This is a genomic window from Mucilaginibacter sp. P4_E8 (assembly GCF_056401495.1).
This window is the reverse complement of record NZ_JBFUJG010000019.1, coordinates 1-57,671: the sequence shown is the minus strand read 5'-3', so window position 1 is coordinate 57,671 and position 57,671 is coordinate 1. Positions and strand designations below refer to the sequence as shown.

45 protein-coding genes, 2 tRNA genes and 1 pseudogene (1 of these 48 running past the window's edge) are annotated in these 57,671 nt (G+C 43.2%); 18 read left to right on the top strand and 30 right to left on the bottom strand.

Translation table 11 applies throughout. The annotated features are described in order from the left end of the window. From AC1DRQ_RS10785 to AC1DRQ_RS10725, 13 genes are all read right to left on the bottom strand, one after another. On the bottom strand, positions 1 to 990 hold the 5' portion of the coding sequence (locus AC1DRQ_RS10785; protein WP_477424287.1) for a FecR family protein. The gene continues 174 nt to the left of window position 1, outside the view; 990 of the gene's 1,164 nt are visible here — the first part of the coding sequence; the start codon lies at positions 988 to 990; the stop codon falls past the left edge of the window. Positions 991 to 1,071: 81 nt separating this feature from the next. Continuing rightward, a complete protein-coding gene (locus AC1DRQ_RS10780) occupies positions 1,072 to 1,653 on the bottom strand; it encodes an RNA polymerase sigma-70 factor (RefSeq protein WP_477424285.1) in 582 nt (193 codons plus the stop codon). Positions 1,654 to 1,930: 277 nt separating this feature from the next. Then, complete coding sequence (locus AC1DRQ_RS10775) at positions 1,931 to 2,551, bottom strand: alpha/beta hydrolase (RefSeq protein ID WP_477424283.1); 621 nt, start codon at positions 2,549 to 2,551, stop codon at positions 1,931 to 1,933. A 285-nt stretch (positions 2,552 to 2,836) separates the two neighbouring features. Next, entirely contained in the window at positions 2,837 to 3,772 is a 936-nt protein-coding gene (locus tag AC1DRQ_RS10770) for a ring-cleaving dioxygenase (protein ID WP_429398051.1), read from the bottom strand. A gap of 412 nt (positions 3,773 to 4,184) precedes the next feature. After that, positions 4,185 to 4,979, bottom strand: a complete 795-nt coding sequence (locus AC1DRQ_RS10765; RefSeq protein ID WP_477424281.1) for an FHA domain-containing protein — start codon at positions 4,977 to 4,979, stop codon at positions 4,185 to 4,187. A 12-nt stretch (positions 4,980 to 4,991) separates the two neighbouring features. Further along, on the bottom strand, positions 4,992 to 9,137 hold the full coding sequence (locus AC1DRQ_RS10760; RefSeq protein WP_477424280.1) for an FtsW/RodA/SpoVE family cell cycle protein: 4,146 nt from the start codon (positions 9,135 to 9,137) through the stop codon (positions 4,992 to 4,994). Between the two features lie 2 nt (positions 9,138 to 9,139). After that, positions 9,140 to 10,570 (bottom strand): PP2C family protein-serine/threonine phosphatase, encoded by a 1,431-nt coding sequence (locus AC1DRQ_RS10755; RefSeq protein ID WP_477424278.1) that lies wholly within the window; start codon positions 10,568 to 10,570, stop codon positions 9,140 to 9,142. Positions 10,571 to 10,660: 90 nt separating this feature from the next. Continuing rightward, a complete protein-coding gene (locus AC1DRQ_RS10750) occupies positions 10,661 to 11,623 on the bottom strand; it encodes a hypothetical protein (RefSeq protein ID WP_429398058.1) in 963 nt (320 codons plus the stop codon). 41 nt (positions 11,624 to 11,664) lie between these two features. After that, entirely contained in the window at positions 11,665 to 13,107 is a 1,443-nt protein-coding gene (locus AC1DRQ_RS10745) for a serine/threonine protein kinase (RefSeq protein WP_429398060.1), read from the bottom strand. A 286-nt stretch (positions 13,108 to 13,393) separates the two neighbouring features. Beyond that, entirely contained in the window at positions 13,394 to 15,637 is a 2,244-nt protein-coding gene (locus AC1DRQ_RS10740) for a glycoside hydrolase family 20 protein (protein WP_477424277.1), read from the bottom strand. Between the two features lie 270 nt (positions 15,638 to 15,907). Continuing rightward, the gene (locus tag AC1DRQ_RS10735; protein ID WP_477424275.1) at positions 15,908 to 16,741 is read right to left on the bottom strand and encodes an N-acetylmuramoyl-L-alanine amidase family protein; all 834 of its coding nucleotides are present in this window, start codon (positions 16,739 to 16,741) and stop codon (positions 15,908 to 15,910) included. Continuing rightward, positions 16,738 to 17,184, bottom strand: coding sequence for a Fur family transcriptional regulator (locus tag AC1DRQ_RS10730; protein ID WP_477424273.1), 447 nt, complete (start codon positions 17,182 to 17,184; stop codon positions 16,738 to 16,740). The genes AC1DRQ_RS10735 and AC1DRQ_RS10730 overlap by 4 nt, the downstream gene beginning before the upstream one ends. A gap of 94 nt (positions 17,185 to 17,278) precedes the next feature. Next, on the bottom strand, positions 17,279 to 17,671 hold the full coding sequence (locus tag AC1DRQ_RS10725; protein WP_477424271.1) for a MerC domain-containing protein: 393 nt from the start codon (positions 17,669 to 17,671) through the stop codon (positions 17,279 to 17,281). Between the two features lie 139 nt (positions 17,672 to 17,810). On the opposite strand from AC1DRQ_RS10725, the gene AC1DRQ_RS10720 reads away from it, so the two are divergent. After that, positions 17,811 to 18,443, top strand: a complete 633-nt coding sequence (locus tag AC1DRQ_RS10720; protein WP_477424269.1) for a phosphatase PAP2-related protein — start codon at positions 17,811 to 17,813, stop codon at positions 18,441 to 18,443. 105 nt (positions 18,444 to 18,548) lie between these two features. Next, positions 18,549 to 19,751 carry a GTP-binding protein gene (locus AC1DRQ_RS10715; RefSeq protein ID WP_477424267.1) on the top strand — a complete coding sequence of 401 codons (1,203 nt, stop codon included), beginning with the start codon at positions 18,549 to 18,551 and terminating at the stop codon, positions 19,749 to 19,751. Between the two features lie 8 nt (positions 19,752 to 19,759). Here AC1DRQ_RS10715 and AC1DRQ_RS10710 read toward each other — a convergent pair whose 3' ends face one another. Then, the gene (locus AC1DRQ_RS10710) at positions 19,760 to 21,364 is read right to left on the bottom strand and encodes a gluconokinase (protein WP_477424265.1); all 1,605 of its coding nucleotides are present in this window, start codon (positions 21,362 to 21,364) and stop codon (positions 19,760 to 19,762) included. Positions 21,365 to 21,762: 398 nt separating this feature from the next. Between AC1DRQ_RS10710 and rhaT the strand changes: the two genes are divergently transcribed. From rhaT to AC1DRQ_RS10690, 4 genes are all read left to right on the top strand, one after another. Then, a complete protein-coding gene (rhaT, locus tag AC1DRQ_RS10705) occupies positions 21,763 to 22,842 on the top strand; it encodes an L-rhamnose/proton symporter RhaT (protein WP_477424263.1) in 1,080 nt (359 codons plus the stop codon). 77 nt (positions 22,843 to 22,919) lie between these two features. After that, positions 22,920 to 25,040, top strand: a complete 2,121-nt coding sequence (locus tag AC1DRQ_RS10700) for a bifunctional aldolase/short-chain dehydrogenase (protein WP_477424262.1) — start codon at positions 22,920 to 22,922, stop codon at positions 25,038 to 25,040. A gap of 143 nt (positions 25,041 to 25,183) precedes the next feature. Next, entirely contained in the window at positions 25,184 to 26,458 is a 1,275-nt protein-coding gene (locus AC1DRQ_RS10695; RefSeq protein ID WP_477424260.1) for a sugar isomerase, read from the top strand. A 3-nt stretch (positions 26,459 to 26,461) separates the two neighbouring features. Beyond that, positions 26,462 to 27,850 (top strand): FGGY-family carbohydrate kinase, encoded by a 1,389-nt coding sequence (locus tag AC1DRQ_RS10690; protein ID WP_477424259.1) that lies wholly within the window; start codon positions 26,462 to 26,464, stop codon positions 27,848 to 27,850. A 144-nt stretch (positions 27,851 to 27,994) separates the two neighbouring features. Here the strand turns inward: AC1DRQ_RS10690 and AC1DRQ_RS10685 are convergent, their stop codons facing one another. Next, positions 27,995 to 28,867, bottom strand: a complete 873-nt coding sequence (locus tag AC1DRQ_RS10685) for an alpha/beta hydrolase (protein WP_477424258.1) — start codon at positions 28,865 to 28,867, stop codon at positions 27,995 to 27,997. Positions 28,868 to 28,969: 102 nt separating this feature from the next. After that, positions 28,970 to 29,821 carry a ThuA domain-containing protein gene (locus AC1DRQ_RS10680; RefSeq protein WP_477424257.1) on the bottom strand — a complete coding sequence of 284 codons (852 nt, stop codon included), beginning with the start codon at positions 29,819 to 29,821 and terminating at the stop codon, positions 28,970 to 28,972. A gap of 283 nt (positions 29,822 to 30,104) precedes the next feature. Here AC1DRQ_RS10680 and AC1DRQ_RS10675 point away from each other — a divergent pair, with 283 nt between their 5' ends. The 8 genes from AC1DRQ_RS10675 to AC1DRQ_RS10640 all read left to right on the top strand — a co-directional run bounded on the left by AC1DRQ_RS10675 (position 30,105) and on the right by AC1DRQ_RS10640 (position 40,771). Then, entirely contained in the window at positions 30,105 to 31,589 is a 1,485-nt protein-coding gene (locus AC1DRQ_RS10675; RefSeq protein WP_477424255.1) for a sodium:solute symporter, read from the top strand. A 24-nt stretch (positions 31,590 to 31,613) separates the two neighbouring features. Next, complete coding sequence (locus AC1DRQ_RS10670; RefSeq protein WP_429398087.1) at positions 31,614 to 32,321, top strand: LOG family protein; 708 nt, start codon at positions 31,614 to 31,616, stop codon at positions 32,319 to 32,321. Positions 32,322 to 32,512: 191 nt separating this feature from the next. Further along, positions 32,513 to 33,082 carry a TetR/AcrR family transcriptional regulator gene (locus tag AC1DRQ_RS10665; protein WP_477424253.1) on the top strand — a complete coding sequence of 190 codons (570 nt, stop codon included), beginning with the start codon at positions 32,513 to 32,515 and terminating at the stop codon, positions 33,080 to 33,082. Between the two features lie 76 nt (positions 33,083 to 33,158). Further along, on the top strand, positions 33,159 to 34,016 hold the full coding sequence (locus tag AC1DRQ_RS10660) for an SDR family NAD(P)-dependent oxidoreductase (RefSeq protein ID WP_477424252.1): 858 nt from the start codon (positions 33,159 to 33,161) through the stop codon (positions 34,014 to 34,016). 204 nt (positions 34,017 to 34,220) lie between these two features. After that, complete coding sequence (locus AC1DRQ_RS10655; protein WP_477424250.1) at positions 34,221 to 36,575, top strand: ABC transporter permease; 2,355 nt, start codon at positions 34,221 to 34,223, stop codon at positions 36,573 to 36,575. Between the two features lie 163 nt (positions 36,576 to 36,738). Continuing rightward, positions 36,739 to 38,139 (top strand): BamA/TamA family outer membrane protein, encoded by a 1,401-nt coding sequence (locus tag AC1DRQ_RS10650; protein WP_477424248.1) that lies wholly within the window; start codon positions 36,739 to 36,741, stop codon positions 38,137 to 38,139. An 87-nt stretch (positions 38,140 to 38,226) separates the two neighbouring features. Further along, a complete protein-coding gene (locus tag AC1DRQ_RS10645) occupies positions 38,227 to 39,447 on the top strand; it encodes a TCR/Tet family MFS transporter (protein ID WP_477424245.1) in 1,221 nt (406 codons plus the stop codon). A gap of 67 nt (positions 39,448 to 39,514) precedes the next feature. Beyond that, positions 39,515 to 40,771, top strand: coding sequence for a TCR/Tet family MFS transporter (locus AC1DRQ_RS10640; RefSeq protein WP_477424244.1), 1,257 nt, complete (start codon positions 39,515 to 39,517; stop codon positions 40,769 to 40,771). A gap of 67 nt (positions 40,772 to 40,838) precedes the next feature. On the opposite strand, the gene AC1DRQ_RS10635 is transcribed toward AC1DRQ_RS10640, so the two are convergent. Together AC1DRQ_RS10635 and AC1DRQ_RS10630 are read right to left on the bottom strand one after the other, a co-directional pair. Continuing rightward, a complete protein-coding gene (locus AC1DRQ_RS10635) occupies positions 40,839 to 41,438 on the bottom strand; it encodes a DUF502 domain-containing protein (RefSeq protein WP_477424242.1) in 600 nt (199 codons plus the stop codon). Positions 41,439 to 41,555: 117 nt separating this feature from the next. Then, the gene (locus tag AC1DRQ_RS10630; RefSeq protein WP_477424240.1) at positions 41,556 to 44,018 is read right to left on the bottom strand and encodes a bifunctional UDP-N-acetylmuramoyl-tripeptide:D-alanyl-D-alanine ligase/alanine racemase; all 2,463 of its coding nucleotides are present in this window, start codon (positions 44,016 to 44,018) and stop codon (positions 41,556 to 41,558) included. Between the two features lie 59 nt (positions 44,019 to 44,077). Between AC1DRQ_RS10630 and AC1DRQ_RS10625 the strand changes: the two genes are divergently transcribed. The 3 genes from AC1DRQ_RS10625 (at position 44,078) to AC1DRQ_RS10615 (ending at position 44,839) form a co-directional block, all read left to right on the top strand. After that, positions 44,078 to 44,560, top strand: a complete 483-nt coding sequence (locus tag AC1DRQ_RS10625; RefSeq protein WP_477424238.1) for a regulatory protein RecX — start codon at positions 44,078 to 44,080, stop codon at positions 44,558 to 44,560. Positions 44,561 to 44,628: 68 nt separating this feature from the next. After that, positions 44,629 to 44,701, top strand: a tRNA-Gly gene (locus tag AC1DRQ_RS10620). Positions 44,702 to 44,754: 53 nt separating this feature from the next. Next, a tRNA-Leu gene (locus tag AC1DRQ_RS10615) sits at positions 44,755 to 44,839 on the top strand. Positions 44,840 to 45,121: 282 nt separating this feature from the next. Here the strand turns inward: AC1DRQ_RS10615 and AC1DRQ_RS10610 are convergent. The 12 genes and pseudogenes from AC1DRQ_RS10610 to AC1DRQ_RS10555 form a co-directional block, all read right to left on the bottom strand. Further along, on the bottom strand, positions 45,122 to 45,277 hold the full coding sequence (locus AC1DRQ_RS10610) for a hypothetical protein (RefSeq protein WP_477424237.1): 156 nt from the start codon (positions 45,275 to 45,277) through the stop codon (positions 45,122 to 45,124). Between the two features lie 25 nt (positions 45,278 to 45,302). After that, positions 45,303 to 45,494 (bottom strand): annotated as a pseudogene (locus AC1DRQ_RS10605) (XdhC/CoxI family protein); the annotation flags it as partial. A 222-nt stretch (positions 45,495 to 45,716) separates the two neighbouring features. Then, complete coding sequence (locus AC1DRQ_RS10600; protein WP_477424236.1) at positions 45,717 to 46,157, bottom strand: DUF2147 domain-containing protein; 441 nt, start codon at positions 46,155 to 46,157, stop codon at positions 45,717 to 45,719. A 42-nt stretch (positions 46,158 to 46,199) separates the two neighbouring features. Next, complete coding sequence (locus AC1DRQ_RS10595; RefSeq protein ID WP_477424234.1) at positions 46,200 to 47,201, bottom strand: NADP-dependent oxidoreductase; 1,002 nt, start codon at positions 47,199 to 47,201, stop codon at positions 46,200 to 46,202. Positions 47,202 to 47,238: 37 nt separating this feature from the next. Further along, positions 47,239 to 48,006, bottom strand: a complete 768-nt coding sequence (locus tag AC1DRQ_RS10590) for an SDR family oxidoreductase (protein ID WP_477424231.1) — start codon at positions 48,004 to 48,006, stop codon at positions 47,239 to 47,241. A gap of 22 nt (positions 48,007 to 48,028) precedes the next feature. Beyond that, positions 48,029 to 48,832, bottom strand: coding sequence for an SDR family NAD(P)-dependent oxidoreductase (locus AC1DRQ_RS10585; protein ID WP_429398117.1), 804 nt, complete (start codon positions 48,830 to 48,832; stop codon positions 48,029 to 48,031). A 30-nt stretch (positions 48,833 to 48,862) separates the two neighbouring features. Next, the gene (locus tag AC1DRQ_RS10580) at positions 48,863 to 49,960 is read right to left on the bottom strand and encodes an alkene reductase (protein WP_477424230.1); all 1,098 of its coding nucleotides are present in this window, start codon (positions 49,958 to 49,960) and stop codon (positions 48,863 to 48,865) included. Between the two features lie 195 nt (positions 49,961 to 50,155). Then, positions 50,156 to 50,746 carry a TetR/AcrR family transcriptional regulator gene (locus tag AC1DRQ_RS10575; protein WP_477424229.1) on the bottom strand — a complete coding sequence of 197 codons (591 nt, stop codon included), beginning with the start codon at positions 50,744 to 50,746 and terminating at the stop codon, positions 50,156 to 50,158. Positions 50,747 to 50,920: 174 nt separating this feature from the next. Beyond that, on the bottom strand, positions 50,921 to 51,502 hold the full coding sequence (locus AC1DRQ_RS10570) for a TetR/AcrR family transcriptional regulator (protein ID WP_477424228.1): 582 nt from the start codon (positions 51,500 to 51,502) through the stop codon (positions 50,921 to 50,923). 58 nt (positions 51,503 to 51,560) lie between these two features. Then, positions 51,561 to 52,853 carry a TolC family protein gene (locus AC1DRQ_RS10565; protein WP_477424226.1) on the bottom strand — a complete coding sequence of 431 codons (1,293 nt, stop codon included), beginning with the start codon at positions 52,851 to 52,853 and terminating at the stop codon, positions 51,561 to 51,563. Between the two features lie 11 nt (positions 52,854 to 52,864). Further along, positions 52,865 to 55,972 (bottom strand): efflux RND transporter permease subunit, encoded by a 3,108-nt coding sequence (locus AC1DRQ_RS10560; RefSeq protein WP_477424225.1) that lies wholly within the window; start codon positions 55,970 to 55,972, stop codon positions 52,865 to 52,867. A gap of 9 nt (positions 55,973 to 55,981) precedes the next feature. Continuing rightward, entirely contained in the window at positions 55,982 to 57,043 is a 1,062-nt protein-coding gene (locus AC1DRQ_RS10555) for an efflux RND transporter periplasmic adaptor subunit (RefSeq protein WP_477424223.1), read from the bottom strand. Positions 57,044 to 57,338: 295 nt separating this feature from the next. Here AC1DRQ_RS10555 and AC1DRQ_RS10550 point away from each other — a divergent pair. Then, a partial coding sequence (locus AC1DRQ_RS10550) for a TetR/AcrR family transcriptional regulator (protein ID WP_477424221.1) occupies positions 57,339 to 57,671 on the top strand: 333 nt, incomplete at its 3' end.

Genomic DNA, 57,671 nt, shown 5'->3' with positions numbered 1-57,671 from the left:
CATAATATCCTGGATGCTTGCCCGTCTAAACTCAAAAAATCCGTTTTTCCAGGCAATAGCCTCATCGGTATCCGCATCAATAACCTGTACATTATCATCCTTAACAATGCCCTGCTGACCGGGCTTCAGAAAATTACGCTTACTACCATTGTTTAACTGAATGGCACCTTCCAGCAGGGTGGTTTTTATCGCTGCTTCATCGCTATAGGCCATGATATTAAAATGGGTGCCTAAAACCTTTACCTGCATCTTATCAACTTTTACCATGAAAGGTTTCGCGGTATTTTTTGCCACCTCAAAATAAGCCTCGCCGGTTAGCTCCACACTACGTTGGTTACCGGCAAAAGCAGTAGGGAATTTTAATGACGAAGCCGCGTTTAGCCAAACCTTTGTGCCATCGGGCAGTATAACCTGGTATTGGCCGCCGCGGGGCGTAGTGATAGTGTTATAGGTAATTGGTTCATTAGTTGCAGCATCATTACCCCTGTCAACCGCGTAAATAAGTTGTCCGTCTTTAGTTTTTCTGATACTGATCTTTCCTTTTTTGGCAAGGGTGCCAATTTTGGCAGAATCCAATACCAGTTTGGCACCATTTTCAAGTGTGAGTATGGCTTTGTTATTGCCCGGGTCAACATCGTGCTTGATGGCTTTTGTACTATTGGCGATGAATGACCGTTTGGCGTTTAGCTGAATATAGTAGTATGTTCCGGCTCCGATAGCCACCAGTATAATTGCTGCTGCAGCTACATTCCTCATGGTAAAGAACCTGATCACTTTAGGCGGATGCTGTTTTTTTGACTGATAAACAGTTTGCTGCAAACGCTTAAGCATTTTAGCCTCCAGTTGCTCTTTTACACCCAATACAGATTCGTCCCACCCCTGGGTGGACTGAAAACTATCGAAAAAATCCAATAACAACCGCTCCTCTTCGGCAGAAGTTGTTCCGTTTAAATACTTATCAATAAGTTGTAAAAATTCCTGCTGCTGCACAATCTGGTTTTTTAAGGAGAGTATAAAAACCAGCTTATCCCCTACGCAGCAATCAAAAATTTATTAATTATTAAGTAACCGTTATTTTTTAATTAAAAGAAACAGCACCTGGAGCAGGAACGTACTGCCTATAGAGGTTCGGAGCTGCCGCAAGGCTTTGGTTAGATGGTTTTCGACCGTTTTGGTAGATATGTTTAATTGCGACGCGATTTCCTTATGGCTTAAACATTCTTCGCGGCTTAATTTGTATACCTCCCGGCATTTTTCGGGGAGGGTGCTTACTATTGAGCTTATCCGGGCGGTTAGCTCTTTATATTCAATATTGTCATAAACTGCAGGGGCATGTATGCGTTGTAAAACATCATCATAAATATCGCCCCTTACCGCGCCCGTTCGTATTTGCCGGTAAACTTCATAACGGATGGAGGCATATAAATAAGCTTTTAACGATACGGTGATGCGGGTGTTGTACCGGTTGTTCCAAAGTTTGATGAATAATTCCTGTATGATATCTTCGCAAACCTGTCTGTCTTTTAAAACATGAAAAGCTGAAGTGTAAAGTACTTCCCAGTATCTTTTATAAATCGCCGATAGTGCCGTTTCATCGTCCTGTTTTAAGCGGTCGATTAGTTGTATATCACTTAAAGCTCTTTTATCGGACATATTTCAACCGGGTTAACATCAAACCATATTGTTAATTTAATTAATATTAACCGAATGTTTATATAAAACACCAACCCGTAAAATCAACCTGAATAACAGTCAGTTATACGAGGTAACAATTTATCAAGGAATTGGTTGTAGTAAATTGAAATGTATTTACATTTAGTTTATTGACATCATAAGGTAAGCTAACGTGCTTTAAACATTGCCTTGTAGTTGATTTAAAGCGCAAAAAAAGAGCCATCTCTCAATGGCTCTTTTTTTCTTAAGGATTTGCTTATTTTAATATTCCGTTAGCCAACGCCAATTCTTCGCCGGTTATAGTGTGCGGACGGGTTTTATAAATTTCGAGGGTTACATTTGCATGGAGGCCCTGAATTATAGCTACACTTTCATTTACGCGGCTCACCGGTACATGCGGGTCAGGGTCGCCGGTGGTGATGAATATAGGGGTTTGGTTAAAATCACCTTTGTAATTATCATGGATCAGTTTTTCGCCTATCAATCCACCGGTAAAAGCTATTATGCCACCGTAGCGGCCCGCATTGCGGGTCACATACTCCAGGGTTAAACAAGCACCCTGCGAAAAACCCAGGAAATAAATATTTTCCTGAGCTATTCCTTTTTGTTTGATATCCTCTACCAATTCGCCAATAACCGCCAGCGCCGAATCAAGGGCGGGCTGGTTATTACTTACCGGTGCCATAAAACTGTAAGGGTACCAGCTATGTTCTGTTGCTTGTGGTGCAAAAATGGCATAACCATCAAGCTCCAGGTGATACTGTAATGTTATAATACTTGCTGCTGATGCCCCACGGCCATGCAGCATAATGATGGCTTTTTTAGCCTGTTCAACGGGTGTGCCCGCTGTAACTATTTGTTTATTGTGCGTATACATGATTGTGCTGTGCAATTAAAATTCTGTGTGTTCTTAAAGGCTGTGTGCGATTCCCCTGGGGAGGGGTCTGTTAACAAACCCTATGTCATTTCGAACGATAGAGAGAAATCTTCTACGACTTTTCATACGAACTTTGCATGGTGTAGAAGATTTTTCGCTATCGCTCAAGAGATAGTTTCTCTTTCGCGCCTCCCTCATTCCCTTCCCCGGCTCTATCGAAATGACATTTTTTTTAAAAAGATGTGTACACATCGAAGCTCTCAAGAGGGAAATAAAAACATTTAATTATACTAATGATGGCAGTGATTTTTCCAACTCTTCGCGCATGTTTTCATACTGAGCGGGCAGTTTAAGGCCGCTGCCTAATTGTTCAACCGGCTCATCAACTGAGAAGCCAGGGTTATCTGAAGCCAGTTCAAACAATACGCCTCCTGGTTCACGGAAGTATAAAGAGTAAAAGTAGTTCCTGTCTATCTTATCAGTAATATGTAAGCCCAGGTCGGCTATTTTTTCACGGTACTGCATTAATATCTCATCATTTTTAACGCGGAACGCCACGTGGTGAACTGAACCTCCTGCAACATGTCCGGCTACCTCCCCGGCTACCTCAACCAGGTCAACTATGGCAGCGTTATCCACCGCGTCGGTTATAAAACGGTAACGGTTTACATGTTGTTCCAACAGGCGGTAACCAAACACATCGGTTAGTATTTTGGCAGTGGCTTCAATTTTATTTGAAGTAATGGTAATGTTATGAAAACCACGGGTAGCATTTTCTGCTTTAACATCCGCTGTTTCCCATGGCAACCGGGTATCGGCAGTTTTAGGCACAATCAGCTCCAACTTCAAACCATCAGGATCAAGAAAAGTAAGGTATTGCTCGCCAAATTTTTCGGCGGGTTTGTTGTATAATATGTTGTTAGCTTCAAATCTTTTCAACCAGAAATCCAAACTGCCCTCAGGTACRCTGTAACCAATTTCAGTAACCTGACGTGCGCCCCTGCGACCCGGAGAAATACCTTCCCACGGGAAAAATGTAAGGATGGTTCCGGGGGTACCTACCTTGTCGCCATAATATAAGTGGTAAGTATTCGGATCATCAAAGTTCACCGTTTTTTTTACCATTCTTAAACCCAGTACCCTTGTATAAAAATCATAGTTTTTTTTGGCAGCGCCTGCAATAGCAGTAATGTGATGTATGCCGTTTATTGTATTTTCCATTGTATTCCTTTTCAAATCAAAAATTAATAATTGTTTTAATTGATGATTCAAATTTACCCCGGAAAACAACGATTACACTTGATGTAGGATAAGAAAAAAGGGTGGTAGGTATTTTTTGGCAAATGGCACAGGAGACTCACCCCGCCTGCGCTTCGCTGGGCGACCCTCTCTGCGGCTTCGCCGCAAAGAGGGTTAAGGAGGAAAAATAAGTTTGTCATGCTGAACATAGTGAAGCATCTATTATTCGACATGCATGTTGTTGAGTAGATCCTTCGTTCCTCAGGATGACAGTTAAAATGAAAAACTTTTTAATCCCCTCTTTCCGCCGAAGGCGAAGAGAGGGTGACCAAGCGCAGCGATGGTCGGGTGAGTCTAATCAACAATCTTCATAACTTAATTAAGGTATGCTTGCCTACCCCTCAGCTTTAGTACTAAATAAAAACACTGCCGATTCGCCCAGGATCACCTGGTCGCCCTCGTTCATTGGGTGACCGATCTGCGTGGAGTTTAATTTGATCATTTTGCCATCGGCAGCTATATGGATCTTGGTTTTATTGCTTGGAGGCACCCCTCCTTCATCGGCAAATATCATAAAGCGTTCAGCATCTTTGTCCCATTCAATATGGGCATGTTGCCTGCTGATGAACTTATTGCTCTCATCTGTACTGGCAGCCGGGAATATGAGTTTATTTATGCGGTACGATCCATTATCCGTAACCGATTTTTTATCTCTGCCTATGTTTATTTTATTGTCTGTAGCTTTTATCACATATTCTTCCTGCTCAGCTTCGCCGCTCAGTATCCTGATATAGGCTATCGCCGATGAGGCATTATGCATCACCTGTCTACGGGTATGCATCAGGAAAGCAGCATCGAGCTCAGGTATTTTGGTGGCCTCGATGGGTAATTCGTCTGTAAAAGAAACTTCAATTGTCCAGTCGGCGGGCAGGTCAAGCGCATAATCATCAGCTATTTTTTGTACCTCTTTCCTGAACTTCTCTTTTTCGTGCACATACACAGCCCCTTCGTACAGGTGTTTATCCTCGGGTATCGTGGCTATAAAAAGCAGCAGTTCTTTAATATGGCCGCCCTCACCGCCCTCTACCTTTTGCAGTGCTTCTTTTATAAAACGCAACAGGGCATCGCGCAAGCTTTTCACATCCCAGTCGCGTTTCTTTTTGTTATTGCTAAATAAATTAAATGCCATGCTTAATACTTTTTATGGATTTACTTCTTCTGTTGATGCGGTATCTTCCGGCACCTTTATTTCTTCTGATGACTGTACTTTTTCAGGCATCACTACCTTTTCGGGTATAAAGCTTTTCATATAACCCTTTTTCAGCAAGAAAGGTATTACGTGATTCCCTGCTAACCTCACCGCATCTGATGATCCCTTGGTTGATTCAATACGAATACAAACCACCATATTGCCGGTGCCTTTAGCCTCGGGTGCAAAAAACACATACCAGCCATCGTTTACACTTTTATTTTTTACAATACGCTCGGGCGTACCGCTCTTACCTGCCACAGCTATATGCAATATAGGTACTTTTGGCGCACTTTGCGCTATCATATATTGTTTGAGCAGGGCGGCGTATTCCGGTTTCTCGGCCAGTTTTATACCCCCTTTTACAGCCATTACCGTATCGTTAATTTTCAACACAAAACGGTTGGCGCGTAATATACCATCATTTGCCACGCCCGAGATTAGCCTGGCTACTGCCGCGGGTGTCGCGATCAACTCACCCTGGCCCCATGCCATACCCGATATACCTTTAGCCCTTGTTTTATGAATATTATTAGGATCATAACGCGGCTTGGTATTAAACTCGGTTTTACGCCACAGATTGCGCCATTTTTCTTCCTGCTCATCATTCTGAACCGGTTTATTATAATAGTAGCCGCCTACACCATGCAAAAACATCCCGGTTTTTAAATACAGGTTTGCCATATACTCTTCCAGGTGCTGCTGGTTGGCCAGCTTTATAAAATATACGTTGTTTGATTTGGCAATAGCCCTTTCCATACTGATCATCCCGGTTTCATCGGGTTCAATACCTTTGGTACGGATACGCTCGTTCATGCTTACATGATATACAACATCTGCCGCGCTCATACCTAACTTATTAAATGCCGACATGGCCGTTAACACCTTGGCCGTTGAACCCGGTTGCGAAGCATACGTAAAACCAAGATCGGTAGTGGTCATCCAGGTAGCTAATTTATTCTGATCTGCCTGCGGCATGGTCAGTTGATCCCAGTTACGCACCGGCGGTAAAGGGTACACTGCCGATGCCAGTACATCCCCTGTGTTAGCCTCCATCACCACAACCGAAACCCGATTATCCAACAAAGCTGTATCGGCAGCTATGGATTGTTGTATACTGGTTTGCAGTTCGGCATCAACAGTAAGCTGCACGTCACGGTTCTTGTTTTTAAATGCCGCTATTTCGGGCCCGTTTATATCGGCCAGCAGCAATGGGGCCAGCGCGCTATAATCTCGTTTGCTTACGGTCATCTCTTTCATCCCGCGAGGTAAAAACCGGTCTTCCTGAAAACGGGATGCCTTTACATTATAGCTGGTTACGGGCATTTTAAAACCGCGCAGTTCGGCGGCGTGCTCATACTCGGCAAAGTAGCCGTTGGTACTGCCGTTAAATACACCGGTATTGTCATCACCCGTCCAGAAAAACATCTGCTCCTCGAAAGGATAAAACCTGTCCAGCCGCTTGTGCATGGCCGAATCCAGATCATAATGCATCAATCCCGTAGCGGCTAATTTGTCTTTTTGCTTCTCTATCAACTCCGGCTTGCTGGTAGCCAGGACCAGGCCGTTACGATCCAATAATGAACCGGCCTGCAGCTTGTTCATCAGGATAGCAATGCGTGGGTTATAGCTAAACATGCGCAAACCGCTTTTATCGGCCACCAATGCTGGCTTCACCACCCAATGTTTATTATCGGCGCTATAGCGCGATACATTTACGGTGAGTAAAACCACTGCGGCCAATGCCGCGGCCAATGCGGGCACTAAATTTTTATCCTGCTGCTTGGTGATAAAGCTCATTTGTACCGCCGTACCTTTTACAGATGATACAGACAGCAAAAAACCCGCAGCCACCATATTGATTACCAGCGATGAACCACCATAACTTTCAAAAGGCAGCGATACCCCCGACAGTGGCAATGCACCTATGGAGCCACCGGCTATCAGCAAAAACTGCACAAATGTACAGGTACCAATACCCGCACTAAGGTAAAACAACAAAGGCGTACCTGTTTGCCGGCCTATAATGATAGACCGGTGCAGATAAAGCAGGAACAATATAAATACAGCCGCCATGCCCGCCCATCCAAATTCTTCACCAATGGAAGGCAGTATCATATCGGTATGTGCTTCGGGGATGGTTTTGGCAAAGCCCTGCCCTACACCCGTGCCACTTAAACCGCCGCCTGCCATGGCCCAAAGACCATTAGCTACCTGGTCGCCACCATATACTTCATTGTTCCAGGGATCTTGCCAAATGGCTTTACGTTCTACCAATCGCTCTACCGGACCGGGGATAATTTTATCCAGGCCAGGTATTTTATCAATTGTTAAAAATGCCGTGATCACGATCAAAGCCATAAATGCCGATTCGCTGAGCAGGCGTGGTTTTAAAAATGCTACCAGGCCCCAGATCCCGAATGTGATGGCCGCGCTGAGCCAAACGTTTTCAAAAAACCAGGTGGCCAGTACAAACAATATCACATAACCAGCCGTATGCAGAAAATCGCCGCGGGAAAAGGAGAACAGGATGATGAATGTAAAACAGATCACCATGGCCGGACCTAAATCGCCCAGTACCAAAAACAACAGCAGGGTAATAATAGTGGCTATCAGTGCAAATGAAAAGAACGACCAGCGCTTACCCCAACTGGCGTACTGGCTGATGAACTTTTCGTTAGCGGCAAAAAAACCAGCCAGGAATATCACGATCAGATATTTCACGATCTCACTTGGCTGAAAACCCAACAGGTTCACTTTTACACCGCTACCCTCGGGCCCGGTACCAAATAAAATGGTGCTGAACAATATGCCCATAGCCACAATAGCCCAGGGCCAGCCATTGGCCGCGCTGCGCACGCCTTTAAAAAACAATAACCTGTATAAGGTAGAATCGGCATTAAAACGGCGCAGGTTAAATAACTGCAGTATGCAGATACCACCAACGCCAATACCAAGATAAACAAGCGTGTCTTTAGCTAAAAACCTATCGCGTAGCGGATCTTGTAATGATAATAACGTAAGGAACGAGATACCGGTTAACAGCATTACTAAAGGCAGTATTAGTTGGTCGGCCTGTGGATAGCGGCTGCTGAGTAGCAGGTGAATAATGATGAACCCTGCAAAAAAGCTGCCGGCAATTACCAAGTACCATTCATTAAAATCGTCTTGTGTACGTACTATAAAGGCACCCTCTTTTTTGAGGATATTAAAATCGCGGGTGGATAGCAGCTTAATGCTATGCGGCAATTGGAAAAAGTTGAGTGTTTTATCCTTGTTTAGCTCCACAACGCCCTGCGAACTGCCAAACTCAAAACCCGGCTGCAGGGGCAGTACTTCAAAAGCCTTACCCGTAGGCAGGTTTTTAAATTCATAATTACCGCCGGCATCAGTACGGGCAAAGGCAGTAAGGGATTGCAGCTGGCGCTTTTTGTCGGCATTAATAACGTAAACCTTTTTATAGGCTTTGGTATTTTCGGTGGTTGAGCCTTTTGATCCGGTTTCCTCATCAGAGTAAATACTATCCTGCGGTAGTATCAGGGCCAAACGTACCAATACACCGGCTACTGGTTGTTTTTTATTTTTGATTGTTCCCCTGATGCTGTATTCGCCCAGGTTAAGATCGGTTTGTGTAGATATTTGCGGCGGGTGATTTCTTTCCTGCGTAAAACGAACGGAATCATCGCCGGTATAACCCAATAATGAGCGGGATACGATGACCCGTTTTTTGAATGATTCGCCGCCATTTGCAAATGCATCATCGGCATTTACATAGAATCTGCGTTTGTTGAGCTCCCCGGCATTATCAAACTCCTGGCCGGCATTTGCTTTGGCTGCTATAGTTGCCCTAATGTAGTCAACATCTTTAGGGTCATCAAAATAATATCCTTTTTGCAGTAAAGCGGCAACATTGCGGGCGGTATTTGGCGCGTTCAAATTTACAATGGTACCGTCCCTAAGCCGTTTATCAACATCAACAAACTTTTGCTGCAGCACAAAATAAAGCTTACCAAACAACACAGCCAGCACAATACCGGTCAGCAATAAAAATAGCCGCTCCATTCCCCTGCCCGGCGCCTTTGGTGTACCTTGATCCATTATTATTTAGTGGTTTTTGATAAGGTATCGATCTTGAACAAGCCACCAAACAACCTGCCCGAAATATATTTTTTATCGGGGAAAATATAGGAAGTTTGCACCGGCACCATGCAATTGTTAAATACCACATGCTTTAATACCAATGCATCATTACGGGTAGCAATGGCTACCTTAAAACCTTCGAACGATACACTATCAAGCACAATGTATTTACTGTTGGCCGCAAGGGATATTCCCGGACCGGCATAGGTAGAATCGCGTTTAAATATGATATTTCCTTTGGCCTTAATATACAGGCTATCCTGATTTATATGCAAAGTATCGCTCAATATAATAGGTTGTTTAAAATCAGCATCAGAAAGTATCAGCGTACGGCCTTTTAGTTTATTGATGGTGTCCTGCAGCCTTATTTGATCTGCATTCTTCACCTTTACAGGGGGCACTGCAACCACTTTTACCGGGGTTTGCGTTAGTTGATAGTTTAACCAAAATTGCCATAAAAAACCCGTTAATGCTAAAGCCAGCAATATAAAAAGCACCACCATAGTACCGCGGTTGCTTTTTTGTTTTACAGGTACTGTTAATGGGCCATCGGGCAATTTAGGTTGGGCCAGGGGGTCAATTATTTCATCAGCAGCCTTTGCAGTGGTGGCCGCGGGCCGTGTAGCACTATACTTGCGTGGCGCCTTGTCATTTTGCACCAGCACTACAGTTACGTTGTCTTTTCCACCTTTACTGTTGGCAGCATCTATTAATTTTTCTCCTTTATCCTGTATGGAGCCACTGCCTGTTAGTATAGCTTTAATCAGGTTTTTATCAACCATATCGGTAAGGCCGTCGCTGCAAACCAGTAAGGTATCGCCGGGTAAAAATGGAGATTGCCCGGTTTCAACAAAATCAGGGTCATGCGCTATCTGCGGGTTAAAACCCAGGGCCTTGTTAATTTCATTCCGTTTGGGGTGATCCATAGCAGCCTCCTCGCTAAGCCGGCCAGAATCTTCCAGAAAACCAACAAAGGAATGATCCTTTGATATTTTTATCAGGGAATTATCGCGCAGCAAATACAAGCGGGTATCACCCACGTGGGCATAGTAAAACAGGTTGTTTTGAATATCAATCACGGCAAGCGTTAATACACAAGCCATGTTTTCCAGCTGCTTATCCTCCAGCTTTCTATCATAGATCCTTTGGTTGGCAATTGTAATGGTATTTACCAATAAAGGGACAATGTCACCAGCAATGTATGATAGTTGCTGCAATATGCAATCGCGCGCTATATCGGCAGCAACTTCGCCCCCCACATAACCACCTACGCCATCAATTACACAGGCGATAATGAAATTGCCATCATCGGCTTTTTGGGCAATAAAGGTATCCTCGTTATTATCCCTTTGCTTACCAATATCTGTTATTCCGAAAAAATTATTTGCCATGGTTTTTACTGGAATTTTTTATGTCGATAAAGTGAGCCGCCAATAATAAAACGCATATTGCTAACAGCCCAAATGATAATATTTGTGACATTATGCTTCAGGTTTAAATATGTTGATGCCTATTATACCATTCAGTAATATTTTTGAGTTAAAAGGYAGATCGACCCATTGTGGTGAGTTTACATCGCTTTGAATTACCTCCTGCTCATTGATCAGCGTACGCTCACCAAATGACGCTAAGTAAAGCTTGCCATCGGCTTTATTGAGGCGGATACGCAGATGAGGGGTATTCACCCAATCGCTCGGCACTTTAAACACGGCTGGTTCCTCACGAGTTTCCTCATTGCCCGATACTACAATATCATCGTCCTTCATCAGGTACTCCACCTTGCGGCCCACGAATTGCTTATCGGGCATTATGGTATCCAGCCGGGCTAATACTTTTTCGCCGGGCTTTGCTATTTCCTTCTCGTTATAGTGCAGATCATTAGCATAAGGCAATTCATAATAGCCTTCGCTATAGTAGGTAAAGCCTTTTAATATCTCATTGCTGATATCCAGTGTTTGCGCCACGCCGGTATGCCGTGGGATAAACGTTACACGCAGGTTCTCTTCTTTTTTACTGCTGCCCGGTAACAGCTTGCCTATAAAGCCCTTGTCGCCCTTGGCATAATCAGGATGCGAAACCAACCTGAACACCCATTTGGAGCTGGAGGGCTCTACCTTTTTACCTACCTCCTGGTGCTCACGCAACAGCTCATAAAACTTTTTTACTGATTCATGAACGATAATGCCAAAAAGCCCCGACCGGTTGTTAATGAATTCCTGGTAATCCTCTTCGTTAAAGCTGATGATATATTCGTGGTAAAACACTACACGATCAGCAAATGACAGCTGACCGATAGATTCTTTAAATTTTTCGATAATGTACATGTAAACATCATCGGGGGTAAGTGCCTTAATAGTTGCGGCGGCGGCATTTGCAGGTTTCCCATTAGGCAAAAACCAGTCCTGCAGCCCTATCTTTTGCCAAAACGTTGATTTTGATTCCATTCAGTTATATCCTTTAAATTAACTGGTTAACGCTGTCATAATTAAAAATTCAAATTGGAGGTATCCTTTGTTTTAGCACTATCGCGATAAAATTGAGGTTCCTCGGCAGCCCCGGGCTTTTTATATTTCATTCCCTTCAGTATTGAGTCGGCCTGCGAATCAATTTCTGGCGGAATGCCAGATTCATCCCTGACCGGTGTAGTATCATCCTGCACAGCTGTATCCGCCTTTTTTTTAGGGACAGTGAAGCGGGTAGTAACTGAATCGGCCGGCTTTTTTGATGGCTTAAAAATCCTGTTATATACGCCATGGTATATCCTGTCGCCAAATTTGCTCAGTACCACTGCCGAAAACACAGTAAAACCACACAGCATGATCATAAAGAACACAAAAATAGGTTTTGACATGCGCACCAGTTTCCCGTTATCGGTAAACTTATCTGCACCGGCGGTCAACACAGGTTGGCCCTTACTATTTTCGGCTTCCTGGTAGTACAAAAGCAGACCTTGCAAACGTTCGTTCTCTTTTAACAGAACTGACGCGTTCCAGGTATCATCTTCCTGATTATTACCTACCGCCGAAATACTGCTATACATCAGGGTTTCCTGCAACTCAATACCATTGGTAAACCTATTTTCAGGGTCTTTCTCCAGGCATTTGGATACTACCTGCAGCAGCCATGCAGGCACCAGCATTTCATGTTCTTTCTTTTTATCGGTCCAGCTTTCGGGCAGGTTGGCTTTGCGCAGCTCCATTACATCGGGCACGGGCGTTTCCATGTGGGCAAGCATCACAGCGTTGCGGGAAGTTTCGCCATTATCATGCAGCGGGAAAGGCACCTGTCCTGCTATGAGTTCATACAGAATAATACCATAGCTGTACACATCAGTCTGGAAATACATGAGCCCCTCGTTTTGCTCGGGGGCCATAAACTCAATGGCGCCGGCATGCCTGATACTGGTACGCCGCTGATCATCAGACATAGCCGAAAGACCAAAATCAAGCAGTACATAGTTGCCCGTATGGATGTTGAACTTTACATTATTGCTTTTGATATCGCCATGTTTTACCGATACCTTGTGACAGTGCGATAAAGCATTGGCCAGTTGATCGGCCAGTTTGATGATCTCTTTTATAGTAAAAATTGGCTCGTGCGGAGGTTTTAGCAGATCCTCCAGATCAGGACCATCAATGTATTCCATTTCGATAAATGGAAACGAACCGCTTTCGGTAATGCCCGAATTTAAGATCTTAACTACATTGGGATTAGGTTCTTCATTTACTTTTTTTAGTTTTTCAACTTCGTTCTGAAAATTCCTGAAATTCTTATCGTCGGTGCTTTCGGTGTGAATGGGCGTTGGCAATAATTTTACTGCAGTAATGATAGGGCCGTAACGCCTGCCTTTATAAACTGAGCCTTGTCCGCCCGTTCGCAAAGCCCCCATATTCTCCAAACCCTCGGTTATTGTAAATACTTTGCTCATTGAGTAATTATCCTTGCGGTGCTATCAGCGTAAAATAACATCATATTTAATATTCTGTTATTTGAACATAACGCACGCGTTAGTGTTTGGTATAAAAATAGGAAAAAAAATATGGGATGAGGATTATTGATTTGCAGATGTGCAAATTGTATGATGTACAGATTATTTGTCTGAACCGGGATTAAAGGGATTTGTCTGAACCAGGATTTTTAGGATTAAAGGATTACCAGGATAAAAAATCATATTAATCCCTAAATCTGTTTAATCCCGGTTCAGACAGCCCTCTTTAATTCACCATCAGTTCATCAACCAATAGCCAGGCTTTGGCACCGGCAATGTATTCGCCGGGGGGGATGATGCCTTTATTAGTTCCTTTTATCCTGATATATCTTGCCTGTACGGGTTTAACGGTTGCCCTTACCGTATTGATACCATTGGCATTAAAGGCGGTTTGCCTGTAAACTTCGGTATAGGTTTTTCCATCAGTAGATACTTCGAACGTGAGCACCTGTGGTTCCCACATTTTTTGCCAGTGATATTTTAATACATTGATACCCAATTGTGATACTTTTTGAATCGCCCCCAGGTCAACCACAGCATCCAGATCATCTCCGTTGAAACCGTACCACTGCCCATCATTATATAATTTATTACCAAACACACCATTCACCAGTCCAAATGTATTTCCTGTGTTATAAGCGCCTTGTGGCTGGTTGGTAAGTGTTATTGTTTTGCCTACTGCTTTATGCAGGTGAAAATCTTTTTCAAACACACGCCCATATTGTTTCCCAACACTGAATACGGCTGCCTTTATCTGGCCAGATGTACCAATGGTAAACGGTTTGCTGTACTTTTTGCTCTTAGAGCTTGGTAGTGAGCCATTAGTAGTATAATAAATTTGGCTTCCGGGCAGGGTGCTGTTTAAAGCAAGCAGTACTTTATGATCTGATGATTCGGCTACACTGTCGGTAATTTCATCAAACGTGTTTGCCGCGTTTACATTGAATTGTTTCAGCAGAGCCTGTTGATAACGTAAGTGTTTCAAAAAAACTGTATAATCCTTATTTTCTTTGGCCGTCCACGCTATTTCTGATAAAGCCAGCATCCTCGGGAACAACTGGCGCTCGGCCTGGGCGGGACTGGCCATGTATTCGCTCCAGGCATTGGCCTGTACGCCTTTGATATATTTTGCTTCATCGCCAGAAAGTTCTTTGGTTAAAGGTTCATAATTATAAATTTTACTTAAAGGATTATAACCGCCCCCAGCTATCGGTTCACTGGGGTAAAGCGACTGGTAATAATCAAGATAAACATATTTTTCGGGCGTCATGATAGCATCATGATGTTGTTTGGCAGCGGCAATACCGCCCTCTTCGCCCGTCCAGCTCATTACGGTGGCGCCGGGGGTTAGGCCTCCTTCCAGAATCTCATCCCAACCGATGATCTGCCTGCCTTTACTGTTCAGGTATTTTTCCATACGGCCTATGAAATAACTTTGCAGCTCGTGCTCATCCTTCAAATGCTCGTCCTTAATGCGCTGCTGGCATTTAGGGCAGGTTTTCCATTTTGTTTTGGGACACTCATCACCACCTATATGAATATATTTCGATGGGAAAAGTGGTAGCACCTCATCCAGCACATTTTGTAAAAAAGTAAAAGTTTCTTCGTTTCCGGCGCAATACACATCATCAAAAATACCCCAGTAGGTAGCGGTTTTATATGGCCCGCCTGTACAGCCCAATTGCGGATAAGCAGCCAGTGCAGCGAGGGCATGACCGGGCATTTCAATTTCGGGGATGATGCTAATATGTCGTTCCATGGCATATTTTACCACGGCTTTAACTTCTTCCTGCGTATAATATCCGCCATAACGTTTACCATCAAAACGGTGTGGACTATCTCTTTTATGTCCAACGATGGTTTCGTCGCGCCAGGCCGAAATGCTTTGCAGCAGTGGGTATTTTTTTATTTCGATGCGCCAGCCCTGGTCGTCGGTAAGGTGCCAGTGGAAGGTATTGATCTTGTACAGAGCCAACAGGTTTATCCATTTTTTGATGGTTTCTACCGTAAAAAAATGGCGACTCACATCCAGGTGCATCCCCCGGTAAGCAAACCGCGGATGATCTTCAATAGAGCATCCCTGAACAGTAATTTTCCCGTTGGATGAATGCAGTAATTGGATGAGCGATTGCAAGCCATAAAACACACCGGCCTGGTCGTGCCCGGTAATGGTGATCTGTTTTGCGGTTACTGATAATATATAGCCCTCTGGCTGTATAGCTTTAGTTGAATCAATATTTAATTGGATGGATGAAGTAGCTACTTTTTTGCCGGTTGCCAGGTTATACCCGGCAATTGAATGAAAATATTGATTGAAGAAAATCAGGTTATCCGGACTTATATTCGCTCCAATAGTTATGCTTGTTGATGGTGTAAAGCTGAACACTTCATTGGTTTTCTCTACCTTAAACGGCTGCGGTATAATGCCCTGTTCTTTAATTTGTGCATGGGTGCCTTGATGAATAAGCATCAAACAGCAAAATATACTGCATACCGTTTTTAAAATAAACTTACGGGAATTAAGCGGGTTGACCATCGGCGTTGAATTGTTAAAGCCGAATATAGTTGTTTATGAATGAATTGGAATAATAAAGGCATTTTTTGCATTGTACATCGAAGTTCCCCTCTTGAGAGGGGGCGCATAAGGTAGTGTGATGGCAGGGGTGTGTTTCGTCGCTTATAAAGAGCACCCCCTCCGCCCCTCTCAAGAGGGGAATCGCACTTCCCTGTGCAACTTAAACTACATCGCCCCGATAGCCTTGCGGTAATTGTTAATGGCTGTGATAATGGATTGCACAATTTCGTTTTGCCCCTCGGGAGAGTTCAGGTAGTCTTCTTCCTCCGGGTTGTTGATAAAACCCGTTTCGATGAGCACGGCCGGCATGGCGCTATGGGCCAAAACCAAAACGCCCTGTTCTTTTACACCAGCGCTTTCGCGGCCGTTGGTATCCACAAACTCGGTATTCAGCAGGTCGCCAAAAAGGATGCTTTGCTTACGGTATTTTTGTATATAGGCATTAAGTATGATGAGGTTTGAAGGATCGCTTTCATCATAACTCTCATAGTTTTCCTTATAGTTTTTTTCAATGAATATGGAAGAGTTTTCACGTACTGCTTCTTCCTGTTCCTTTAACCTGTGAAAACCATAAACCAGCAGCAATACACCCCGCCTTTTATGCGCTGAGGAGCCAGTGCCTTCGGGCGATGAGTTGCAGTGGATGGAAATAAACAGGTTGCCATGATTCTGATTAGCAATAGCCGACCGCTGGTTCAGCGGAATAAAAGTATCATCTGTGCGGGTCATGATAGCATTAACACTGGTGATCTGCGAATCAATAGCCGCTTTTAGTTTTTTGGCTATGGCCAGGGTCACATTTTTTTCAACCGAATAAGAGCCCCGTGCCCCCGGATCTTTACCGCCATGCCCGGCATCAATAATGATAGTTTTAAACCTAAAAGTAGATAAAACAGGTATAGTATCTCGCGCAGGGGTAAAGGCGCTAAAACAAAAAAACAGCAATAAAAGCCCGCTGTTAATGATAATTATTCTGGAAATCCTGGTGGTAAAGTTCATTTTTTAACAGCCTTTTTACTGCATTTTGGGCATAAGCCGGTGGCATACAAGGTAAAACCTGTGGGTTCAAATCCATTAGGTAAATTTATGGCAGGCAGGTGCATATCATCTAAACAATAAACGTTTTTACAATTGGTACAGTTAAAATGCAAATGCTCATCGTGGTGATGCCCTTCATTGCAATTGGATGTGCACAGTGCATAATTGGCGGTACCATTTAAATCAAACACTTTATGGATGATGCCCTTTTCTTCAAACGCGTTCAGGATACGGTAAAGCGTAACCCGGTCAATATCGTTCATCACACTCTCCAGGTCGGGCTGTGAAGTGGCAGCGCTCCTTGACGACATCATGGATAAAACCCTGAGCCGGGGGGCAGTTTTTTTTAAATGATGCTTGTTCAGCAAATCTTCAAAATGAAAATTATTGCGGGTTTGTGCCATTTAATTTAGTAGGTATAACAATACAGGATACAAATTTAACAAGAATAACCAATGGTTTAAAATAAGGTGTGGTTAATTAGTAAAAGTTTAACAACTACCTGATATTGTGCCTGCAAGTCCTGGTACATTTATAGTTTACAAAATGCGCAATGGCAATAAGCAATCCACCAGCAGGTACTACAATCCCTTCGGCCCACCCTTTTATGAATGCATGACCCAGCATAATAATTACAAAACCTGTTATCAGTAAAAACAATGGTAGAGGTTGCCGGTGGGTACGCAGGTAAGATAAGCCAATAGAGTACACCCCTATCATCAACGCAAAAATGATCATCCCCCACTCTACCCAGGCATTGGCCAGAAGACCAAGACCAAGCAGTGGCAAACTGGTAAATAATACCGGCACCACAGCGCAATGTATGGCGCACAAGGTTGAGGCGGTTATCCCGATGTTATCAAGTCGTGAAGATGTTTTTTGAAAATCCATGTGATGCAAATATAAATTAATGCAACACAATTGCATTAATTTATATGTATTTTTATCGAATTTTATTTTAACTATTTAGTAACAACTGCTTAATATTGACGTCAATAATTATTTTGCAACTATTATCTATTGATAAACTGTGGCTATAACAGCGCTTTATAAATTAAAACAAAACTGGCAAAATGCTTATGACACCAGTTTAAAACGCCTCAAGCTATTGATCGGTGCCATACTGATCGTGGGTATTATCAGTACCATGCCTTCTTTTTTCAGGGGTATTGAAAGTAGAGGCGGCTTTGTTCTTAACGACCGGGTATTGGCCCACCTACCAGCCTATGATGTATCAATATTAATTTTTACTATTATATGGGGCATGGGCATATTAATGCTGGTAAGGATCATGTATAAACCAGCCATTTGCGCAACCTATCTATGGACATTAATATTTGTTTGCATTGCACGGTTCATATCTATAAGCCTGGTAAGGCTTGACCCGCCTGCCGGTTTAGTACCGCTCACTGATCCGCTTACAGGTTGTTTTTATGGCCATGCCGCCATCACCAGGGATTTGTTTTTTTCGGGCCATACCTCAACCATGGTCATGATTTATCTTAATCTCGAAAAAAGAAGCGATAAGGTCATCGCCTTCATAGCTGCTATTGTGGTAATGTTCCTGCTGCTTATACAGCATATTCATTATACGATGGATGTACTGGCCGCTCCTGTTATAGTTTACTGCTTATACCGGTTTACCCGTTCGCTCGATCTGTGATAGGATAGGTCTACCTATTCATTATACTTTCTTTGTTTATTTATTAAATGCAACATAATTGCATTTAATATTTTAATCTGCTATGTTTGCTTAAAATAATTGCAGATGGAAAAGAAATTACCTGTAACCGTATTAAGCGGTTTTTTAGGCAGTGGTAAAACAACTTTATTAAATCATATCCTGCACAACAAGCAGAATTTAAAGGTGGCTGTTATAGTTAACGATATGAGCGAGGTGAATATTGATGCCCGCCTCGTGGCCAATCAAAAAACATTATCCCGTACCGAAGAAAAACTGGTAGAAATGAGCAACGGCTGCATTTGCTGCACCTTACGCGAGGACCTGATGATAGAAGTAGAGAAACTGGCCAAAGAAGGCCGTTTTGATTACCTGTTGATCGAAAGCACCGGTATATCAGAACCTATTCCTATTGCCCAAACATTTAATTTTGCCGATGAAGCCGCCGGTATCGACCTGAGCCGTTTTTCGGTACTGGATACCATGGTTACCGTGGTGGATTGTTTTAACTTTTATAAAGATTTTGGCAGTTCGGAGTTGTTACTTAACCGTGATTTGGTAGATGACCCCGGCGACCGCCGCACCATTGTTAACCTGCTTACCGACCAGATTGAGTTTGCCGATGTAATATTGCTCAACAAAACCGATCTGGCATCGCCCAAACAGGTAAAAGTAATAGAGGCTTTGATCACCAGACTTAACCCCGGGGCAAAAATATTACACACCGAATTTGGAAAAGTTGATCCTGCCGAGATCTTGAACACCGGCTTGTTTGATTTCGACAAAGCCTCACAATCTGCCGGGTGGATAAAGGAATTGAACGGCGAGCACACGCCCGAAACAGAAGAATATGGCATCAGTTCGACTGTGTTCCGGTCTAAAAAGCCTTTTCATCCGGAAAGATTTTATCATTACCTGCACTATGATTTTCCGCAAAACATTATCCGTTCAAAAGGTTTGTTCTGGATAGCATCAGCCCCCGATGATGCGTTAAACTTTTCGCAGGCGGGTGGTTCATCGCGATTAGAGAATGCCGGAGTTTGGTGGGCCAGTATGCCTTATCAGCAACGTATCAGATATAGTGACTTTGTAGAGAACCGCGAATTCATTGAAAAGGATTGGTCAAAAGATTTTGGCGACCGCCACAACGAACTGGTATTTATAGGCGAGCAATTAAACAAGGCGATGCTGATGGAAGAGCTGAGTAACTGCCTGATAACTGATGCCGAGCTAAAAGATTTTTTAGCGGGAAAAAGTTTTGCTGACCCTTTTAACAACCACTCCAGTTAATACCTCTGTTATATATCCAGATCATGCATCAGGTGCATAGAATCTTTAAGATCCCGGTACAGCTTTTTATATACGCTAAATAATTTGCTGTACCGCTCATGGTTTTGGCTATTTGGCTCAATAACTGTTTCACCGCTAATTTCTGTTAACCGATTATAGCTTTCAGGGTGCAACACCTGCATAGCCAGATAAATAGCGCCTACGGCCGATGCATCCTCGGGTTGCAGTACTACCAGTTTTTTACCAGTGATGTCGGCCAGGATCTGTGTCCACACGCCGGAACTTACAAAACCGCCGCTGATATTAACCTGGGTGATATTTACCGAAGCGTCTTCAACGGTTTTAAGTACATCATAGAGGGCAAAGCAAACGCCCTCAAGGGAGGCCCTTAAAAAATGAGTACGGCTATGGGCAGGCTTGATATTAAAAAAGGCTCCACTGCTTTTTGTATCCCAAAGCGGTGCACGTTCGCCATACAAATAGGGTAAAAATATCAAACCATCGCTTCCGGCAGGTACAGTTTCAATCGCATTAAATAGTTCATCATAATCAGCAGCCGACAGCTTTTCCTTTTGCAGAAAGTTTTTCAGTAACCAATTAATAGCTATGCCACCGTTGTTTACCGCTCCGCCACACACAAAAGTTCTTTCATTAAGCAGGTAATTGAAGGTCATACCCTCAAAGTTGTAAACCGGTTTGGGACTGGTGATGCGCACCGCGCCGCTGGTACCAATGGTAAGGGCGGCAATGCYCGGTCCGGTGGTATGGCTGCCCAAATTGGCACAGCAGCCATCGCTGGCGCCAATGGTAAAATTGGTTTTTTGCGGGATACCCAACATTGCGGCTGTAGCCGCATCCATATCATCACGATAATAGGTGGTATTTTCTGGTCGCGACAGTTTATCTGCAGATACACCTGCCAGCGCGCAGGCTTCGGCGCTCCACTCCAGCTTTAAAATATCAAACAAACCCGTTGCCGAAGCAATAGAGTAATCAATCTGAAAGCTATTAAACAACCTAAACCATATAAATTCTTTAACCGATATAAACTTATGTGCCTGGGTAAACAGCGTCGGTTTGTTGGTACGCAGCCAAATCAGCTTGCATAAGGGCGACATGGCATGTATTGGCGTTCCGGTGATACGATAGATCTCCTCACCCTGGTCAGAATCTCTTAAACCTTGCGCAATGTTCTCGCTCCGTGCATCAGCCCAGGTTATCATAGGCGATAAGGGAATACCCTTTTTATCAACCGGTATAATACTGTGCATGGCGCTGCTCAGGCTCACCGCCTCTGGTGCATAACCTATCTTCACTACAATTTCCTGCAGGCATTTTACAAAAGCGTCCCAGATCAATAAAGGGTCCTGTTCACTATAGCCTGGCTCAGGGCTGTTAATGGGATAATGATTTTGCACTACGCCCAATGCCTCGCCGGTTAAAGTTACAGCTACCGCCTTAGTGCTGCCTGTGCCAATATCGATGCCTAAAATATATGGTTGCATATCAGGCCACAAAATAGGATTTATCTTGGGATGCAGGAAATAAATAGCGAAAGCCTCACTCTGGCCCTCTCCTTTGGAGAGGGAGTGAAAGCCAATTATTAATAACATGAAAAGTAAAGTCCTCTCCTTTGGAGAGTAATAGCCCATGAAAAGACAGACGACTATAATTAAACGCGGTATCGACTCACCCCGACATCGCTGCGCTTGTCATCTCTCCCTACGCTCCGCGCAAAGAAGGGACTTCAACATTTTTTTTCTTTACCCTCTTTGCGGCGAAGCCGGAGAGAGGGTGGTCCAGCGAAGCGTAGATCGGGTGAGTCAACTGTGGACGGTATTATTTCCCTTCAAAGTTTGATAGCTGTCTTTTCATGGGCTATTACTCTCAATAGAGGGCCGGGGTGGGCCCCCGCCACCCCTTCCTCCAGCTGAGATTTCCATGACAGTCCATGACAGTTCCCATATTTTTAATCTCTAAATTAGCTTTACCAATATAAACCAATTAGTGTATGCAAATAATTTTCGGAGTTTTCTTTCATTTCATCGGTGGCTTTGCTTCGGGGAGCTTTTACATCCCCTACAAAAAAATTAAAGGTTGGGCCTGGGAAAGCTACTGGATAGTAGGAGGCATTTTTTCATGGTTTATTGTACCGCCGCTGGCTGCATGGTTAACTATCCCCGGTTTTGCAGATATTATTAGTCATACCAGTACAGAAGTTATCGGGTGGACATACTTAATGGGTTTACTTTGGGGCATTGGCGGGCTCACTTATGGTTTAGGCGTCAGGTACCTTGGCGTGTCTTTAGGCAGTACCATTATACTCGGGCTTTGCTCGGTTTTTGGCGCGCTGATACCATCCGTTTATTATGATATTTTCCCGAAGGAGGGCAAGGATACTTTCAGTATGCTGCTGCATACCCAATGGGGTCAATTCGTTTTACTTGGCATTTTACTGTGTGTAATAGGTATTATTATCTGTGGTAAGGCAGGTATGATGAAGGAAAAAGAACTATCGGCCGATAAAACCATTGCGCAGGAAAATAAAGATTATCGCTTTGGCCTGGGTATTCTGGTAGCCATAATTTCGGGCGTGTTAAGTGCCTGTTTTAATTTCGGCATAGAGGCGGGTAAGTCAATGGCCGATACCGCTAATCAGCTTTGGCAGGCGGCCAATCCGGGCCAGGGCAATTTCCTGTTTCAAAATAATGTAACTTACATTATTATACTATGGGGTGGCCTCACCACTAATTTTATATGGTGTATGGTGCTTAATGCACGCAATAAAACCTTTGGTAACTATACCGATAAAAAAACACCGCTGCTTAAAAATTATCTTTTCGCGGCACTGGCCGGTACTACCTGGTTCCTGCAGTTCTTTTTTTACGGTATGGGCGAAAGTAAGCTGGGTAATGGTGCCAGCTCATGGATCCTGCACATGGCCTTTATTATACTCATAGCCAATATGTGGGGTCTGGTATTAAAAGAATGGAAAGGTGTAAGTAAAAAGGCTTTTGCCACCGTAATAGCCGGTATATTGGTTATTATCCTCTCGGTACTGGTGGTAGGTTATGGTAATTCAATCAAATAAAAAACAAACTCATTAATTCAATAAAGTAAAAGCTCAATCAATAATTCACTAACTCAACAATTCAATAATTAAAATATATGTCTGTCAGAACAACACCATTTAAGCATGTAAGCTACCTGTGGGATGATGCAAAAGCCGCCGAACTGGAAGGCGATGAAGTTGCCCTGTTAATATACCGTTCAAATTTATTGGGAGCCGATCTGAGGCTTACCAATTATGGCGGGGGTAATACTTCATGTAAATTAATATCAAAAGACCCGCTAACCGGCAGTGAGGTTGAGGTAATGTGGATCAAGGGCTCGGGCGGTGATATTGGTACGCTTAAAAAAAGCGGACTGGCTGCCTTGTATGTCGACCGTTTGCGCAGTCTTAAAAACGTTTATCGTGGTGTACAATATGAGGATGAAATGGTAGAACTGTTTAACCATTGCATTTATGACCTGGCGTCAAAAGCTCCTTCAATTGATACCCCGCTGCATGGCTTTTTACCATTTAAACACATTGACCACCTGCATCCTGACGCGGCTATTGCTATTGCCGCAGCTAAAGACGGTAAAAAAATAACCCAGGAGCTGTTTAATGGTACTATAGGCTGGGTGGAGTGGAAAAAACCAGGCTTTGAACTGGGCTTGCAATTAAAGCAATGCCTTGACGAAAACCCCGGCATCCGTGGTATTATGTTAGGCTCACATGGTTTATTTACCTGGGGCGATACTGCTTATGAAAGCTACATGAACACGTTGGAAGTTATTGAGCGTTGTGCCGAATATTTAGAAGAAAATTACGGCAAGAAAGGCCCTGTTTTTGGCGGTCAAAAAGTACAAAGTTTGGACGAAGCCGGCCGTAAAAAACAAGCTGCTGCTATTGCTCCTATTCTGCGTGGCTTTTGCTCAAGCCAAAAACACATGATAGGTCATTTTACTGATGATGCACGTGTGCTGGAGTTTATCAACTCCAACGATCTTGATCGTTTGGCACCTTTGGGTACCAGCTGCCCTGATCACTTTTTGCGTACCAAGATCAGTCCGCTGGTGCTTGACCTTAAGCCCGGTGAGGATCTGAGCGATGTTAAAGCTTTGCAAGAACGCCTTACCCCTGCTTTTGAGGCTTACCGCCAAATGTATACCGACTATTACAATACCTGCAAGCATGATAACAGTCCGGCCATAAGGGATACCAATCCGGTGATCATCCTGTATCCGGGTGTAGGCTTGTTCTCGTTCTCCAAAGACAAACAAACTGCCCGTGTAGCAGCAGAGTTTTATACCAATGCTATCAACGTAATGAAGGGTGCCGAGGCTATCTCTGAGTATACTTCGTTACCCCGTCAGGAAGCTTTTGATATTGAATACTGGTTACTGGAAGAAGCTAAATTACAGCGTATGCCAAAAGCAAAAGCTTTATCAGGCAAAATTGCCCTGATTACAGGTAGCGCAGGTGGTATAGGTAAAGCCATCGCCAAAAAATTTGTTGACGAAGGTGCCGTAGTGATCTTAAACGATATGAACACCGAGCGTTTGGATAGTGCCGGTGAAGAGTTTAAAAAGCAATATGGTAAAGATTCATACACCACCGCGGTGCTTGATGTTACCAATGCCGACCAGATCAATAGCGCGCTTGAAATAGCAGCTTTAGCTTTTGGCGGGGTTGATATTGTTATAAATAATGCGGGCTTATCCATATCTAAATCCATCGCCGACCATACCGAAAAGGATTGGGACCTGTTATATGATGTACTGGTGAAAGGCCAGTTCTTTATTACCCAGGCCGCAGTTGCCGTAATGAAAAAACAAGCAATTGGTGGCGATGTTATCAATATTGTAAGTAAAAACGCTTTAGTAAGCGGACCAAATAACGCGGGTTATGGTTCGGCAAAAGCTGCACAGCTGCATTTAAGCCGTCTTAATGCTGCCGAATTAGGCGCTGATGGCATCCGTGTAAACGTAGTAAATCCTGATGCTGTTATCAGCGATAGCAATATTTGGGCCGGGGGATGGGCCGAAGGTCGTGCGAAGGCATACGGAATTACCGTTGCCGAGCTGCCCGCCTACTACGCCAAACGTACTCTGCTAAACGAGATCATTTTACCAGCCGATATTGCTGATGCCTGCTTTGCCTTTACCGGCGGGCTGCTCAACAAATCAACAGGTAATGTGTTAAATGTTGATGGCGGTGTGGCTATGGCATTTGTGCGATAAGGGAAGCCCCCTCTAAATCTCCCCCTGAAGGGGGAGACTTTAAAAAATACATAAGATCTAAACCTCCTCTGAGGGAATTAAACTGTCCTTTTTAAGCCCTCCCCTTCAGGGGAGGGTTTGGGTGGGGCTTAACCATTATAATCATGCAATTAGAGAAGAGCATAATTGACGAGGCTAATCATAAACAACAGGCTGTGCACCAGCGCAAGTTTGATTTTGTTGCTGCCGATATAAACGGGCTGGATACCATTATTCAAAAAATTTCAGATTTTAATATAGCTATACCCAGCTGGGCATTAGGTACCGGCGGTACACGCTTTGGCCGTTTTTCAGGCGGTGGTGAGCCACGCAGCCTCGAAGAAAAAATTGAGGATGTAGGCTTGATACATGCTTTAAACAAAAGCAGCAATTCCATCTCCCTGCATATTCCCTGGGATATCCCTAAAAACGCGTCGGATATTAAAGCATTAGCCGCACAACTCGGCCTGCACTTTGACGCGGTAAATTCAAATACCTTCCAGGATCAACCTTCACAGCAACATAGCTACAAATATGGCTCTTTACACCATGTAGATAAAGCCGTACGCAAACAAGCTGTGGAGCATAATATCGAGGTGATCAATTACGGTGTGGAGTTGGATTCAAAGGCATTGTCAGTTTGGCTGTCTGACGGATCAAACTTCCCCGGCCAGCTTAATATGCGCGGCGCGTTTGAGCGCACGCTGGAAAGCTTGCATGAAATTTATGACGCTTTGCCCGCCGACTGGAAAGTTTGGATAGAGTACAAACCTTATGAGCCCAATTTTTATTCGACCACTATTGGCGATTGGGGCCAATCATACCTGCTGGCATCAAAACTTGGCAAAAAAGCTCAAACCCTGGTTGATCTGGGTCACCATTTAGGCAGTACCAATATTGAGCAAATTGTTTCATTATTGCTGATGGAAGGCAAGCTGGCCGGTTTCCACTTTAACGATTCAAAATATGGTGATGATGATTTAACCGTTGGCAGCATTAACCCTTATCAACTGTTCCTGATATTTAATGAACTGGTGGAAGGCATGGATGCCCGCGGCCTGAATCACGCTACCGGTATAGGCTGGATGATCGACGCATCGCATAACGTAAAAGATCCTGTAGAGGACCTGCTGCAATCTGTAGAAGCCATCAAGATAGCTTACACTCAGGCATTACTGGTTGATCAACCTGCTTTGGTACAGGCACAACAAAATAACGATGTGGTGCTGGCGCAGGAAATTTTACAGCATGCTTACCGTACTGATGTTCGGCCATTGCTGGCCGAGGCCCGTTTACGCTCAGGCGGAGCATTAAACCCTTTAGCCGTGTACAGGCAACAGGCCGTACGCAAACAACTGATAGAAGAACGTGGAGCGCTGGCAGTATCAACCGGCTTGTAAACTATGGAGCAAATACCTGTCATAGCTATTTTTGATGTGGGTAAAACCAATAAAAAGCTGTTTCTTTTTGATGAGAACTATAAAATAGTTTTTGAAAGAACAGCCAGGTTTACCGAAACCCACGACGAGGATGGCGACCCTTGCGAAAACCTCGACAGCCTGCGACTGTCGGTGTTTGATTCGTTGAGGGAAATATTTAAGCATAAAGAGTTTGACCTTAAAGCGGTCAACTTTTCAACCTATGGGGCCAGCTTTGTTTATGTTGATGAAGATGGCAGGCCCCTTACCCCTTTGTATAATTACCTTAAACCATATCCACCAGAGTTGGGCAGGCAGTTTTATGAAACCTATGGCGATGAAGCCCGGTTTGCACGTGAAACTGCTTCGCCTGTTTTGGGTAATTTAAACTCGGGCCTGCAGCTTTACCGGCTTAAATACCAACAGCCCGAAGTTTTTAACAAGGTGAAATACGCCCTGCATTTACCACAATACATGAGTTATCTGCTCAGCGGCCAAATGGTTACCGACCTTACCAGTATCGGTTGCCACACCGCCCTTTGGGATTTTAGTAAAAATACCTACCATGAATGGTTAAACCGCGAAGGCATCCTGCCCAAAATGGCACCTCTGAAACCTGCCGATGGGGTACTTTCGGCAGTATTTCCGGGGAGTACTTATAGTGTGGGCATTGGTTTGCATGATAGTTCGGCGGCGCTTATTCCTTACCTGGTGAGCTTTAATATGCCTTTTGTACTCATATCAACAGGTACATGGTCCATTAGCCTGAACCCTTTTAATCAAACTCCCCTTACCGAGGAAGAACTTAAAAATGATTGCTTGAATTATCTGCAATATAAAGGCAGTCCGGTTAAGGCATCGCGGCTGTTTACAGGTTACGAATATGAGCAACAGGTAAAACGCATTGCTGCTCATTTTAACCAGGATGCGATCAGGTATCGCACTATGAATTTTGACCCTGCTATTGTTGCCCGGTTACAAACAAAAGATGCACCGCAGTCCAAACCTCAGGAGGGCGAGCTACAAAAATCGGTCTTTGAGCAACGCAACCTGACCGATTTTAGTAATGATACGGAAGCCTATCACCAGTTAATGATCGATATTGTTCAGCAGCAAACGATATCTACCGGGTATGTGCTGCAGGGCTGTAAAGTACAAAGGATTTTTGTAGATGGTGGCTTCAGCAAAAACACAGTGTTTATGCACCTGTTGGCTTTCGCCTTTCCTCATTTAGAAGTTTACGCGGCATCAATGGCGCAGGCCACCGCCGTAGGTACAGCACTTGCCATACATCAGGCCTGGAACACCAAATCCCTCCCGCATGATCTTATCGAACTGAAATATTACTCAGGAGTACAGAATGAGGTGGTTTGAGTAGAATTAAATTAAAAAACGCGTCATTGCGAGGCACGAAGCAATTAGCCCCGCCCAACCCTCCCCGGAAGGGAGGGCCAAAAAATAAAAGTCTCCCCTACCGGGGGAGATTTAGAGGGGGCTTACCGCAATGACGCGTTGTAGCTAATTGCCTTGCTTATTCCCCTGCTTTACCAACTCCACAATATCATTAATAAGCCCGGCATCTTTAATTATCCTCTCGTGCCCGGTGGCTGCATATTCTTTGGATAAAACCGAAGGATGCATGGCTAAAAACTCCTGCAGGTACTCAAGAGGAGCAACTTTATCTCCCGGATCATAAGCCAGCCAATGTTTTACAGCAGCACCTTCAGTATACAAATCAGTTAGCTTAAAATAGGATACAGGCACTTTAAACAATGATTCAAAACTTTCAAAAAACTTAGACTGTGCCGCTTGCGGAACTTCAGCGAAAGTCATGGTAGCTGTAAAGTTTTCTTTTAACCTTACCATTGGGGTTATGTTTATCAATAAAGATGGTTTAATTGCAGTTTCGCTTATCGCCATGATATTGGCCATTACTCCCAGCGAGTGCCCGATCATTATATCTGGCGCACCATAAGCCCTGATAACTGCTTCCGTGGCCCTGGCAAAAAGTAACAGGTTGGATAATTCACCTTCGGAACTGCCATTACCGGGGGTGTCAAAGGCTATGATCTGCAGGTTTTCGATAGTTTTTAAGGCCGCAATTAAATCAGAAAAATCAGCTGCTTTGGAGCCCCAGCCGTGAGTGATCAACACTTTGCGGCTGCCGTTGCCCCATATAAATCCATTAAATTTTAATATCGAGCGACTAAAATGCGGATCGTCAACATTGAGTGTAAATGGCGTTGCCTCGTCAAGTAACCGCTGGCTCTGCAGCCTTACCGGCATTTTGGGCGAGTAACAGATGAGTTGCCACAGCAGATCGGTTATATGCCGGTTATCTTTATCTGGCAATTCCTTAACCTGGGTAAAAAGTTCTTTCAGTTTTTTCATAGGTGAGTTGTAACTATCAAAGGTAGAAACCTCTTTTAAAGTCAACCCATTTGCAAATGTCATTTTAAAGAAAATGACATCCTTTTTAAAAAGATATAAGCCTTACTTTTTACCCGTTCCCAACCATAACAGTGTATTAAGGATCAATTTATTTTGAATGTCATTATCAAATGTTTGTGATTGTTCTTTATTGGTTCCGCCGTCATAATCAATAGCGTTGTGACCCATGTTAAAATAAACCATCCGGTAGTTTTTGTTTGTCCATACTACGGGGTAGTAACCGCTATGCCAAATCTCACTCTGTTTTGGCCCTGTACCCAGCGGGAAACTGGTAGAGTCGATAGATAACAGGATCTTAATATCCGGATTGGTACGCAGGTCTTTTTCCCACCTGTACCACTCGTTTGGCGATGCTTTAAAGGTGGTCGGCAGCCCTTTAGTTACCGGATGTTTAGCGTCCTCCACCCTTAAAATGGCCGAAGTTGGGTGCCAGGTATTGCTTTTATACTGGCCAGATCCTAAAAACTCATTATGGTACCAATCCCAGTTTTGGGGATAATCTGAAGGGGTAAGCGCAAAGGCCGAGAAGTGAAAACCCATCCATGCGCCGCCTTTTTTCATGTATTGCTCAAATGCCGCTCGTTGTGTAGGATCATCGGCACGGGTATCTAAAAATATTACTACCTGATACTTGGCCAAAAATTCAGGGTTCATATTGCTCCAGTTTTTGGTGGAGTCATAGGTGAAATTATACTTTTTAGCCATCTGCGGAAACCACCGGTTTGCTTCGTGCATAAAGCTGATGTGTGCCTTATCATTCCGGCCGGTATAAAAGGCTATCACCTTAAATTTAGCTTGATGCTCTTGTGCCTTTGCACTGTAAAAACTAAAACATATTACAGAAATTACAATTGCCAGAGCGGCAATTTTTTGGATACCGGTACGAGTGGTCATGGCTAAATTATTGGTTAATGGTTGTTGCCATAAAACTAATTGATTTTTAGTGAATGTAAATGTTAAAAACGGGTATGAGAGGTGATGTAGGGGTGCGAATAGAGGCAAGAGATTAGAAACAAGAATCAAGAGATAAGAAAAACGCATCACCTCAAATAATAAAATACACAAACCAACTCCAATAATTACCTATTGTAAAAAAAGTTTCCGACTTTCGGATTAAACAGAGACCTGAACTTTCGGACTTCCCCGGCTTTCGGTCTTTCGGACTTAAAACAAATATATGTCGCCCGGAATATTACTTTCTTTTATCATCGGTTACTTTTTAGTGTTATTGATCATATCATGGCTCACCTCAAAAAAATCATCAGATAACGATACCTTTTTTGTAGCCAACCGCAATTCCAAATGGTACCTGGTAGCCTTCGGGATGATCGGCACAGCCTTAAGCGGGGTTACCTTTATTTCGGTACCGGGCAAGGTTGGCGCTCCCTCCGGCGATGAATTCTCCTACTTCCAATTTGTATTGGGTAATGCCGCAGGATTTATCGTAGTTGCTACCGTATTGCTACCGCTGTATTACCGGCTTAAGCTTACCTCTATTTACAGTTATATTGAGGGCGCTTTAGGTACCTGGAGCTACAAGACGGCGGCAGGCATATTCCTCATCAGCAGGGTTATAGGCTCTGCATTCCGGCTTTATCTGGTGGTTATTGTGTTGCAAAGGTTTATTTTCGATAGCTATCATATTCCTTTCGCGGTAACGGTGCTTATTTGTTTGCTGCTCATCTGGTCGTACACGTTTAAGGGCGGATTAAAAACCATCATTATTACTGATAGCTTGCAGACGTTTTTCCTGGTGCTGTCGGTATTCCTTTCGATATATTTTATTTGCCAGAGCCTGCACATGAGCGTTTTTGAGGCTACCGATGCTATTAAAAACAGCAGCTACTCCAAAATATTTTTCTTTAATGATTTTTTAAGCAGCAAATTCCACTTCACCAAAGCCTTTTTAGGGGGCTTGTTTATCACCGTATGCATGGTTGGGCTTGACCAGGACCTGATGCAAAAAAACCTGAGCCTGAAAAATATAAAAGAAGCACAAAAAAACATGTTCAGCTTTACCGGCGTGTTCGTGGTGATCAATATTTTCTTTTTAAGTGTGGGCGCTTTGCTTTGGATATACGCCAACAAATACGGCATCCACGTTGAAAAAACCGATTACCTGTACCCTACTATCGCTCTAAAATACCTGGGGATAGTGCCGGCTATGGTATTTATGCTGGGATTAACCGCAGCCACATTTGCCACTACAGATTCGGCCCTTACCGCGCTCACTACATCGTTTTGTGTTGATTTTTTGAACTTTAATAAAAGAGGGGACGTAAACAGCAAAAAAATGGTAAGCGCCCGACACGTGGTGCACGTTGGTTTTTCGGGGCTCATGTTTTTAACCATCATTATATTTAATGCCATTAATAACGATGCGGTGGTGAACGCCATATTTAAAGTTGCATCATATACCTACGGACCACTGTTAGGTTTGTATTCGTTTGGCCTGTTTGTAGGTAATCGACAGGTACGGGATAAACTGGTGCCGTTTATTTGCATTATCTCGCCAGCGATATGTTACTTTTTAAGTACAGAATCAAAGCATATATTAGGTGGATATGTTTTTGACAACGAGCTTATCATTGTTAACGGATTAATTACATTTGTTGGCCTTTGGATAACGTCAACATCAAAAACAAAGGTGGCAACGTTATAGTTTATTAATATTTTATAAAAGGATATGACCGGCGAAGAAAAAATTAGACAAGCTTTTGAGAACAAGAACTGGCAGGAAATTAAGGTGACCGACTCCTGGCAGATATTTAAAATAATGGCCGAATTTGTTGATGGCTTTGAAAAACTGGCAAAAATAGGTCCCTGTGTATCCATCTTTGGATCGGCACGTACGCACAATGATAACAAGTATTATAAGCTTGCTGAAGATACCGCCCGCCTGTTAACCGAACACGGCTATGGCGTAATATCGGGCGGTGGACCGGGCATTATGGAGGCTGCCAACAAAGGCGCTTACGAGGCCGGCGGTAAATCGGTTGGTTTAAATATTGAGCTTCCCTTTGAGCAGTTTCACAATAAATATATTGACAGGGATAAGATCATGGAGTTTGATTACTTCTTTATCCGCAAGGTGATGTTCATGAAATATTCGCAGGGCTTTATCATACTGCCCGGCGGTTTTGGTACTATGGACGAATCATTTGAGGCCATCACCCTGATACAAACCGGTAAAATTGCCCGTTTCCCCATCATATTTGTAGGTGTGGAATACTGGAAAGGTCTGTTTGCATGGGTAGAAGAGAAAATGCTTGCCGATCAGCACAACATTAACCCCGACGACCTGATGCTTTACCGTGTGGTTGATACCGCCGAAGAAGCCGTTGAACACATTACCCGTTTTTACAACAAGTATGTGTTGAAACCGAATTTTTAATTAAAGGGGTGTTATTCAAAACACTTAATTAAAGTAATTAAAGAGGTTGTTTCGATATATGAGACAGCCTCTTTTGCTATATAAGTTTGTAGTTTACCGAAATCGTTTGTAATCTGATTGTCAACATGCACATTAAGTATACTTACTTACATAAAAGTAAGTATACTTGCATCATCAAAATCAATAACAAAATGGATGCCTCATTACATACCCGGGATAAGATTATAGAGTTAGCACGCAACTTTATCCAGAAGATAGGGTATCATTCATTTAATTATAAACAAATAGCCACCATATTGAACATTAAGAATGCGGCTATTCATCACTATTATCCGGCAAAGGAAGACCTTGGTTTGGCCGTTATTGAAAAGGACAGCCATGATTTTGCCAATATGATAAAGCTTAAGGCTAATGACGAACCTATGGAAAAGCTAGAAGCCCTGCTGTACAATTATGACCTTTACTTTAACGAAGGACATAAAATGTGCCTGATAGGTACTTTAGGTTCGGCCTATCACGATGTTCCCGAAAAAATACAGGCAGCTACCATCCAGTATTCAAATATGGTACATGCCTGGCTTATAGAAGTATTGCAAAACGGGCTCGACACTGGTAAATTTAATTTTGAAGGCACAGCCGAAGAAATGGCCAACAAATGGGAAGCCATATTGCCAGGCTCGTTACAGGTAGGCCGTATACGCGGCGAAGCTTATTTTTACCAGTTAATGGATGGCTTACGATCATCCTTAAAAGCAAAATAAAAAAATTTACTCATTTTACTTACATACATATAAGTAAGTATATAAATAAAACAACAAAATCAAATAAAACAACAACATGAAAAAGATCATTCTAACAGGAAGCAGCAGTGGGTTTGGCTTACAGGCAGTAAAAACCCTGGCCAGTAAAGGACATACCGTTTACGCTACCATGCGTAACATCGCCGGTGCAAACGCCTCCACAGCAGCCGAATTAAAACAATGGGCAAAAGATAACGGCGCAGCCGTTGAGGTTATTGAACTTGATGTAACCAGCAATGAATCGGCTAAGAAGGCTATTGCAGAGATCAGCGAAAAATCAGGCGGGGTTATTGATGTTTTGATCAATAATGCGGGTTTATCATACCTGGGACTGGGCGAGGCACTTACCATTGAACAAACAAACCAGATATACCAGGTAAACACTATTGCGCCAGAACGTATGATGAAAGCGGTGCTACCTTTTATGCACAAACAAAAAGATGGTTTAATTATCAATATCACCAGTGTACAGTCAAGGCATTATATTCCTATTTTAAGTACATATAATGGCACCAAGGCAGCTTTGGATGCAGTATCGGTAGGTTATCATTATGAACTGAAATCATCAGGTATTGATGTGGCTACTATCCAGCCGGGAGCGTATCAAACTACAGATATTACAACCAAGTCAATAGTAGCCGGTAATATTGCAGTAGAAGAGTTTTATGGCGAAGATATATTGAACTATAAAAAAGGAGTGATTCAATACTTTGACCCAACTCCCGAAAGCCGCGACCCTCAGGAAGTAGCCGACGCGATGTTGACATTGGTTGAATTACCACAAGGAAAAAGACCACTGTTTACCATTGTTGGCGGCGGTCCACAAACCGCTAATTTTGAAAAGGTAAACAGTTTGATCCAGGAAATTGCAGAAATTAGCCAGGGTCTCCGTTAAGATCAGGCAAAGAAAAAATAAAGCCCCCGGTTGCTTTTGCAACCGGGGGCTTTATTTTTTCCTGGGTGCCATACGATACCGAACAATCTGTGTATCAAAACCGAACGCTTTAATCTATTTCTACTGCCATAAAACTCTCATTATCAATATATTATAATAATGGCACTTATTTAGTTGATTTTGAGCGGTTTAGCACTCAAGATCATGATTAAAAACTATTTTAAAATTGCCTGGCGCAATCTGACCAGGAATAAGGGTTTTTCCATAACCAATTTGCTGGGACTTACCATTGGGATGACCTGCACCATTTTTATATTTTTATGGGTAAGAAATGAGCTTACCTATGATAAATTTCATGCTAACTATAAAACCATTTACCAGGTAATTGCTAACCGGGATTTTAAAAACACCATTTTCACCGACAGGAACATGGTGTTCCCGCTTGCCAAAGCCATTGAAAGTGGTTATCCGCAAATAAAAAACGCGGTACTTACATCACATTTAGAGCAACACCAGGCCAATGTTGGCGATAGCAAGGTCAAAATACATGGGCTATATGTTGGGGGCAGATATTTTGATATGTTTTCCTGGAAATTTATTAAAGGGAGTGCTGCTACCGCTATAACCGATCCATCATCAATAGTCATCACGGCATCAACCGCCAAAACCTTATTCGGAAACGCTAACCCAATAGATAAAGTAATAAAAATTGATAATACAGGGGTACATAAAGTTACTGCTGTAGTAGCCGACCCGCCAAATAATGCCACACAACAGTTTGATTATATTATTCCCTATAATTTTTCAGATGCCGACGTAAAGGGAGCCATGACCCAGTGGGGTAATTCGTCATGGGAGGTGTATATACAAACGGTGGATAACCCGAATATCCCCCAATTGGGAAAATACATTACCAATGTAATGTTTCAGCATAATAAGGACAAGATCAGTACCTATTTTGCCTTCCCCATGAATAAATGGCACCTGTACAGTGATTTTAAAGATGGTAAGAACGTTGGGGGAATGATTGAGCATGTTCGTTTTTTTATCATTATAGCCATCATTATTTTATTGATTGCCTGTGTTAACTTCATGAACCTTTCTACAGCACGGTCTGAAAAGAGAGCTAAAGAGGTAGGTATTCGTAAAACACTGGGATCAGATAAAAAGCAACTGATAATACAATTCTTTATGGAATCCATGACCCTGGTGCTGATCGCTTTTATATGTTCTATTATATCGGTTTATCTGCTGTTGCCTTCCTTTAATCACCTGGTAGATAAGCAACTTCATTTAGATCTGTCTGAACCATTTTTCTGGATAGGTGCTGTGCTGATCATCCTGGTTACCGGTTTAATAGCCGGCAGTTATCCCGCTTTATATTTATCATCATTTAACCCGGTTAAAGTACTAAAAGGCACTTTTATTGCGGGTAAAAGCGCTATAGCGCCACGCAGGGTTTTGGTAATATTCCAATTTGTGGCGTCTATTCTGCTTATTTCTGCAACTATAATTGTTTACCAGCAAATACAGCATGTAAAGGATCGCGACATGGGATATAATCCGGATAACATGATCATGGTTCCGTCTACAGAGGCTACCAACAAAAGTTTTACGGCCATAAAAGGGGATCTGCTGAAAACAGGACTAATCAAAGGTGTCACCCGTACTTCATCGGCTGTAACAGAAATATCCTGGAGATCTGGTCCGCCGGATTGGGACGGCAAGCCAGCCAATGCCAATATCATATTCTCAAACATGACAGCTGATGTTGATTATGCTAAAACAATGGGTATTAAATTATTGCAGGGTACTGAGTTTACCGGAATGCCTTCTGATACTTCTTCGGTAATATTAAATAAAGCCGCAATTGAGGCAATGCAGCTCAAAAATCCGCTTGGAAGGCAATTACGATACGGAGATCATAAATTCACAGTAATTGGTGTAACTGATAACGTGGTTATGTCATCGCCTTATTCGCCGGTAGATCCGATGATGGTTTTTGCAGATCATAACAATTCGAACTATATTAATATAAGGCTCCATAACGGTGTGGAGCCACAAAAGGTAATACAGTTACTTAAAAAAGTATATGCTCAATACAGCCCTGCCGATATTTTTGAATACCAGTTTGTAGATCAGGAATTTGGTAAAAAGTTTTTGACAGAGGAGCTGATAAGCCGCATTACCAACATTTTTGCCGGTCTGGCTATTTTCATCTGCTGTATTGGCTTAGCCGGTCTGGCATCGTTCACCATCGAAAAACGGTTTAGGGAAATAGGGATACGCAAGGTTTTGGGAGCAACCATACAGCAGTTATTAATATTAATATCCACCGAGTTTTTAAAGCTGGTATTGATTGCTTTTGTAATAGCTGTACCCTTAACCTGGTGGTTGATGTACAACTGGCTACAAAAATATCCGTATCACGTTAACATAAGTGTTGGATTATTTGGCGTAGTAGGCATGCTCATATTATTGTTAACGCTGGCCATAGTAAGCATTAATACCATTAAAGCAGCCATTGCAAATCCTGTAAAAAGTTTAAGGACCGAATAAAGACAGAACCTGCCCTTATTGCCGGATACATACGGCAAGTGTGCACAAGCACGCGTGCTAAATTGGGGGTGGGTTAAGTGCTTTAAAGGAGTATGATAAATCATGCTGGGATAATACTTTGATTCAAGCCTGAAAACATTTCAGGGCTTTTATGGTTTAAAATTTGATTTACTGTTATTGCAACAGATATTATAAATTAATTGAAATTTTAAACATCATCATCCTGAAAGCGCATCATATCCCAACCCATAGAAAGTTCTTTTTATTATTAAAGATTTTATTACTGCCCCTGTTTGCAGGAATTCATGGCTACGCCTATAGCCAGGTGGTAACTCCCGCCGATTCTTTGAAACGGGATTCCCTGCGCAACGACTCTATAAGAGTTCAGCAGGCAAAGGCCCTGTCTAAGCAATTTGACGTGGGCGATTTGTTCAACGATATTTTTCATCCCAACAAAAAGCCTGATCCAATTACTAAAAAATCATCTGGTATTACCATCATACCCAATGTCGCTTCAAACCCCAGTATTGGATCACAAATAGGGATCAAGGCAGTGGCCGGCAGAAAATTCGGTAATGATCCTAATACACTTCTGTCTGTGGCTGCAACATCGGCTTCTATAACCACCAAGGGCATTATTTATTTCTACATCAACCATAATGTATACACTTCAGGTAATAAGTGGAACTTTCAGGGTAACCTTGTTGTAGCCAAGACCGTTACGCCCGATTTTGGATTAGGTATAGGTCGTGGGTCCGACGCAAGTGATGTTGAACATGTGTTGACCAATCCTGAGCGTAAAGGCAGGGCACTTCATTCCGTATATTTTAACTTCAGAGAAAAGGTATACAAGGAAGTGGAGAAAAACCTTTTTGTTGGTGCCGGACTATCGTTTGATGTCAGGAAAAATATTGAAGACACAAAATCCACTGGCTTAACGCCTTACAATATTTATAGTGATGAGCATGGGTTTAGCCGGAATAGCTACAGCTCAAACGGATTTCTCTTTAACGTACAATACACCACCCGCGATAACCAGAACCGGGCGTATAAAGGGATCTATGCCGACGCAGGCATTAGGATTAATCAAACCTGGATAGGAAGTTCTAAAAGCGCGGTGCAATTTATCACCGATTTCAGAAAATACTTTAGTCTTTCAGAGGATCATCCAGAACACGTTATCGCGTTTTGGAACTGGGGATCATATTTAATAAGCGGCAACGTGCCATACCTTGAACTGCCGGGTACCGCTAAAGACGGAAGCTTCCGCAGCGGAAGGGGCTATACTACAGGTTACTTTAAAGGTACAAAATATGATTACTCAGAAGTTGAATACCGTTTTCCGATACTAAGGAACAAGTTCATCAGTGGCGTTACCTTCTTTAATTTGCAAACCGCTAATGACGAATCGGGCACCAAGCTATTTCAGGTATGGCAGCCCGGATATGGCGCGGGTTTACGTGTGCTCTTTAACAAGGCCACACGCACCAACCTGTGCCTGGATTATGCCTTTGGTAAATATGGAGCTAAGGGGTTCTTTCTGGGTTTAAATGAAGCTTTTTAAACAAACAAAAAGGTATAATCAACAAACCATCATATGTTTTGAGCAACATAAATAACTATTTAATACTAAATTGTTATTTTGCAGGCTATGGATAACACGGGAAAACCCAAAGCGCAGGCCGCATTAGGATTTATTTTTGCCACTTTATTTATTGATGTAATGGGGCTGGCTATAATTATACCGGTTATCCCCAAGTTAATTGAGCACCTGATCCATGGCGATGTAAGCGAAGCTTCCAGTTATTCGGGCTGGCTTACAGCGGTGTACGCCAGTATGCAATTCCTGTTTTCGCCACTGATAGGTAACCTGAGCGACAAGTTTGGCCGCCGCCCGGTGCTGCTATGCTCACTGCTTGGTTTTAGTATCGATTATGTTTTTATGGCCTTTGCCCCTACCATAGCCTGGTTGTTTGTGGGCCGCATTATTGCGGGCATCACCGGCGCCAGTTTCACTACTGCATCAGCCTATATTGCTGACATTAGCGCACCCGAAAAACGTGCTGCAAACTTTGGCCTGGTGGGTGTAGCCTTTGGTTTAGGCTTTATCATTGGGCCGGTAATTGGCGGCATTTTAGGCAAGTACAATGTACAATACCCTTTCCTCGCGGCCGCTGGTTTGGCTTTGATAAATGCCATATACGGTTACTTTATTTTGCCCGAATCGTTACCCAAGGAAAAACGCCGCAATTTTGACTGGAAAAGAGCCAATCCCGTTGGCTCGCTGATACAAATGAGTAAATACAAAGAGGTTATAGGCTTAGCCGTATCCTTATTCCTGGTATATTTTGCCGTACAATCGGTACAAAGTGTATGGACATTTTATACCATCAAAAAATTTGCCTGGAGCGAAGATATGATAGGCTATTCGCTGGGCTTTGTGGGCCTCATGGTGGCAGCAGTGCAGGGTGGCCTGATCCGCCTGATATTACCTAAATTAGGCGAACAACGGAGTATTTGGGTTGGTTTGGTCATATATAGTTTAGGTCTGTTACTATTTGCTTTTGCCGACAAAGGCTGGCTAATGTTTGTTTACCTCATCCCCTATTGCCTGGGTGGTATTGCAGGCCCGGCGCTGCAGGGTTACATGAGCACAGCCGTGCCCGACAATGCGCAGGGCGAGCTACAGGGCGGTCTTACCAGCCTCATGAGCTTAAGCTCCATTTTTGGGCCTTTATTAATGACCTGGGCTTTTTATCATTTCACCCGGCCTAATGCTTCTATCCAGTTTCCGGGCGCGCCGTTTATTATCGGGAGCATATTGATGCTGCTGAGCGCGTTGCTTGCTGTAAGGAGTTTTAAAAGAAATTAAACAATTTGCCACGCAAAATAGTTACCTCATATAATTAAACCTATTATAGCTTTATATTAAAAAACTTATGGATAAACCCGGCAATCAAAAAGGTAAAGCTGCATTAGGGTTTATATTCATCACTTTATTTATTGATGTATTGGGTTTAGGTATCATTATACCCATATTGCCCAAATTACTGGAGCAATTAGCCCATGTTGATCTGAGTACAGCCACCCAAATCAGCGGGTATTTAACATTTACCTATGCCTCCATGCAGTTTTTGTTCTCGCCGGTTTTAGGCAACCTGAGTGATAGATTTGGCCGGCGGCCCGTATTGCTAGGCTCTTTACTTGGCTTTGGCGTTGATTACCTGTTCATGGCCTTTGCACCCACCCTATTCTGGTTATTTATTGGCCGTGTTATAGCAGGTGTAACCGGGGCCAGCAGCACCACCGCCACGGCTTATATTGCCGACGTGAGCACAGGTAATAAACGGGCCGCGAACTTTGGCCTGGTTGGGGCCGCATCAGGGTTAGGCTTTATTTTGGGGATAGGGATGGGTGGCTTTTTAGGGGCCATCAGCGTAAAACTCCCCTTTATTGTGGCGGCTGGTTTGGCATTGTTAAATGCCCTTTACGGTTTCTTTGTACTACCCGAATCATTAGCTCCCGAAAACCGGCGCAAGTTTGAATGGAAACGCGCAAATCCTATAAGCGCGTTAACCCGTTTAGGTAAATACGATATTTCTATAAGCACACTGATCACGGCATTTACCATAGTTTATATCGGACAAAAAGCCGTAGAGAGTACACTGCCGTTCTTTTTAATTGAAAAATATCAATGGACCCTGAGCAGCATAAGCGGTCTGGGTATATTTATAGGTATTTTACTGGTAGGCATACAGGGCGGGCTGATACGCATAGTGATACCAAAACTTGGCCTGGAGAAAAGCGTTATAGCAGGTATGGCCTTTTATACTATAGGCTTAATATTTATCGCTTTCAATAACATCGGCTGGATGATGTATGTATACATGATCCCCTATTGTTTGGGTGGGATATCAGGCCCGGCTTTGCAAGGTTTTATCACCGAAAAAATTGCCCCCAATGAACAGGGCGAACTACAGGGAGCATTAACCAGCCTGGTAAGCGTAACCACCATTATCGGGCCGTTACTAATGACCAGCCTGTTCCATCATTTTACCATGAAGGGTGCAGCAGTTTATTTTCCGGGAGCTCCCTATTTAATGGGCGCTGTATTAATGCTGCTTAGTATTTTACTGGCGATAAGAAGTTTTAGGAAAGCAGAAAGCTCAAAGCTTAAAGCAAAAAGCTTTACTTAGTACTCATACGTATTACGCGTGTAATTCAAAGCTTTCTGCCTTAAGCTTTGAGCTTTTTGCTTTAAACCTATTTATGATCCAGTCCGCTTACACCGCCTGATATTACGAACTTCATCATATCGGCCGCGCTCTTGTCAATGTGTTTTACTTTATCGGCCGATATAATAACTACCTGCCCCGCAAAGGAGTAGGAATATGGGAAATATACGGCAACCTCGCCGGGCAGGTTTAAGGATGTAAGGTCTTTTTGAACAATAAACCCTATCTTCTTCAACCCAAATTCATTTACCTCTACTAAAACAGGCTCGTTAAATTTTTTCTCGTCGCCTACAATGGCCTCAGTCAGATCTTTTATAGATGAGTACAGGAATTTAATTAAAGGCAGGCGGTTTAGCCAGCGGTTAAACCAGCGTTTAATAGGATCGGTAACTACATTGGTAACCAGTATACCGGCTACCATGATAACCACAACCACATTTAAAATACCCAGACCCGGAATGTATATGTGTTTACCGTTCTTATCCACCCATAAAACATCGCTTAAATTCAAAGCTTTATCAATGGTGGATACCGCCCAGTAAATTAAAAAAAATGCCGCGCCTATAGGCACTACAATGATTAGTCCTTTTACAAAATACCTTAATAAAGCTCCGGCTAATCTGTTCATAAATGCAAATTTAGTATCAAGTAGTTAGTATCAGGTATCAAGTAACCTGCTTTTTTTAAAATCAGCATCAAAAATCCTGATACTTGACACTAACTACTTGATACACAAAGACTGATACTATTCATAAAAGTACACTCTTTTTACCCGTTGCGAAACATTAGTTAAAATTTCGTACGGAATGGTGCCTATTTGCTTTGCCAGTTCTTCAATACGCAGACGTCCATCAAAAATGATCACTTCGTCGCCCTCGCTTACATCAAGACCGCTTACATCAAGCATACACATATCCATAGTAATATTGCCCACAGTAGGTACCAGCGTACCCTTTACCAGCATCTTACCTACCCCGTTGCCAAAGGCGCGCAGGTATCCATCGGCATAACCAATGCGTACAGTTGCTATTTTACCGTCTTTTAATAAACTGCCACTGCGGCCGTAACTAATGGTATCGCCTGCTCCAATCTTTTTAACCTGGGCGATGCTTGTTTTTAAACTGGCAATGGGCTGTAAAGCATTTTCTGCAACCGGAACAGACGAATCAATACCATATAACCCAATGCCCAGCCGCACCATATCATAATGTGCCGATGGCCAGCGGATGATGCCCGCGGTGTTACATATATGTTTGATCACTTTATAACCCAGCGTTTTTTCTATCTCCTTAAAAGCTTTTTCAAAGCGCTTGATCTGCTTTTTACTAAACTCGTCATGCTGTTTTGCCTCGCTTGCCACCAGGTGTGAAAACACCGATTGTACACGGATGTACCTGTTCGCCTCCAGCATATCGCAAAGGGTTTCAATGTCCAGATTTTCAAAACCCAGACGGTGCATACCTGTATCAATTTTAAGGTGTACAGGGTAATTTACAATACCACGTTCCTGCGTGTACACCACAAAATCATCCAGCAGGCCAAAACTGTAAATTACCGGTTCAAGTTTATGTTCCGTTAGCTTATCAAATGCCGATGCCTCGGGGTTAAGCACCATCATGGGCAGATTAATGCCTGCCTGGCGCAGGGCCACTCCTTCGTCAATATAGGCAACCGCCAGGTAATCAACCTTGTTATACTGCAACATGTTGGCCACCTCAAAAGTGCCGCTGCCGTATGAAAAGGCTTTAACCATAGCCATCACCTTTACACCTGGTTTTAATTTTGACCGGTAAAAATTAAGATTACTGAGGAGGGTATTCAGGTTAATCTCCATTATGGTTTCATGTGCCTTTTGAGTAAGGGCACCACTGATGCGCTCAAATTCAAAACTCCTTGACCCTTTGATCAGGATGGTTTCTTCCTTAAAATTAAGCGTTTTTAATTGCTGTAGTAAGGCTGGTGTATCCTTAAAAAAATGCTGTTCGGCAATGTCAAAACATGCCTGGTTATTCATGAGCGCGTCACCTACACCGATGAACTTATCAATGCTTTTTGTACCTATTAAATTGGCAACCTGACAGTATAAAACTTCCTGAGAAAGACCGGATTGCAATATATCCGATAGGATGAGCGTCCGTTTCTGATGCTGATTTTGCTGGCTCAAAAAATTAAGCGCAATCTCCAGCGATTGCAGATCTGAATTATAGGAGTCATCAATAACGGAGCAGTTATTTACACCGTTCTTCAACTCCAACCGCATACTTACCGGGTTAAGTCGCTCAATACGGTCGTCGGCCTCAACCGGACTGTACCCTAAAGCCAACATGGTAGCCCAGCAGGTAATGGCGTTTTCGATAGATGCCAGGTCTGAAAAAGGGATCAGGCATTCGATCTCTTTTTTCTGAAAATAAGCCCGCAGGTAGTATTTTTTGGAGATAGCCGTTTCGCTGAAAACATACAGATCGGCCTGCTTAAACTTACGGCTCCAGGTAAAAGTTTCCTTAACCGGGATATCCTTTGTAAAGTCGATAAGCTGATCGTAATTATAAATAAGCTGTTTGCTGTTTTTAAATAGTTTCAGTTTTTCCAGTACTTTTTGGCGCCTATCTGTAAAGCCTTCATCATGCGCGGGGCCTATATGCGTGAGCACCCCTATTTGTGGTTTGATGATAGCTTGCAGCTTGTCCATTTCGTTTATGGTAGAGATACCGGCTTCAAAAATACCCAGATCATTCCGGTTGTTTATTTGCCATACCGAAAGCGGCACACCAATTTGCGAGTTATAACTTTTAGGATTCCGTACAATATTTTTATCGGCCGCCAATAATTGGTAAAGCCACTCCTTAACTATGGTTTTGCCATTGCTTCCTGTTATGCCTATCACCTCCAGCTTAAACTGGCCGCGATGATAAGCAGCCAAAGTTTGTAAAGCCACCAGTGGATCATCAACCAGCAAAAAATTTGCACCGGGTAAATTAAATTCGGCACCCTGCTTCACCACAAAATTACGCACACCGGCTGCATAGGCCTCGGCAACAAACTCGTGCCCGTTACGCCTGGCGCTCAATGCAAAAAACAATCCTTCGGCGGCGTTGCTGATGCGGCGACTATCGGTTAACAGCGTACTGATGGTGCATTCCTTTACTATATTGCCGTCTGCATTAATGATTTGTTTAACCTCGGTTATGGCGTATTGATTACTATGCATGGTACGAATTTGCTTATATTATCTAACAATAGAAGAATTTTTAACGAATTTTGACATTGATGGACGCCCCCAAAACAATTAAGATAGCCGACCCAAAGGTTGCGCTGGCAAAGGCCGAGCATTTTTGCGCCTACCAGGAGCGGTCGCAGCAGGAGGTGCGTGATAAGTTATACGAATGGGGACTTTGGCCCGACGCCGTTGAACAAACCATAAGTAAGCTGATTGAAGGGAATTTTTTAAACGAGGACCGCTTTGCAAGGGCCTACGCCAAAGGTAAATTTGGCCAAAAGGCCTGGGGAAAAATTAAAATAAAACAGGGCCTTAAATTTAAACGGGTACCCGATGTATTGATAAAAAAAGCGCTGCTAACCATTGATGCTGATGACTATTTAGCGGCCCTGACCAGGATACTGGAGAAGAAGGCGGCTACATTAAGTGAAAAAAATGCACTCAAGCGCCGGTACAAGCTACAGCAGTATGCCATGGGCCGCGGATATGAGGCCGACCTGGTTGCTGACGTTTTGAAAGCCAGCGACTTATAAAAAAAATTAAATTTTTTAATATTTCTCCTTGCAGAATATGCTTTTCTGCCTATATTTGCACTCCCAACGCGAAAGTAGCTCAGTTGGTAGAGCACGACCTTGCCAAGGTCGGGGTCGCGAGTTCGAATCTCGTCTTTCGCTCAAAGCCCTTCCTGTCAAAAAGAAGGGTTTTATTTTTAAAAGGTTAACCGCCTGCTCAGATGGTGGAACTGGTAGACACGCAGGACTTAAAATCCTGTTCCCGTAAACGGAGTGCGGGTTCGATTCCCGCTCTGAGTACTTAGACAGAAATGCAAGTTTGTAATAGTTTGACTATCAACAACTTGCATTTCTTGTTTTTAATAGATTTTGTTGACCTCCTCAATAAAACAACTTAAACGAATATTTTACCTTACTAATTATCAACTATTTACAAAACAAAGATGTTTTCATTCCCATCCTCCCCCTGTTTTGTTGATAGTCGAACACGATAACTAATTAATTGTCAATTATTTATAACCCTTAAATGCTTTGCATTCCCATGCAGTCCCACAATATCAGACCATTGAACACCTTAACTCGCTATAAACCAATCTCTTTCTTAATTATCTTAACAATTATTTCTACAACTTTATTTAACAATGCTTCCTCGCTACCTGTATAGATATTTCTATCTATAGATTTCGCTTTCAATGGGCGGTTTGCTATTCTTTTGGCTTTTCTTTTTGTTATTTTCATATTGCAGCTATTATCATTAACGCTGTTATTCTTCAAAAATGACTTTGACTTCTTCATCATGAATCGGCATTGATTTTACTTTCAGCGAACGCCCGTTTCTTTCGGAGAACAATGCCTTAATCTCGGCTACAATGGAAAGTGCTATTTCTTCAGCTGTTTCTGAATCGATGTCCAAACCCACCAGGCCGTAAATTTTGGCCCGCGATTCTTCTGGGGTGTTATCAAACTTTGATGCTCCTTTTTTAACAACTCTTTTGGCTGGTCTTTTTTTGACATTTTAAAAAATATTAACTAAAGACTCATCACAATCAACCGCCCATCAGTTTACAATGAAATTATCTTTATATTTTGTTATTGATAAAAAGTACAGAATGAAACTTTGACTGAGATGAGGAATAATTACTAACTGGTTTTGAATGTCATTTAGCTGTGACAAACATTATTTTACCTTTTCCCAAACACTTGTCCGGCCAAATAGCGATACTCCTATGTATCCCCTGATATTTAGTTTATCATCCTTTAGTTTCAATGTACAACTGTATGTTTTACCGCTATAAGGATCATAGATCTGACCACCATCCCAGGCTCGATCATGATACGTAAAATCGTAAAGCATGATCAGATCTTTGAGGTTACGGGACCTTAATTTTTCATTTTTATTTTTAACATCTTTCCGGGAAGTAATTCCATCCGGTTCGTACATCGTTTTGCCCCAGACCAGCTTGCCGAAATATTTGCCGTTTGCTTTATAAACATCAATTTTACCCGTCTTATCTTCGCTCATCCATACGCCTAAGATCTTATCGGCTCCGGGAGTTTGTGCAAACGCTTTTGCTACTGTAAAAAGGCATAGCAATAATATTATTCTTATCTTTTTCATTATTATGTGGGTTTAAGACATTGTGTTGGGCAAGTAACAACGTTATTTAATTTTGACAACAACTTTTCCTTTAGCACGGCCGCTTTCAACATAGGCAATCGCTTCCTTGATCGATTCGAACGAGAAAATTTTGTCTATAACCGGTATTATTGTACCGGAGTTTATAAGCGAGGTGATTTCCTTTAACTGGGGGCCGCTGGCCTTCATAAAAAGAAATGAAAAGCCCACATTAAGCCGTTTTGCCTTCTTTCTTACTCTGGCGCTCAAAAGGCGCATGATTAATTTTACGTACCAGGGTGCTCCGATTTCTTCTGCAAAATCAGGATCAGGCGGACCGGAAATTGAGATGAGTTTTCCGCCAGGTTTTAAAACGCGAAGCGACTTTTCGAGCGTCTTTCCATCCTGACTATTCAAAACCAGGTCATAACCATGCAATACTTTCTCAAAGTCGTCTTTCTTGTAGTCTATAACCACATCTGCGCCCAGGCTTTTCACCAACTCAATATTGGCTGTACTTGTGGTTGTGGCCACCGTGGCTCCCAGGTACTTTGCCAGTTGAATGGCAAATGTACCTACACCACCAGAACCGGCCTGGATGAACACTTTTTGCCCTTTCTTCAGACTCCCTTTTTCAATCAGTGCCTGCCAGGCGGTAAGGCCTACCAGAGGGATAGATGCGGCTTCTTCCATGCTCAGTTTTTTTGGCTTAAGCGCCACATCGGCTTCCTTAATGGCAATGAACTCCGCAAACGTGCCAATGTGATGATCTGCCGGTCGTGCGTAAACCTCGTCTCCAACTTTAAATTGGTGAACCCGTGCCCCAACCTTAGTTACAACACCCGCCACATCATGGCCTAAAACGAATGGAGTTTTATAAGGCAAAATAAGTTTGAACTCCCCGCTTCTGATCTTGGAATCCAGCAGGTTTATAGCAGTGGCATGTACTTCTACCAACACCTCATCCGCCTGTGGTTCCGGAGCAGGTATTTGCCCGATGCGCCCGCCATCTTTGCTTTTATATTTATCAATGATGAATGCTTTCATTTTTTTTAATGTTTAAAATATATAGTGGGATTAAGTTCTATGATGCTAATACCGCGTAACTTTTCTTAGGGTTAATCAAACCAAAAGTCATTGTTGGAAAAAGCCGGTTGAGTATATAAACTGCTTTGGTATCACCGGCACGAATGGTAAGCTGATCCTTCTTGATACCTGCAATCAGCGCTTTCACCAGGTCTTCCGTAGTCATTTTTTTGTCGTTCCGGCCAGCGGTCATTTCTGTAGCAACAAGCGGGGGCAAAAGTTCAAAAACTTTGACGCTGCTGTTCAAAATCTGGAGGTGCTTTCTCAATGTTTTCGTGTAAAATTGTAATGCTACTTTGGATGCTGAATAAGTCGCCTCCAGCAATGCAGGAACATAACTGAGTATTGAAGTCGTATTGATAATGGCGCTGTCTTTCCTCGATTTCAACATATCGATAAACAAATTGTTAAGCCGGATTACCCCGAGGTAATTGACGTTCATTTCATATGCCGCGTCCTCAAAATGCTGACTATTGGCCATTCCAAGGTTAATGGGGTCAGTCAACACTCCCGCGTTATTGTATAAAATGTCTATACCGCCCATTTGCTGTACCTGTTTGAAAAGCTTTTGTGCATCACCTGCGTCTGATACATCACTTTTAACGGCCGTAATTGCCGGGTATAGTTTCTTTGCTTCATCTAATTTCCCCTGGTTTCTGCCGGTGATAATCACATTGGCGCCATTGGCTAAAAATTGTTTCGCTGCTTCCAGCCCGATACCTGATGCACCTCCTGTGATCAATACCGTTTTTCCTTTCAATTGCATGATTTAATTTCTATTGTTAATTCTATTTTGAAGCATTAATCGATTTCAGAATGGATTTCTCGAAAACCTTATAGGCGAAGTGTTGAAGCAGGAGTACGATTGATGATCCTTTTCCGACAGGGTAACTAAATTTTGGATTTATTTCTTTCACTGTTTGCAATAAAGTAGCGATAACCGGTGCAGGGTCGGGTGCATTATCAAATGACTTTTTGGTATATGCGGTGACCTTTTGCCGAAACGGGTCATAGTCTGTGATGGTTCCTTTTGCGACAGTTCCACTTTCGCCGATATTGGTTTTGAACGCGATCGGCTCAACCATAACCACCTTGATGTTAAACTGGTTCAATTCAAACCGGAGCGATTTAAAATAACCTTCGAGTGCATGTTTGGAAGCCGCGTAGTAGGCCACATTTGGAAGACTCAATAAGCCCAGCAGGGAACCAAGTGTGATTATTTTTCCATGTTTTTGCTTCCTGAAGTAGGGCAATAACTCGTTAGTTAATTTGATGGTTCCCCAAAAGTTGGTTTCAAACTGCTGCCTGCCTAACTCAATAGGGGTTTCCTCGGCAAGTCCGTTTACTAAGTAACCCGCGTTGTTGATCAGCACATCTAATTGTTTGATCTCACTGAACAGTAGCTTGCCAAAAGATGCTATGGAATGGTCATCATTTAAATCCAATGGCAGTACCTTAAATGGTAATTTTGCCTGGTGCTTTTCCGGATCCCGGCTTGTGCCAATTACCTGATAGCCATTTTCGTGGAGCTTGCTGGCGACAAGCAGCCCGATGCCCGATGAGGCACCTGTGACTAAAATTGTTTGTTTCATTTTCTTTGTTTTTAATGTTGTTTTCGCTACCTATAATTGAGCCAGCGTTGGATAATCTGTATAACCTTTTTCCCCTGGCGTATAGAAGGTTGATGGGTCGGGCTGACTAAGCGGCGCGCCTGTTTTAAAACGCTCGACAAGATCCGGGTTGGCAATAAAGGGAACCCCGAACGATACCAGGTCAGCATCTCCATCATTTAATACCTGGTTGGCCGTTTCGTTATTAAATCCGCGGTTAATGATGATCGTGCCGTCATAAATCGGGCGATAGCGTTTGGCAACTTCCTCAATAGCCCAAAGATTGCCTGAAACATCGGTAAAAGGCTCGGTCAGGTGCAGGTAAGCCAGGTCATATTCATTTAATTTGGCAATGATGTAATCGTGTACGGCCATCGTTTCCTCATCCAGCATCATACCCTGGATACCATGCAGGGAAGGGTTTAATCTTACGCCGACTCTCCTGATGTCGATTACCGTGTGCAGTTCATCCAGTATGTCAAATAATATGCGCGCACGGTTCTTAATGGAGCCGCCGTACAGATCCTGGCGTTTATTGGAATAAAGATTGAAGAACTGGTGTAGCAGGTAACCATTGGCTGCATGCAGTTCAACACCATCAAAACCTGCGTCCACCGCGTTTATGGCAGCCTGTTTAAAATCATTAATGGTCTTTTGGATCTGTTCCAGCGTCATCGCCCTGGCATCTACCGTCTCCTTAAAACCTTCGGGCGTGAATGCCTGGGCCAGGGGATTGAGTGCTGAGGGTGCCAGCGGTAGCTCCCCGTCAAGCAGATCAGGATGCGATAAGCGTCCTACGTGCCATAACTGAGCGAAAATTTTTCCACCTTGCTGATGTACCGCGTCTGTTACCAGCTTCCAGCCTTCAATCTGTTCTTCTGTATAGATGCCAGGTACATTCATGTATCCTACAGCCTCGCGGCTGACGTAAGTTCCTTCTGTAATGATCAGACCGGCCGAAGCACGCTGCCGATAATAAAGAGCTGTTAATGCTGTGGCCACATTACCTGGATTAGCTGATCGGCTTCGGGTCATTGGTGCCATTACCAGGCGGTTGCTCAGTGAAAGGCCATTTAAATTAAACGGCTCAAAAATTAGTTGGTCATTCATTTTTTTAATTTTAATAGTATTAGTTGTTGTTAAGTGAGGCTCGTTGTTTAATTGTTATTTTATACTTTTTAGTATATTTTAGCTTGCTGCAATTGCTTCTTTAATTATAAATCATAGAGATTCAGTTATCGAAATAGGCGGATATTATATTGGTGTACAAAAAAGACTTTTTAGTATATTCTATATCAAAAAAAATCACAATGCATAACTTTCCAATTCAGCCTTCAGGCTTTTGAGCAAACCCGCCATCGGTTTTGCCGTGTTCATCGCCCTGCACATAACAACGGCCCCTTCAACAGCTGCCACCGCTTTGAATGCATAACCAGCAGGGTCAAGTTTGTCAGAAAATTCACCATCGGTAATGCCTTGGCTTAAAACACTTACGAATATTTCCTGCCCATGGCGAATGACACCGGCTATCTTTTCTTTAATAGCCGGAAAGTTATCATCGGATTCCACCGCAATATTAAATACCGGGCATCCGCCTTTAAGGTAAGTATTCAGAGGATCTCTATAAAAATCGAGAAAGGCAAATACTTTAGCCTTCGCTGTTTTACCCTTGCTGATAGTTAACAGCATTTTCTCGCCGTTAGTATTCAGCATAAAATCAACAACCTGTAAGGCCAGGTCTTCCTTGCCTTCAAAATGACCGTAAAGGCATCCTTTAGTCAATTTTGTGGCAGCAAGCACGTCGTCTATATTAGCGCCGGATATTCCTTTCTGATTAAAGATAGGGGCTGCTGTTTCCAGGATGAATTGCTTTGTTCTTTCGGCTTTAGTAAGCATATTGATAAATTTTCGAAACAAAAATATACTAAAAGGTTTATTAAAAGAAACTTTTTAGTATATTTTAATTCTTTTGATTTAAAGATGACAATCATTATGATCCAGATGATTAACTGAAATGGCACTATTGGATTTGTACCGCACCAGAAGTTTTACGAAGAGAATATTTCGCTTTTACTTACCATAGTCCGCGAGAAGACGACGTCCGTAATTGGTAATTATGCCGTTTATAAATAATTGGAGCGCTTCAAATATTTCATCCTGGTTCTTTAAGTTATTAAACAGATAAAAGTCTGTTACCGATACATAAATGGCCGCTGTGCCAGGAACATCCAAGCCCCGCCGATACAGCCCCTTTATTACGCCGTCTGATAAATTTGATTCAATAACCATTTTCAGGTGATTAGTTTTAAAGTCATGAAACGCTCTCAGCGCCCTTGGGTACCTTCTCAACATCAGGTCGTTAAAAAGGTACCGTAAGGCGATCAGATATTTAAAAAGGCCCTGTTGAAGAACCAGCTCCTGTACAGGGTCATCCGAGGCATCGATATTTGAGCTGATGATATTTTTAGATTGTCCGATCAGCTGGTCAACTACAGTATCGACAAGGATTCCTTTATTGGCAAAACATTGGTAGACGGTTTTCTTCGACATACCGGCAGCCTTCGCCACTTCATCCATCGTTACACTGATAATGCCATGCCTGATAAAAAGCTCAATTGCATGATCAATCAGGCGTTTTCTTTTATCTTCCATTCCGGTTGCTTTAGTTGTTGCTTCCAACGCTTCAAGGATGCTATTCTTCAGATTCGCCTCAGGGCTGATTTTCGGTTTTCGCGGTAACATAATTATATATGGCTGACCTTACATAAAAATCAGCAAATGCGGTAGCAACCGTGCTTGAAGCCTGCTGATAAGCGGTTTGGGCATCCAGTACCTCAGAAATGGTAGCCAAGCCAGCTTTGTAATTATCCTGGTTAACTTTCAGATTTTCGGTAGCCTGCTCCAGGTTGTCTTTGGCATAGTGGATCTGCGTCAGCTGGTCCTGCATGTCATACCAGTAGCGTATTATTCCTACCCGCAGCTGGTTCTGCCCGTCGCGGTAATCATTGCGGGCGATTTCTTCGTTGATCCTGCGCTGACTTACCTTTTGCTTACCACGCCCCCACAACCCGTTTGATATCGGGATGCTGAGGGTTGCAAAACTGGCCGGCGAGAAATTACTTCCTATGCCACTGCGGATAGAACCTACTTGTGATGCACTCAAACCAACTGCTAAACTTGGCAGGTTATCGCCATTAGCTAAACGGGTTTGTAATTGTTCGCCTGCTACGCGCTTGGTCAGCAACTGGTAGTTGGCATTTTTGTCTAAGGTGGTATCGGGCTGTAAGGCAGGCAATACCGGCGTACTGTTTTTATTCAGAGTATCCTGCATCACCATCAGCGAATCGAAAGCAATGCCTGTGTATACCGAGAAATCAAGCAGGGCAACGCGGCGGCCGTTCTGCAGTTTGCTTTTATTCACCAGCAGTTGGCTCAACTGAACTTTTACTTTCAGCAGGTCATTACGGGCTATTAAACCGGAGGCCAGCATGTCTTTCTGCATCTTCAGCACAGTGTTAAGCAGGGTTTCGTTAACCGCCAGCGTTTTTTGCTGCTCCTGAATGTTAACCAGGTTCCAGTATTTTTGCTCAGTGAGCAACAATACCGAATCTGCCGATTGCTTTTTCCGAATCTCGCTCACCTGCAGTTGCAGTGCCGCTAACTGGTTGCCCGTTTTAATTTTGCCACCGGCATAAAGCGTTTGTGTACCTGTAACCCCTAACGTGTAGAAGTTATTAATGCCTTTTGTTAAAACATCAGGAATAGCTGGGATAATATCCTTAAAGCCAAACAATCCTATGCCCGTTCCGCTGACCGATGGCAGATAATCCGACTTGGCAGCCGCCACATCAGCTTTTGCGGAATTCACCCGTAACTGGCCGTTTTTAAGTGCATAGCTATAGGCTATGGCCGCCTGCTTACTTTCCTGCAGGGATATGGTGTGCTGCTGGGCATTTGCCTGCAAGCCGGTTAATATAATGATGGATATGATTAATGATTTCATGATTTGTAAACTTATGCGGTTGCGGTTTCAGGTGTTTCGTTCGCCGGGTTGATTTTGTCCTCCTTACGGAAGAATAGCCAGTATAGCGTTGGCAGCACGAATAAGGTCAGCAACATGGATAACAGTAACCCGAAACAGATCACAGTACCCAACGGCCCCCATAAGGATGACCTGCTGATCACCATCGGGATTACACCAACTGCCGCTGCCGAAGAGGTTAAAAAGATTGGTCGCATCCTGCGTTCGGCAGAAAGTTTAGCAGCTTCAAAAACAGATTTACCTTCGTGCAATCGTAGTTCTTCCGCAAAATCTATCAGGATGATACCATTACGAACTACAATTCCGCAGAGCGCAAGTAAACCGAGGAATGAGGTAAAGCCAAACGGGTAGCCCATGATCAGCAAGCCGGACGAAGCGCCCAATAAGCTTAATGGCATGGTGGTAATACTCAGCAGTGCATGTTTAAGGTGTTTAAAGTGCCATAATAAAATCAGGAATATCAATATGATACTTACACCAAGCGCGGTACCCATCGGGCCCTGGTTCTCTCCCTGCAATTCCAGTTCGCCCCCGTAACGCAGTTCAACGCCGGCAGGAAGTTTTATTTTTTCGATGGCCGGTTGCAGGTCCAGCAATACGGCATTGGCAACAGCTTCCTGGGTTACATCCATACGCACGGTAAGCGTACGTACACTGTTCCTGCGGGCAATCTGGCCATCATTCCACTCCGGGTTGACGTCTGCTACTTGCCTTAGCGGTATCAGGGATTTAGTTTGCGGGGAAACAATATTCAAGTCACGCAGGGCCGACAGATCACTCCTGGAAGCTTTAGGCGATTTGATCTTTACATCTACCGCGTAATTGTTTTCCCAAACCTGTGTGGCTGTTATACCTTCCGAATGCAAGGCTACCGCATTGGCGATATCGCTTTTGCTTAATCCAAGCCGTGCAGCTTCCGCTGTTTTTACATCTATTTTAAGGGTTGGCTGTATCTCGTTATAATCTGTCCGGGCCCAGGTAACCTGTTTATGCGTTTTACCAATGGCTAAAACCTGGTTAGCTACCTGTTTTAAGGCTGGAATATCATTTCCGCTGATCCTTACCTCGATAGGTGCCAGCGCGTTGATCATGTTTAATTGTTTCATCCGAACATAAGCAGCCGGAAACAGGTTACTGTATTTTTGCTGATAGTCAACAATCACCTCTGCGGTTGCGTCTTCAGACACTGTTTTGATCAGGATCTGCGCATAATTTTTTGACGGAAGATTTGGCGCATATACCGAGTGGAAACGCGGTGAACTACTGCCGATAAAGCTGGTATAATTAAGGATACGTTTATCCTGCTTTAATATCTTTTCCATTCCCTTCACCACGCTGTCTGTTTGCGAAAGCCTGTAGCCCGATGGCAGATAGATCTCCATTGCAAATTGGTTTCGCTCTACTTTAGGAAACAACTGCTGCGGCAATACCCCCATAATTCCTATGCCGATCACTACCGACAGCACCGCAAAAAACACAGTTAGCTTATAGTGTTTCATAGAATTACCGATATGGCTGTTAAAGAAATCCTGCAATCGGTCCAGGAAAGATCTTTTTTCATCCGCCTTATTATGCAGCAGGCCTTTTTTGATGAACAGCGTATTGAAAAATGGCACCACCATCATGGAGATGATCAGCGACAGTGTCAAAGCGATCATGATGGTTACCGGGAACAACCGGATAAAATCTTTAGCCGTACCGGTCATAAAAAATGCCAGTGGTACAAAGGTTGCTGATATGGCCAGCGTAGCGGTAAATACCGATGGGAACAATTCTTTGGCGCTACTAATGGCGGCATCCCAAACAGACATGCCATGATCCAGCTTTTCTACGTGGTTATCAATCACTACAATGGGGTCATCAACTACAATCCCCAGCACCACAATCAATGCGGCAAGCGTAACGGTATCCAGCTCTATGCCGGCCATATACATAATGCCCAGCGTTGCGGCTATGGTAATAGGGATAGTTGCTGCAGCAACCGCGGCAACCCTAAATGGCAGCAACAGCAATGCAACGCACACCACGCCGATAAGCGCAAAAGCAAACTCTTTCATAAAGTGGCTGATCGAATCATCCACGACCTCCGGTTGATCTGCCAGTTTTACCAGTTGAATATCAGGCGGCAGGTGCTGTTTTACTTTTTCGATATGCTCTTCCAGTTCCTTACCAAACTGCACAATGTTTTTACCGGCGATCATTTCCAGCGATATCACGATGGATTTGGTGCCGTTGGATGTTACATAGCTGTCCGGCTCGTCATACTCGCGTTTCAATGTCGCTACATCACGAAGGCGCACCGAATTGCCGTTAGCGTCCTGCCTGATGATCTGCTCGGCAAGTTCGGCCTCGGTTTTATAGTAGGTGCTTAAATGAATGGGCTCATCTATCACCTTTCCTTCCACTTTACCGGTGGCATTAATTGCGCCTTCATTTTGCAGCACCTGCATCACATTATTAACAGATACCCCCTTTTGCAGCAGTTTATTATTATCTACATAAATGGTGATCTGCTCGTTCAGGTTGCCGGTATGGGATATCTTGGCAACATCCTGTACCTGCCTCAGTTCTGCCTCTATGTCTTCCACATTACGGAGCAATTCTTTATAAGGCCGTGTCTTTGATTCTACGGACAAAAGCATGGCAGAGGTATTGCCGAAATCACTGTCGATATAAAACCCTTTAACTTCTTTAGGGAGCTGGCTTTGCAGTATCAGCATCCCGTTTTTGATCTTATTCCAAAAGGCTTTGGTTTGGATGGCATTTTGGTTATCCGCTACCTCTACAAAGATGTACATTACGCCATCCCGCGAAAAGGAGTAAGTTTTTTTCTTGTTAACCTCGTTGTTACTAAAAAGGTATTCCTCTACTTTTTTTGTCAGCTGCTCTTCTACCTGTTTGGATGAAGCGCCGGGGTATTGCCCGACAATAAGACCCTGCCTGATAGTGAAATCAGGGAATTCGTTTCGTGGCATATTGAAAAGCCCGGATAAACCAAGCAGTACGAGTATGGCCGAAAGCGCAAGCGGGAATACATGGTACTCCATTGCCCATTCAATTAAATTTGAGTTCTTTTTCATGATATGGGCTTATTTACTGACAATGACAGGGGTTTGATCGGCAAGCTTCTGGTAACCAGAGGTGATCACCTGCTCATTACCCGATAGCCCGGATTTGATCGTAATGCCGTTACTGTAAAGCTGACCGGTAATTACATCTTTCCGCACTGCCTTATGCGTTGCACCCACTATATAGAGAAAGCTGGCTCCTTTTTCGTCCACCTGAACAGATTGCACCGGAACAATGACTTCTTTAATATCATTAGAAGAAGCGACAGCCCCGGCGGTTTTGTTAAACACCACTTTACAAAGCATGCCGGGCCTTAACTTCATATCATTATTGGCAAGCGATATTTTAAGATTATAATTAGCGCTGCCGTTAAGCGCTAAAACGCCGACTTCGGTTACGTTGCCCTGCAAAGGCTGATTCCCTAAGGCATCAATTTTTACCGTAGCCGGAGTTCCTGTTTTATAGTGATTAATTTCACTTTCGGGCACTGCTACCAGCACCTTCACCGAACGGGTATCCAGCAACTGCAAAACGGGCTGCCCAGGGTTAGCTACGGCTCCTGCTTCGGCTTTCTTTTCACCAATATACCCGCTTACCGGTGCATAAAGGTGTGTATGGGCTATATTTTGGTAGGTTGCGCGGGCGGCAGAGGTTGCCTGTTCATAATTTGATCTGGCTTCCAGCATTTTTATTTCGGAAATGCTGCCTTTTTTAAATACATCGTTGATACGGGTATAATTTTCTTCGGCAAGTTTAGCCTGCGCCAGCTGTGCGTTATACTGGTTGCGGTATACCGTTTCATCTACAGCGCCTACCAGTTGTCCTTTTTTAACGTAATCGCCGGTTAGCACCGGGAATGACAGGATAGTTCCGGAAACCTGAAAGCTTAAATCGATTGTCTTTTCGGCTTCAAGTGTTCCGTCGTAAACGATCCGGTCGCCGGTTGACATGGAATCCGCACTCAAATTGAATACGTTTACCGCTAAAGTGTCCGGCCCGTTCTTTTGCTCTTTTTTACCTGAGCAGCCGGAAATCCAGATAGCGGCCATCATCGCTCCTGCAAGTGTAAGTTTGGTTTTCATATAATTAATTGAACATTATTTGTATTTATGTCGATTGTTATTTCATTGTTTATTAATCCCGCAACTGATTGTGTTGAGCTATAAAAAATTCAAACGAGAACTTAATTTCTAACTTTCACTCTCATTTAGAAAGTGTATTTGATTAAATAGCAAGTTTAAAAGATTTCGACAAATATACATTATTTGTTTTTATGATGTTTTTAATAATTGTGTCATATTACTAATTCGACATAATCCGGCTAAACCTTTAAACGGCAAAAAAAGTCACAAACAAAAATTGTATTTTTGTCGAATCATGAAAGCAGATCAAAACGATAGCATAAGAGAAGAGATCATCACGGCAGCCGACGCGGTATTTGAGCGTTACGGCTTCGTAAGGGTATCTATGCAGGATATATCAAATGAATGCAAAAAAGGCCGGAGTACACTTTATCATTACTTTAAGAACAAAACAGAGGTACTTGACGCTTTATGTCACAAAATATTTTCCCAATGCCTGGAGGAAAGCAAAGCCACGATAAGCAAACGACGTTCTTTTTCGGCCAATATAGAATCATTTAATGAGGTAAAGATCAAACGCCTGCGCGAAGTGGTTTTAAAATATAAGCTGGTTATTGAGGATATGAGG

Excerpts from the sequence above, each read along its gene's own strand:
- AC1DRQ_RS10780 (WP_477424285.1), bottom strand. The coding sequence starts at position 1,653 with ATGTCCGATAAAAGAGCTTTAAGTGATATACAACTAATCGACCGCTTA.
- AC1DRQ_RS10775 (WP_477424283.1), bottom strand. The coding sequence starts at position 2,551 with ATGTATACGCACAATAAACAAATAGTTACAGCGGGCACACCCGTTGAA.
- AC1DRQ_RS10765 (WP_477424281.1), bottom strand. The coding sequence starts at position 4,979 with ATGGCATTTAATTTATTTAGCAATAACAAAAAGAAACGCGACTGGGAT.
- AC1DRQ_RS10760 (WP_477424280.1), bottom strand. The coding sequence starts at position 9,137 with ATGGATCAAGGTACACCAAAGGCGCCGGGCAGGGGAATGGAGCGGCTA.
- AC1DRQ_RS10755 (WP_477424278.1), bottom strand. The coding sequence starts at position 10,570 with ATGGCAAATAATTTTTTCGGAATAACAGATATTGGTAAGCAAAGGGAT.
- AC1DRQ_RS10745 (WP_429398060.1), bottom strand. The coding sequence starts at position 13,107 with ATGAGCAAAGTATTTACAATAACCGAGGGTTTGGAGAATATGGGGGCT.
- AC1DRQ_RS10740 (WP_477424277.1), bottom strand. The coding sequence starts at position 15,637 with ATGCTTATTCATCAAGGCACCCATGCACAAATTAAAGAACAGGGCATT.
- AC1DRQ_RS10735 (WP_477424275.1), bottom strand. The coding sequence starts at position 16,741 with ATGAACTTTACCACCAGGATTTCCAGAATAATTATCATTAACAGCGGG.
- AC1DRQ_RS10730 (WP_477424273.1), bottom strand. The coding sequence starts at position 17,184 with ATGGCACAAACCCGCAATAATTTTCATTTTGAAGATTTGCTGAACAAG.
- AC1DRQ_RS10725 (WP_477424271.1), bottom strand. The coding sequence starts at position 17,671 with ATGGATTTTCAAAAAACATCTTCACGACTTGATAACATCGGGATAACC.
- AC1DRQ_RS10715 (WP_477424267.1), top strand. The coding sequence starts at position 18,549 with ATGGAAAAGAAATTACCTGTAACCGTATTAAGCGGTTTTTTAGGCAGT.
- rhaT (WP_477424263.1), top strand. The coding sequence starts at position 21,763 with ATGCAAATAATTTTCGGAGTTTTCTTTCATTTCATCGGTGGCTTTGCT.
- AC1DRQ_RS10700 (WP_477424262.1), top strand. The coding sequence starts at position 22,920 with ATGTCTGTCAGAACAACACCATTTAAGCATGTAAGCTACCTGTGGGAT.
- AC1DRQ_RS10695 (WP_477424260.1), top strand. The coding sequence starts at position 25,184 with ATGCAATTAGAGAAGAGCATAATTGACGAGGCTAATCATAAACAACAG.
- AC1DRQ_RS10690 (WP_477424259.1), top strand. The coding sequence starts at position 26,462 with ATGGAGCAAATACCTGTCATAGCTATTTTTGATGTGGGTAAAACCAAT.
- AC1DRQ_RS10685 (WP_477424258.1), bottom strand. The coding sequence starts at position 28,867 with ATGAAAAAACTGAAAGAACTTTTTACCCAGGTTAAGGAATTGCCAGAT.
- AC1DRQ_RS10680 (WP_477424257.1), bottom strand. The coding sequence starts at position 29,821 with ATGACCACTCGTACCGGTATCCAAAAAATTGCCGCTCTGGCAATTGTA.
- AC1DRQ_RS10675 (WP_477424255.1), top strand. The coding sequence starts at position 30,105 with ATGTCGCCCGGAATATTACTTTCTTTTATCATCGGTTACTTTTTAGTG.
- AC1DRQ_RS10670 (WP_429398087.1), top strand. The coding sequence starts at position 31,614 with ATGACCGGCGAAGAAAAAATTAGACAAGCTTTTGAGAACAAGAACTGG.
- AC1DRQ_RS10665 (WP_477424253.1), top strand. The coding sequence starts at position 32,513 with ATGGATGCCTCATTACATACCCGGGATAAGATTATAGAGTTAGCACGC.
- AC1DRQ_RS10660 (WP_477424252.1), top strand. The coding sequence starts at position 33,159 with ATGAAAAAGATCATTCTAACAGGAAGCAGCAGTGGGTTTGGCTTACAG.
- AC1DRQ_RS10655 (WP_477424250.1), top strand. The coding sequence starts at position 34,221 with ATGATTAAAAACTATTTTAAAATTGCCTGGCGCAATCTGACCAGGAAT.
- AC1DRQ_RS10645 (WP_477424245.1), top strand. The coding sequence starts at position 38,227 with ATGGATAACACGGGAAAACCCAAAGCGCAGGCCGCATTAGGATTTATT.
- AC1DRQ_RS10640 (WP_477424244.1), top strand. The coding sequence starts at position 39,515 with ATGGATAAACCCGGCAATCAAAAAGGTAAAGCTGCATTAGGGTTTATA.
- AC1DRQ_RS10635 (WP_477424242.1), bottom strand. The coding sequence starts at position 41,438 with ATGAACAGATTAGCCGGAGCTTTATTAAGGTATTTTGTAAAAGGACTA.
- AC1DRQ_RS10630 (WP_477424240.1), bottom strand. The coding sequence starts at position 44,018 with ATGCATAGTAATCAATACGCCATAACCGAGGTTAAACAAATCATTAAT.
- AC1DRQ_RS10625 (WP_477424238.1), top strand. The coding sequence starts at position 44,078 with ATGGACGCCCCCAAAACAATTAAGATAGCCGACCCAAAGGTTGCGCTG.
- AC1DRQ_RS10610 (WP_477424237.1), bottom strand. The coding sequence starts at position 45,277 with ATGAAAATAACAAAAAGAAAAGCCAAAAGAATAGCAAACCGCCCATTG.
- AC1DRQ_RS10600 (WP_477424236.1), bottom strand. The coding sequence starts at position 46,157 with ATGAAAAAGATAAGAATAATATTATTGCTATGCCTTTTTACAGTAGCA.
- AC1DRQ_RS10595 (WP_477424234.1), bottom strand. The coding sequence starts at position 47,201 with ATGAAAGCATTCATCATTGATAAATATAAAAGCAAAGATGGCGGGCGC.
- AC1DRQ_RS10590 (WP_477424231.1), bottom strand. The coding sequence starts at position 48,006 with ATGCAATTGAAAGGAAAAACGGTATTGATCACAGGAGGTGCATCAGGT.
- AC1DRQ_RS10585 (WP_429398117.1), bottom strand. The coding sequence starts at position 48,832 with ATGAAACAAACAATTTTAGTCACAGGTGCCTCATCGGGCATCGGGCTG.
- AC1DRQ_RS10580 (WP_477424230.1), bottom strand. The coding sequence starts at position 49,960 with ATGAATGACCAACTAATTTTTGAGCCGTTTAATTTAAATGGCCTTTCA.
- AC1DRQ_RS10575 (WP_477424229.1), bottom strand. The coding sequence starts at position 50,746 with ATGCTTACTAAAGCCGAAAGAACAAAGCAATTCATCCTGGAAACAGCA.
- AC1DRQ_RS10570 (WP_477424228.1), bottom strand. The coding sequence starts at position 51,502 with ATGGAAGATAAAAGAAAACGCCTGATTGATCATGCAATTGAGCTTTTT.
- AC1DRQ_RS10565 (WP_477424226.1), bottom strand. The coding sequence starts at position 52,853 with ATGAAATCATTAATCATATCCATCATTATATTAACCGGCTTGCAGGCA.
- AC1DRQ_RS10560 (WP_477424225.1), bottom strand. The coding sequence starts at position 55,972 with ATGAAAAAGAACTCAAATTTAATTGAATGGGCAATGGAGTACCATGTA.
- AC1DRQ_RS10555 (WP_477424223.1), bottom strand. The coding sequence starts at position 57,043 with ATGAAAACCAAACTTACACTTGCAGGAGCGATGATGGCCGCTATCTGG.